The organism is Rhodospirillum sp. A1_3_36 (assembly GCF_047263945.1).
Lineage (GTDB): Bacteria > Pseudomonadota > Alphaproteobacteria > Rhodospirillales > Rhodospirillaceae > Rhodospirillum.
Genome location: NZ_JBLAVB010000005.1, coordinates 171,455 through 228,637, shown reverse-complemented (window position 1 = coordinate 228,637; position 57,183 = coordinate 171,455). Strand labels below are relative to the sequence as shown.

General features: G+C 61.0%; 49 protein-coding genes (2 of these 49 only partly in view). 27 read left to right on the top strand and 22 right to left on the bottom strand.

All coding sequences use genetic code 11. From position 1 onward, the window contains the following. The 6 genes from ACLIRY_RS13685 to ACLIRY_RS13660 form a co-directional block, all read left to right on the top strand. Positions 1-438, top strand: partial view of an ATP-binding protein gene (locus ACLIRY_RS13685; protein ID WP_413205959.1) — the end only. Its footprint begins 1,161 nt before the window's first position; only the last 438 of its 1,599 coding nucleotides appear in the window; its start codon lies off the left edge, out of view; the stop codon is at positions 436-438. A gap of 9 nt (positions 439-447) precedes the next feature. Then, the gene (locus ACLIRY_RS13680; protein ID WP_413205958.1) at positions 448-1,158 is read left to right on the top strand and encodes a response regulator transcription factor; all 711 of its coding nucleotides are present in this window, start codon (positions 448-450) and stop codon (positions 1,156-1,158) included. A gap of 160 nt (positions 1,159-1,318) precedes the next feature. After that, entirely contained in the window at positions 1,319-1,417 is a 99-nt protein-coding gene (gene pqqA / locus ACLIRY_RS13675; protein ID WP_413205957.1) for a pyrroloquinoline quinone precursor peptide PqqA, read from the top strand. Positions 1,418-1,517: 100 nt separating this feature from the next. Continuing rightward, positions 1,518-2,609: a pyrroloquinoline quinone biosynthesis protein PqqE gene (pqqE, locus tag ACLIRY_RS13670; protein WP_413205956.1), complete on the top strand. Its 1,092-nt coding sequence runs from the start codon at positions 1,518-1,520 to the stop codon at positions 2,607-2,609. Positions 2,610-2,626: 17 nt separating this feature from the next. After that, complete coding sequence (locus tag ACLIRY_RS13665; RefSeq protein WP_413205955.1) at positions 2,627-2,914, top strand: hypothetical protein; 288 nt, start codon at positions 2,627-2,629, stop codon at positions 2,912-2,914. Between the two features lie 54 nt (positions 2,915-2,968). Next, a complete protein-coding gene (locus ACLIRY_RS13660) occupies positions 2,969-5,035 on the top strand; it encodes an ABC transporter substrate-binding protein (RefSeq protein ID WP_413205954.1) in 2,067 nt (688 codons plus the stop codon). Positions 5,036-5,269: 234 nt separating this feature from the next. On the opposite strand, the gene ACLIRY_RS13655 is transcribed toward ACLIRY_RS13660, so the two are convergent. Beyond that, on the bottom strand, positions 5,270-6,259 hold the full coding sequence (locus ACLIRY_RS13655) for a LytTR family DNA-binding domain-containing protein (protein WP_413205953.1): 990 nt from the start codon (positions 6,257-6,259) through the stop codon (positions 5,270-5,272). 246 nt (positions 6,260-6,505) lie between these two features. Here ACLIRY_RS13655 and ACLIRY_RS13650 point away from each other — a divergent pair, with 246 nt between their 5' ends. From ACLIRY_RS13650 to ACLIRY_RS13640, 3 genes are all read left to right on the top strand, one after another. Further along, positions 6,506-7,915 (top strand): efflux RND transporter periplasmic adaptor subunit, encoded by a 1,410-nt coding sequence (locus ACLIRY_RS13650; RefSeq protein ID WP_413205952.1) that lies wholly within the window; start codon positions 6,506-6,508, stop codon positions 7,913-7,915. Continuing rightward, positions 7,912-11,103 (top strand): efflux RND transporter permease subunit, encoded by a 3,192-nt coding sequence (locus ACLIRY_RS13645; protein WP_413205951.1) that lies wholly within the window; start codon positions 7,912-7,914, stop codon positions 11,101-11,103. The genes ACLIRY_RS13650 and ACLIRY_RS13645 overlap by 4 nt, the downstream gene beginning before the upstream one ends. Before the next feature lie 298 nt (positions 11,104-11,401). Beyond that, positions 11,402-11,788, top strand: a complete 387-nt coding sequence (locus tag ACLIRY_RS13640; RefSeq protein WP_413205950.1) for a hypothetical protein — start codon at positions 11,402-11,404, stop codon at positions 11,786-11,788. A 1,046-nt stretch (positions 11,789-12,834) separates the two neighbouring features. Here the strand turns inward: ACLIRY_RS13640 and ACLIRY_RS13635 are convergent. Then, the gene (locus ACLIRY_RS13635; protein WP_413205949.1) at positions 12,835-13,530 is read right to left on the bottom strand and encodes a Crp/Fnr family transcriptional regulator; all 696 of its coding nucleotides are present in this window, start codon (positions 13,528-13,530) and stop codon (positions 12,835-12,837) included. A gap of 349 nt (positions 13,531-13,879) precedes the next feature. On the opposite strand from ACLIRY_RS13635, the gene ACLIRY_RS13630 reads away from it, so the two are divergent. The 4 genes from ACLIRY_RS13630 to ACLIRY_RS13615 all read left to right on the top strand — a co-directional run bounded on the left by ACLIRY_RS13630 (position 13,880) and on the right by ACLIRY_RS13615 (position 16,861). Beyond that, entirely contained in the window at positions 13,880-14,281 is a 402-nt protein-coding gene (locus tag ACLIRY_RS13630) for a cyclic nucleotide-binding domain-containing protein (protein ID WP_413205948.1), read from the top strand. Positions 14,282-14,431: 150 nt separating this feature from the next. Further along, positions 14,432-15,145, top strand: coding sequence for a hypothetical protein (locus ACLIRY_RS13625; protein WP_413205947.1), 714 nt, complete (start codon positions 14,432-14,434; stop codon positions 15,143-15,145). Positions 15,146-15,171: 26 nt separating this feature from the next. Next, positions 15,172-16,023 (top strand): sterol desaturase family protein, encoded by an 852-nt coding sequence (locus tag ACLIRY_RS13620; RefSeq protein WP_413205946.1) that lies wholly within the window; start codon positions 15,172-15,174, stop codon positions 16,021-16,023. Positions 16,024-16,141: 118 nt separating this feature from the next. Next, entirely contained in the window at positions 16,142-16,861 is a 720-nt protein-coding gene (locus ACLIRY_RS13615) for a hypothetical protein (protein WP_413205945.1), read from the top strand. A 149-nt stretch (positions 16,862-17,010) separates the two neighbouring features. Here the strand turns inward: ACLIRY_RS13615 and rpoH are convergent, their stop codons facing one another. Then, the gene (gene rpoH, locus ACLIRY_RS13610) at positions 17,011-17,931 is read right to left on the bottom strand and encodes an RNA polymerase sigma factor RpoH (protein ID WP_413205944.1); all 921 of its coding nucleotides are present in this window, start codon (positions 17,929-17,931) and stop codon (positions 17,011-17,013) included. A gap of 963 nt (positions 17,932-18,894) precedes the next feature. On the opposite strand from rpoH, the gene ACLIRY_RS13605 reads away from it, so the two are divergent. Together ACLIRY_RS13605 and ACLIRY_RS13600 are read left to right on the top strand one after the other, a co-directional pair. Then, on the top strand, positions 18,895-19,302 hold the full coding sequence (locus ACLIRY_RS13605) for a c-type cytochrome (RefSeq protein WP_413205943.1): 408 nt from the start codon (positions 18,895-18,897) through the stop codon (positions 19,300-19,302). A 136-nt stretch (positions 19,303-19,438) separates the two neighbouring features. After that, positions 19,439-19,855, top strand: coding sequence for a c-type cytochrome (locus ACLIRY_RS13600; protein WP_413205942.1), 417 nt, complete (start codon positions 19,439-19,441; stop codon positions 19,853-19,855). Positions 19,856-19,889: 34 nt separating this feature from the next. Here the strand turns inward: ACLIRY_RS13600 and ACLIRY_RS13595 are convergent, their stop codons facing one another. Next, positions 19,890-21,212 carry an NAD(P)/FAD-dependent oxidoreductase gene (locus ACLIRY_RS13595; protein WP_413205941.1) on the bottom strand — a complete coding sequence of 441 codons (1,323 nt, stop codon included), beginning with the start codon at positions 21,210-21,212 and terminating at the stop codon, positions 19,890-19,892. Positions 21,213-21,422: 210 nt separating this feature from the next. Here ACLIRY_RS13595 and ACLIRY_RS13590 point away from each other — a divergent pair, with 210 nt between their 5' ends. From ACLIRY_RS13590 to ACLIRY_RS13555, 8 genes are all read left to right on the top strand, one after another. Beyond that, positions 21,423-22,526 (top strand): polyamine ABC transporter substrate-binding protein, encoded by a 1,104-nt coding sequence (locus ACLIRY_RS13590; RefSeq protein ID WP_413205940.1) that lies wholly within the window; start codon positions 21,423-21,425, stop codon positions 22,524-22,526. A gap of 122 nt (positions 22,527-22,648) precedes the next feature. Next, positions 22,649-23,767: a polyamine ABC transporter substrate-binding protein gene (locus ACLIRY_RS13585; RefSeq protein WP_413205939.1), complete on the top strand. Its 1,119-nt coding sequence runs from the start codon at positions 22,649-22,651 to the stop codon at positions 23,765-23,767. 44 nt (positions 23,768-23,811) lie between these two features. Beyond that, positions 23,812-24,978, top strand: a complete 1,167-nt coding sequence (locus ACLIRY_RS13580) for an ABC transporter ATP-binding protein (RefSeq protein WP_413206098.1) — start codon at positions 23,812-23,814, stop codon at positions 24,976-24,978. After that, the gene (locus tag ACLIRY_RS13575) at positions 24,975-25,958 is read left to right on the top strand and encodes an ABC transporter permease subunit (protein ID WP_413205938.1); all 984 of its coding nucleotides are present in this window, start codon (positions 24,975-24,977) and stop codon (positions 25,956-25,958) included. Before ACLIRY_RS13580 ends, ACLIRY_RS13575 begins: the two co-directional genes overlap by 4 nt. Next, the gene (locus ACLIRY_RS13570; protein ID WP_413205937.1) at positions 25,955-26,806 is read left to right on the top strand and encodes an ABC transporter permease subunit; all 852 of its coding nucleotides are present in this window, start codon (positions 25,955-25,957) and stop codon (positions 26,804-26,806) included. Before ACLIRY_RS13575 ends, ACLIRY_RS13570 begins: the two co-directional genes overlap by 4 nt. Then, the gene (locus tag ACLIRY_RS13565) at positions 26,803-27,201 is read left to right on the top strand and encodes a DUF423 domain-containing protein (protein WP_413205936.1); all 399 of its coding nucleotides are present in this window, start codon (positions 26,803-26,805) and stop codon (positions 27,199-27,201) included. The genes ACLIRY_RS13570 and ACLIRY_RS13565 overlap by 4 nt, the downstream gene beginning before the upstream one ends. A gap of 121 nt (positions 27,202-27,322) precedes the next feature. Beyond that, positions 27,323-27,691, top strand: coding sequence for a response regulator (locus ACLIRY_RS13560; RefSeq protein ID WP_413205935.1), 369 nt, complete (start codon positions 27,323-27,325; stop codon positions 27,689-27,691). A gap of 443 nt (positions 27,692-28,134) precedes the next feature. Then, positions 28,135-30,045 (top strand): di-heme-cytochrome C peroxidase, encoded by a 1,911-nt coding sequence (locus tag ACLIRY_RS13555; RefSeq protein ID WP_413205934.1) that lies wholly within the window; start codon positions 28,135-28,137, stop codon positions 30,043-30,045. A 106-nt stretch (positions 30,046-30,151) separates the two neighbouring features. Here the strand turns inward: ACLIRY_RS13555 and rpmG are convergent, their stop codons facing one another. The 8 genes from rpmG to ACLIRY_RS13515 all read right to left on the bottom strand — a co-directional run bounded on the left by rpmG (position 30,152) and on the right by ACLIRY_RS13515 (position 41,718). Continuing rightward, positions 30,152-30,319, bottom strand: coding sequence for a 50S ribosomal protein L33 (gene rpmG, locus ACLIRY_RS13550; protein WP_413205933.1), 168 nt, complete (start codon positions 30,317-30,319; stop codon positions 30,152-30,154). Between the two features lie 131 nt (positions 30,320-30,450). Further along, positions 30,451-32,142 carry a S41 family peptidase gene (locus tag ACLIRY_RS13545; RefSeq protein ID WP_413205932.1) on the bottom strand — a complete coding sequence of 564 codons (1,692 nt, stop codon included), beginning with the start codon at positions 32,140-32,142 and terminating at the stop codon, positions 30,451-30,453. Between the two features lie 125 nt (positions 32,143-32,267). Beyond that, positions 32,268-34,595 (bottom strand): ribonuclease R, encoded by a 2,328-nt coding sequence (rnr, locus tag ACLIRY_RS13540; RefSeq protein WP_413205931.1) that lies wholly within the window; start codon positions 34,593-34,595, stop codon positions 32,268-32,270. Positions 34,596-34,697: 102 nt separating this feature from the next. Continuing rightward, the gene (locus tag ACLIRY_RS13535) at positions 34,698-35,807 is read right to left on the bottom strand and encodes an alcohol dehydrogenase family protein (RefSeq protein WP_413205930.1); all 1,110 of its coding nucleotides are present in this window, start codon (positions 35,805-35,807) and stop codon (positions 34,698-34,700) included. Positions 35,808-35,905: 98 nt separating this feature from the next. Then, positions 35,906-38,656: a type I DNA topoisomerase gene (topA, locus tag ACLIRY_RS13530; RefSeq protein WP_413205929.1), complete on the bottom strand. Its 2,751-nt coding sequence runs from the start codon at positions 38,654-38,656 to the stop codon at positions 35,906-35,908. Positions 38,657-38,708: 52 nt separating this feature from the next. Continuing rightward, a complete protein-coding gene (gene dprA / locus ACLIRY_RS13525) occupies positions 38,709-39,854 on the bottom strand; it encodes a DNA-processing protein DprA (RefSeq protein WP_413205928.1) in 1,146 nt (381 codons plus the stop codon). 3 nt (positions 39,855-39,857) lie between these two features. Continuing rightward, positions 39,858-40,529 carry a glutathione S-transferase family protein gene (locus ACLIRY_RS13520; RefSeq protein WP_413205927.1) on the bottom strand — a complete coding sequence of 224 codons (672 nt, stop codon included), beginning with the start codon at positions 40,527-40,529 and terminating at the stop codon, positions 39,858-39,860. Positions 40,530-40,632: 103 nt separating this feature from the next. Next, entirely contained in the window at positions 40,633-41,718 is a 1,086-nt protein-coding gene (locus ACLIRY_RS13515; RefSeq protein ID WP_413205926.1) for a depolymerase, read from the bottom strand. Positions 41,719-42,062: 344 nt separating this feature from the next. Between ACLIRY_RS13515 and ACLIRY_RS13510 the strand changes: the two genes are divergently transcribed. The 3 genes from ACLIRY_RS13510 to ACLIRY_RS13500 all read left to right on the top strand — a co-directional run bounded on the left by ACLIRY_RS13510 (position 42,063) and on the right by ACLIRY_RS13500 (position 45,146). After that, positions 42,063-43,073 carry a C4-dicarboxylate TRAP transporter substrate-binding protein gene (locus ACLIRY_RS13510; protein WP_413205925.1) on the top strand — a complete coding sequence of 337 codons (1,011 nt, stop codon included), beginning with the start codon at positions 42,063-42,065 and terminating at the stop codon, positions 43,071-43,073. Between the two features lie 106 nt (positions 43,074-43,179). Continuing rightward, complete coding sequence (locus ACLIRY_RS13505; RefSeq protein ID WP_413205924.1) at positions 43,180-43,821, top strand: TRAP transporter small permease subunit; 642 nt, start codon at positions 43,180-43,182, stop codon at positions 43,819-43,821. Next, a complete protein-coding gene (locus ACLIRY_RS13500; RefSeq protein WP_413205923.1) occupies positions 43,821-45,146 on the top strand; it encodes a TRAP transporter large permease in 1,326 nt (441 codons plus the stop codon). The genes ACLIRY_RS13505 and ACLIRY_RS13500 overlap by 1 nt, the downstream gene beginning before the upstream one ends. 552 nt (positions 45,147-45,698) lie before the next feature. On the opposite strand, the gene ACLIRY_RS13495 is transcribed toward ACLIRY_RS13500, so the two are convergent. The 3 genes from ACLIRY_RS13495 to ACLIRY_RS13485 form a co-directional block, all read right to left on the bottom strand. Then, on the bottom strand, positions 45,699-46,478 hold the full coding sequence (locus ACLIRY_RS13495) for a MetQ/NlpA family ABC transporter substrate-binding protein (RefSeq protein WP_413205922.1): 780 nt from the start codon (positions 46,476-46,478) through the stop codon (positions 45,699-45,701). Positions 46,479-46,546: 68 nt separating this feature from the next. Next, the gene (locus ACLIRY_RS13490; RefSeq protein ID WP_413205921.1) at positions 46,547-47,215 is read right to left on the bottom strand and encodes a methionine ABC transporter permease; all 669 of its coding nucleotides are present in this window, start codon (positions 47,213-47,215) and stop codon (positions 46,547-46,549) included. Beyond that, positions 47,205-48,245 (bottom strand): methionine ABC transporter ATP-binding protein, encoded by a 1,041-nt coding sequence (locus tag ACLIRY_RS13485; protein WP_413206097.1) that lies wholly within the window; start codon positions 48,243-48,245, stop codon positions 47,205-47,207. Before ACLIRY_RS13485 ends, ACLIRY_RS13490 begins: the two co-directional genes overlap by 11 nt. Positions 48,246-48,601: 356 nt before the next feature. Between ACLIRY_RS13485 and ACLIRY_RS13480 the strand changes: the two genes are divergently transcribed. Next, positions 48,602-49,621, top strand: coding sequence for an acyltransferase domain-containing protein (locus ACLIRY_RS13480; protein WP_413205920.1), 1,020 nt, complete (start codon positions 48,602-48,604; stop codon positions 49,619-49,621). A 177-nt stretch (positions 49,622-49,798) separates the two neighbouring features. Here ACLIRY_RS13480 and ACLIRY_RS13475 read toward each other — a convergent pair whose 3' ends face one another. The 7 genes in view from ACLIRY_RS13475 to ACLIRY_RS13445 are tightly spaced (at most 21 nt apart) and all read right to left on the bottom strand, a layout consistent with a single transcriptional unit that may run on beyond the window. Further along, entirely contained in the window at positions 49,799-51,013 is a 1,215-nt protein-coding gene (locus tag ACLIRY_RS13475; RefSeq protein WP_413205919.1) for a phosphopentomutase, read from the bottom strand. A 4-nt stretch (positions 51,014-51,017) separates the two neighbouring features. After that, positions 51,018-52,346 (bottom strand): thymidine phosphorylase, encoded by a 1,329-nt coding sequence (gene deoA / locus ACLIRY_RS13470; protein ID WP_413205918.1) that lies wholly within the window; start codon positions 52,344-52,346, stop codon positions 51,018-51,020. Beyond that, on the bottom strand, positions 52,343-52,777 hold the full coding sequence (gene cdd / locus ACLIRY_RS13465; protein WP_413205917.1) for a cytidine deaminase: 435 nt from the start codon (positions 52,775-52,777) through the stop codon (positions 52,343-52,345). Before cdd ends, deoA begins: the two co-directional genes overlap by 4 nt. 4 nt (positions 52,778-52,781) lie before the next feature. Continuing rightward, complete coding sequence (locus tag ACLIRY_RS13460) at positions 52,782-53,756, bottom strand: ABC transporter permease (RefSeq protein ID WP_413205916.1); 975 nt, start codon at positions 53,754-53,756, stop codon at positions 52,782-52,784. A gap of 5 nt (positions 53,757-53,761) precedes the next feature. Next, positions 53,762-54,886, bottom strand: a complete 1,125-nt coding sequence (locus ACLIRY_RS13455) for an ABC transporter permease (protein WP_413205915.1) — start codon at positions 54,884-54,886, stop codon at positions 53,762-53,764. After that, positions 54,883-56,505 (bottom strand): ABC transporter ATP-binding protein, encoded by a 1,623-nt coding sequence (locus ACLIRY_RS13450; RefSeq protein WP_413205914.1) that lies wholly within the window; start codon positions 56,503-56,505, stop codon positions 54,883-54,885. The genes ACLIRY_RS13455 and ACLIRY_RS13450 overlap by 4 nt, the downstream gene beginning before the upstream one ends. 21 nt (positions 56,506-56,526) lie before the next feature. After that, on the bottom strand, positions 56,527-57,183 hold the 3' portion of the coding sequence (locus tag ACLIRY_RS13445; protein WP_413205913.1) for a BMP family lipoprotein. The gene runs 366 nt beyond the window's last position; only the last 657 of its 1,023 coding nucleotides appear in the window; its start codon lies beyond the right edge, outside the window; it ends in the stop codon at positions 56,527-56,529.

The window sequence follows — 57,183 nt, the reverse complement described above, 5'->3', positions numbered from 1 at the left end:
GCCGAAGCCCGGCCCAGGGTGACCACGGCAGGGATGATATTGGAGATGGAGCCCGCACCGGAGATCCCGGTGGTCGGCGACATGAACTGGACCCGGCAAATTATCACCGACCTGATCGATAACGCCCTCCGCCATGCCCGCGAAGGAGGGGCCATCCGGGTGGACTTGCAGGCTGGAGCGGATCTGGGGCGCCTGCGGGTCATCGATAATGGCCCGGGAATCGCCCCCGCAGATCAGGAGCGGGTGTTTCAGCGCTTCTCCCAAGGGCAGGGCAAGGGGCGCTCCGAAGGCTATGGGATTGGCCTGTCCCTGGCCCAATGGGTCATCGAGGGGCAAGGGGGCGTTATCGACCTGGCAAGCCCCTCGCCCGAGGATGCCAGACTGGGATCTCAACCCGGGACCACGGTCATGCTGGGCCTGCCGATCGATCCCCTGTAAGCTGAGCCCATGACCAACGCGCCTGATACAGACCCCGAGCGGGCCACGATCCTTTTACTGGACGATGATCCGGAAATCACCTCGGCCCTGGCCCGGGGGCTGGCCCTTCATGGCTATGACACGATCGCCGTCAATCGGGTCGATCACGCCCTGGAGCGTCTGCGGACCGAGGACGTGGGCGCCGCCATCGTCGACACCATGCTGGGCGAAGAAAGCGGGATTACCTTTGTTCGCGCCGCCCGGGAGGAGGGGTACACCAGACCGCTCCTCATGCTCAGTGCGCTGTCGGAGGTTGAGGACAGGGCCCGGGGTTTGGAGGCCGGGGCCGATGATTACATCGTCAAACCCTTTTCCTTCGAGGAACTGGTGGCCCGTTTGCGGGTACAGGAACGACGGGCCCGGGGGAAGGGGCGGCCCAAGGTGAAGTTGGACAAGGCGACGCGGCGAATCCTCGCTGGCGCGCGCGAGGTAACCTTGACCGAGCGGGAATTCGCCCTGCTTGATGTGCTGATAGGACGCTCCGGTACGGTGCTCTCCCGGGGGGAGTTGTTCGATATGCTGTGGATGGGGGAGGGCGCTTCTGCCGAGAACGTGGTCGATGTCTACATGGGCTACCTGCGCCGCAAACTGGCGCCCATGGCCGATTTCGGATTCGAGATCCGCACGATCCGCAACCGGGGCTTCGTCCTGGCCTTCAGCCGGGAGAAGGATGTTTCCTGAAAAGGGGGATCTGCTGGTTGGGAGAGCCCTCTTAATTTTTCTTAGAACAACTCTTTTGACCTGAAGCTCCCATTACAGGACACTCTTAAAACCGTTCCTACCCTATATGCCGTTCCTGAAGTTAATCAACGTTACTGTGAAATAAAAAGGGAGAATTGCCATGAATTGGACCACACCCGTTATTGAGGAAGTCGCCTGCGGCATGGAAATCAACATGTACGCGGCCGATGGCGATGATGGAGATGGCTTCCCCTATTAAGGGGTGGCATGTTCCTTCGGGAGAAAAGCGCGTGGGGGGATTGGCGTCCTTCTGCGCGTTTTTCCGTTTGTAGCGACGTCAGTGAAGGGGTTTTTCCGTCATGCTCAGCCATTCCTCTGCTATCCGCCCTCCCATCGCCATGTTGGCGGAGCTGACCCACCGCTGTCCCCTATCCTGTCCCTATTGCTCAAACCCCTTGGAGCTGACTGCGCGGGAGGCGGAGTTGTCCGCCAGTGACTGGCGGGAGGTTTTCGCTCAAGCCGGGGCGCTTGGGGTTTTGCAGGTCCATCTGTCCGGCGGCGAACCCGCCGCCCGGCGGGACTTGGTGGAGCTGGTCGCCGCTGCGCGGGAGGCCAAGCTTTATACCAATCTGATTACATCGGGGGTCGGCCTGACGCGGGAGCGGCTGGGTAACCTGGAGGGGGCCGGTCTCGACCATGTCCAGTTGTCTCTTCAGGGCACGGATGAGGAGATGGCCGATCGGATCGGAGGTTATAAGGGAGGCTTTGGTCAGAAACTGCGCGTCGCCGGGTGGGTGGCGGAGATTGGTCTGCCGCTGACACTGAACGTGGTGGTTCATCGCCTGAACCTGCATCAGGTGCCCGATGCCATCGATATGGCCGTTTCCATGGGCGCCCGGCGGGTCGAGATCGCCATCGTCCAATTCCATGGCTGGGCTTTGCGCAACCGGGCGGCCCTGATGCCAACCCGGGAACAGGCCGCGCGGACTTGGGATATCGTGGAGGATGCGCGGGCTCGCCTCAAGGGTGTTCTGGTCATTGATCACGTGGCGGCCGATTACCACACGGAGCACCCCAAGCGGTGCATGGACGGTTGGGGGCGGACCGGGTTCACGGTGACTCCCGAAGGGCTGGTTCTGCCCTGCCATGCCGCCCAAACGATTCCGGGCATGGCTTTCGATTCTGTTCGAGACCGGCCCCTTGCGGAGATTTGGACCGAAGGCCATGCCTTCAATGCGTTCCGAGGCGACGATTGGATGCGGGAGCCCTGCCGAAGCTGCGAACGTAAGGGTAAGGACTTCGGCGGATGTCGATGTCAAGCCCTGGCGATGACCGGTGATGCCCGGAACGCCGATCCGGTTTGTGTGAAGTCCCCTTACCACGGCGTGATGCGGGATCAGGCGCTGGGGTTTTCCTCGTCGGAAGGGGTGGATTTTTTGCCGCGAGGTTAGAGTGAAACTGGATCAGCTTGGAACAAGCCGATTCCATTTCACTCCAGGGCGTCGGGAGAGATGTGGCCTCTTCTTCGCAGTTTCTCGATTCCAATGTTAATATTCTGGAGGCAGGAAAAAGAGAGGTTGTTATTTTCTATTCCGACATTGGTCTTAGTTTTCATGAAAAGAAGATGATTTTTTGTGCGTGCGCGAAAGAACTTTGCGTAACCAGCGCGGGTATTTGCACGAATTGGCATGATTTCATTGAACTTATTGAGGGCGGTGTGCTTTGCTTGAGTGGGCGCTTTTCCGTAATCCCCTAGGGCAACAAGGGGAAAGGGAAAGAAGGGGATCGCGATTGCAAAGTGGAGAACGACGTGACGTCTTTATTTTCGAGGGGACGCGCAACGTCCGGGCAGGACATCGAACCGGCCTCACGGCTGGAAAAAGAGAGCGGGCTCTCTGAACTGACGGCGGTCCTGCGTCGGGTGAATGATGGGGAATTGAATGCCGCCTTTCCGCCTGCTCCGGAAGGGACGGAGATGCGATCCCACTTGCTGGAGGTGGAGCGTCTGCGGGCGCGGGTGGTCGCCCTGACCACGCGTCTGGAAGCGTACACCTTGGAGGAAGGGACGACCGAGCGCCTGAGGCGGGAGGAAGCCCGAAAGTTGGCCGATTCCATCGAGGATGTGGTGTCCAAGGGAATCGCAGTCGTCGAAGACAATGTGGCCCGGGCGCTGGGAACCTCCGCCGAAGCCATGGGGCGGGTGGAGCAGGTGGCCGGTGCTGCGACCCAAAGCGCGAACGGCGTCGGGGAAATTGACCAGATGACCCGAAAGACGTCCGAGCTGTCCACGCGCATGGCGGATCAGGCAAGTCTGGCCCGGGAGATTACCACCGAATTGGGCTCCGCCGCAGAGGGGGTTCTCTCCGTCGCCCAGATCATTCAGAACATTGCGGGACAGACCAACTTGTTGGCGCTCAACGCCACCATTGAGGCGGCGCGTGCGGGTGAAGCCGGTCGTGGATTCACCGTGGTGGCCGGAGAGGTGAAGACCCTGGCCCATCAGACCGGCGACGCGACGGAAAAAGTCAAATCCTTGATCGCCGCCGTGCAATCCGCCGTGGGTCGGGTGGTGGAGGCGACGATTTCCATTGGAGACGCGGCCAGGGACCTCCAGGACAATGCCGGGGTGGTCGCAGGCGCGGTGGAGGAACAGAGTCACGCCAACCAGGATATCGCGGTCCATGCCGAGGATGTCGCCACCGACATGCGGGGTTTCTCCGAGAAGATGAATGAAATCCGCGAAGGGGTGCACGGTGTGGGGTTGGGGACGGGGGCGTTCCTTGCTTGTATTCGGGCTGAACCGGGGGTGACGGAGGAGGCCATCGTCTTTGGCCAGAGCGCCCCGCTAACCGGTCCCGCAGCGGCCCTGGGGACGGCGACCCGGGATGGCCTGATGTTGGCTTTTGCCGAGGTTAATGCCCAGGGCGGTGTCGGTGGTCGCACTCTGCGCCTGGAATGTATGGACGACGGATATGATCCCGAACGGACCTTGAGCAACGTAAGAACGATGGTCCGGGAGAAGACGGTTTTCGGCTTTGTCGGGACGGTCGGTACCCCCACCTCGAAACTGGCCGAGTTGGTGGCCCGGGGCGGCGGCATTCCCCTGGTGGGGCCGGTGACCGGTGCCGACTTCCTGCGGGATCCGACCCTGTGCCATGTGCTCAACATTCGGGCCTCCTATCGGCGGGAGGTGGAAGCCCTGGTCCACTGGATGGAGAGCGCGATCAAGGCGAAGCGGCCTGCCCTGATGTTCCAGGGAGATGCCTATGGTCAGACCGTGCGCAGGGCGTTGCTCGACGTGCTGGGGGAAAGAAAGGGGCCCTCTCTATCGGCCTCTGCGGCCTATGAACGGGCGACGGGTGACATCTCCCCGGCCTTCGAGGTCATCCGCGCCGCCGATCCAGACGTGATCTTTTTGGCGGGGACGGCCGGTCCCACAGCAGACTTCGCCAAGCGGGTTAGGGCCAATGGTATGACCATCCCCTTGGCGACCATTTCCTTTGTCGGTGCTAAGGGCTTTGCCAAGGCGGCAGGGGCAGCAGGGGCGGGAATGGTGATCAGTCAGGTGGTTCCCTCGCCAACGGAAACCAGCCTGCCCATCGTTCGCCGTTACCGGGAGGCTGCAGATCGCCACTCCCTGTGTCGTGAACCGGACTTTCAGTCCTTGGAGGGATATGTCGTGGGGCTGACCGTGGCCGCCCTGTTGGAGGGACAGGAGTCTCCCAGTCGGGACGGATTCGTCGAGGCGATGGCCCGCACGCGCCGAACCCTGGACTTCGGCGGGGTCTCCTTGAGCTTGGGGAGTGGAGGTAATCAGGCTTCAGAGGCCGTTTATTTGACCGAACTGGGGGCGGACGGCCGGTTCAGGGGGATTTGATCTGCTTTAGAGTATTCCGAGATTTATCAGAGCCAACCCAAAATTCATACCGTGACTTCAAAGGATTCCGTTATGCCCGTGAAAACGGGCATCCAGGGTTGATTTCGGTGCCGGTGCTTAAACGCACTGGCGTTGCGGGATTTGCTTCTGTTGCCTGCTCCCACCCTGGATTCCCGCGTGCGCGGGAATGACGACCAAGTGGTTGAAATAATGAGAGTCATTTCGGGTTGGACTCTAATCTTCGAGCCAACCCGCTTCGGTGATCATGGGTTGGTTGCCTCTGCTGACCGGAACCCGTTGACCATTCGTCAAGGTAAGCGTCAGATTGCGTCCCTCCCTAGTGGATCCGGTTATTGCGCTACGGGCCACCCACCAGGATCGGTGGACCTTCATCCCCGATTCTCCCAATTCCCGTTCCGCGTCGCGCAGACGTCCGAGTATCGTGCCTTGACCTCGGTTGGTGTGAATGCGCAGGTAATGGTCCTGCATCTCGATACAGAGAATCGTGCCCTCTAATCCCTCCGGCATGCGTGCCAGACGAAGCTCTGCAGAAGGCTTTGATGACGTGGTGGGGGGGGAATCATGTGCATCGAATGCCTCTTCTGGAGCGGCTCCGGTTCCGCTTTCAGTCGGGGGACTGGGCGGAGGCGACTTCTCTTGTATCGTGGGGGGGTGGAAGGGCAGGGCCGGTGCGGGGCTTTTCGCCCGTTTGCGGTTCAGGTGGTGTTTCAGCCGTTCCAAGGCCGCGTCCATGTCCAGATCGGCCCCCGGTCCCCCGGCCCCCATCATGGTCCAACTACAGGGGGGCGGGCTGAAAGGCCGTCGTTCGATGACCCCCCAGGCAATGGCACTGAAGACCAGGCAAACGGCTAAGCTCATGCCAAAGGTCTGCTCCAAGGGGTCGGTGAAGGGTGTGATCGGGTCAAGCAGGCCGATCAATATCCGGATTTCCAAGGTCAGGGGGAGGGATACGAGCAGAGCGCCTCCCAGCACGATGAACACTCCCGGCGGGCGTCTCCCTCCCACAAGCGCGGTCAAGCCCTGCAGGGAGATCAGGCACTGGATCCATCCCAGGGGCATCAGGACCAACCATAAGGTCCAGCCCAGGGACGGCGATCCGAGCAGATCAGCCATACCATGGGTTTCGATAAACGCCAGAGCGGCGCCCGCGCCTAAGGAGAGCGCCAAATGGATGAGAAAACGGCCTGCAGTAAGTGGCTGCATTGGAACATTCGGTAGTGGATCGGTTGAGTGCGGACCGGTATGGGGTGTGTTTTGAGGGGGAACTGTCTCTCATTGGGGCACAATTTTCCACTGTTTCCCGGGGAAACAATCTCTTCCAATATAGAAACCTAATTAGTTTGGTGGTTTTCCAATGAACTTGGGTGTGTTTTTCTGTACCGTGCTGGAAGATGAGACTCCTCTTTTTTTGTCTTTCAACTCTCAGATCGGTTTCCTGGAGACTCCTTGATGCGTGACGATCCGACTAAGGCCATGGAAACCGAGGGGACCGCGATGGCGAGGATGCCGTCGCAGTCCAAGGGGGAGATGACCACCGGCGGGCAGGGAGGGGACATATTGTCCGAGACCGCGCCGGGGCTTCTCCGCAGGCGGGGTGTCTGGATTGGCGGGGGGCTTCTTCTGGCCATTCTTGGGGGAAGCGCTGTCCTCTGGTCCGGAGGCGGGGCACCGCCTCCACCGACAAGCGTCTCGGGCTTGGCCCTTCCGTCCGGGGCGGAGGGATTGCCGGTCTCGGTTTTGCTGGTGGCCGACGATAGGGGCTACAAATCCGAACAGCGCCATGCGGGGCGTCTGGTGGCCCGGCGGGAAAGCGCGCTGGGTTTCGATCGGACCGGTCGGCTGGAGGCGGTGACCGCAGATATTGGTGATCCGGTGGCAGAGGGCGCCGTCGTTGCCCGGTTGGATACCCGCAGCCTGGATCAGCGGGAGGCGGAGCTGAGGGCGGGCAAGGCCGGTGCCCTGGCCAACCTGTCCGAACTGCAAGCACGTTTGGACCTCGCCCGGATTACAGCAGACCGCAAGGCGGCGCTGGTGGCCCGCAACACCGTCACTCGGCAGTCTTACGACGACGCCCGCCTGGAGGCAGAGGCCCTGGAGGCCAGTCTGCTGGGGGCTCGGGCAGAGGTGGACCGCTATGATGCCCAATTGCAGTCCGTCGCTGTGGATCGGGACCTGTCGGTCTTGACTGTGCCCTATGACGCCGTGGTGACCGCCCGCTACCTGGATGAGGGAGCCCCCATCCAGCCCGGTCAGGCAGTTCTTGATATCCGCGAGGCGGGCGCGCCGGAGGCCCGTGTCGGCTTGCCTCGAGAAGAGGCTTTGACCCTGTCCGAAGGCCAGGAGGTTACCCTTTTCCGTGGAACAACCCCCTTGAAGGCCACCGTGCGGCGGATCGTGGAAACGGTAAACATGGAAACCCGAACGGTGCCCATTATTCTGGATCTGGCGCCCGGCGAAATGGCCCTGCCGGGAGAGGTGGTCCAGATGGTGACGGACCGCTGGATCGATAAGCCGGGGATCTGGGTGCCCCTCGATGCTCTCAGCGAAAGCCGTCAAGGATTATGGGCGGTCTATACGGTCGTTCCAGAGGGGGGCGAAGGGACTCAGTCGAATGGGGGTGTTTTGGTCCGCAGGGAAGTGGATGTGCTCTATGTCAATGCTGACCGGGTCTATGTCCAGGGCGATTTGAAACCCGGCGAACAGGTCGTGGCCCAAGGCAGTCAGCGACTGGTGCCCGGCCAGCGGGTGCGTGTGGTCAAGACCATTGCCTTTGGTCCCGAAGGGCCCCCCGTGGGCGTTCAGAATGCTTCCACACCGAACTCCTTCCCAGAAGAGGATGGCGGGAGCGCTGTTCGATGAGCCGGTCCGCTGCGGGCCGATGGTCTACCCTGTTCTCCCGGAACCCCCGGTTGGTGGTTCTGGTCATCGGTCTGGTGATTGTGGCCGGTTTGAATGCCGTGACCGTTTTACCCCGGCAGGAGGATCCGATCCTCATTGGCCGTTACATGACTGTTAATCTCTATTATCCCGGTGCTTCGGCGGAGCGGGTCGAGGCCCTTGTCACCGAACAGGTGGAGAATGCCGTTCGGGATGTCTCCGAGATCAAGGACATTTGGTCCACCTCCCGGTCGGGATTCGCGGGGATCGCCATCGAACTTCAGGAAGATGTCCTGGATGTCGATCCCGTCTGGTCGCGGATCAGGGACGAGATCAATGATGCCCATGCCCTGATGCCCTCGGGGGTGACGGCTCCCGAATACGAAACCGTCCTGCCCGAAGCGGAGGCCATGATTGTCGGCATCACTTGGGAGGATCCAGATCGCCCGCCCTCCGACACGATGCTCTCGCGCCTTTCTCTGAACCTGAAGGATCAGTTGGAGCAGGTCCCCGGGACCAAGCAGGTGGACCTCTATGGTGAACCCGAAGAAGAGATCACCGTCACCTATGACCCGGAGGTGCTCTCTGCCCTGGGGCTGAGCCCCAAGGATGTGTCAACGGCGATCGCCGCCTCTGACGTGAAAAGCCCCTCCGGGTCTCTGCGGTCCAGCGAAACCAATTTATCCATCGAGGTGGAAGGCGCATTGACCGGCGTGGACCGAGTGCGGGGGATCACCCTGCGCCAATTGCCCGATGGTGGCACTCTTCGGGTCGGTGACCTGGCCCAAGTGACCAAGGGGGCCAAGTCTCCCCCCGCAGAGATCGGATTGGTGAAGGGCAAGAGGGGCGTCATGGTCGGCGCGCGCATGAAGAACGGTCGGCGGGTTGACCTTTGGGCCAAGGACGCTCTGGCCGTGATCAATGCGTTTATTGCCGAAGCCCCCCGCATGGTGAAGGTGGAGGTTCTGTTCGATCAGTCGATCTTTACCCAGGATCGACTGGAGTCTCTGGCCCTCAATCTGGCCTTGGGTGTGCTTTTGGTCATGGTGGTCCTGCTGGTCATGATGGGCTGGCGTTCGGCCCTGTTGGTGGGTTCCTCCCTGCCTCTGACGGTGTTGACCGTCCTTTTCATGTTCAATGTTCTGGACATGCCGCTGCACCAGATCTCGGTCACCGGTTTGATTATTGCCTTGGGGCTGTTGATCGATAACGCCATTGTCGCCATCGATGAATACGATCGCAACCGGGCGAAGGGGCATGGACCTCTGGAAGCTGTAGCCCTGCTGGTCCACCATCTGGCGGTCCCCCTGGGCGCCTCCACTGTCACCACCATTCTGACCTTCGCCCCCATGGTGATGATGCCCGGGGCGACGGGGGAGTTCGTCTGGACTCTGGGTGTGTCGGTGATGCTGGCTGTGCTGGCCAGTCTGTTCTTCGCTTTGACCGTCGTTCCGGCCCTGGCCTGTTTCATGGACAGTCGAAGCGCTGCGGCACCGGGAGGTGGGGCTATTGCCTTGCATCGATCTGGGCAGGGTTCTGGGTCCGGGTCCGGGCATCGGGCCGGTTTTTCCAACGAACGGCTGACGGCGGGATATCGGCGTTTTCTCGATTGGTGCCTGTTGCATCCCTGGAAGGCGGCATTGCTTTCGGCAACACCGGCCATTGCCGGGTTCATCCTCGCCCCCACCTTGGCTGGTCAGTTCTTTCCAGCCGTGGACCGGGCACAGTTCCAGGTGCAGTTGTCCATGCCGACCCAGTCTTCGCTGGAAAGCACGCGCCGGGCGGTGGATGTGGCGCGCGCCACACTGGCCACCTATCCGGAGGTGGTGGACAGCAATTGGGTGGTTGGCGGCAATCCGCCCAAGGTCTTCTACAACACGATCTTCAAGGGCGAGTCCAACCCGGCCTATGCGGCGGGGTTCGTCAATACGATCTCGGCAGAGGCGACCCGGGCGATCCTGCCCCGGTTGCAAAGGGATTTGATGGAGCGCCTGCCCGAGGCGCAAATCCTGTCCATTCCCTTCGAGCAGGGGCCCCCCTTCGACGCCCCCATAGAAGTGGAACTCTACGGCCCCGAGTTGGGGACTCTGATGGAACTGGGCGAGGAGATCCGGGTTATTCTGGCTGGAACGAAGGGCGTGACCTATACCCAGACCACCCTGCAGGGAGGGCGGCCCCAGCTCTCCGTGGTCCTGGACGAAGACGAAACCTTGGCTAGCGGGCGCAGCTTGGGGGATGTGGCCCAGGCCCTGAATATGCGACAGGACGGTGTGCTGGGGGGCTCGGTCCTGGAGGGGTTGGAGGACCTGCCCGTGCGCGTGCGTTCCGAGGACGGTGCCCGGGGCTCCCTTGAAGCCCTGCGCGAGGCGCCATTGCCCCGCCCTGGTCAGAACCAGCGGGAGGCGGCCGCCCAGGGGGGCTCTTCGGTGCCCCTCTCGGCCCTGGGGCGGGTGGAATTGGTTCCCGCCATCGCCTCCATTCCCCGCTACCAGGGCGAACGGCAGAACCGGGTCCAGGGGTTCCTGACGCCCTTCGCCTTACCCTCCCAATCGCTGGCCGATTTCCAGCAGCGGTTGGCGGCCTCGGGTGTGACCATGCCGGCGGGGTATCGTCTGTCCTTTGGCGGTGAGAGCAAGGAAAGCGCGGAGAGCCAGGGCAAACTGGCGGCCACGTTGGGACCCTTGCTGGTGGTGATGATGGGGGTGCTCGTGCTGGCTTTCGGCAGCTTCAGGCAGGCGGGTTTGATCGGTTTGATCGCCTTGCTGTCCATGGGTATGGCCTTGTTGTCGGTTTGGATCTTTGGCTTCCCCATGGGGTTCATGGTGATCGTCGGCGGTATGGGGCTCATCGGCATTTCCATTAACGACAGCATCGTGGTGCTTTCGGCCCTGCGCGCCGATCCGGACGCCATGCACGGGGACCGGACGGTGGCCCGGGAGATCGTGGTGGAAGGCTCTCGCCATGTGTTGTCCACGACCCTGACGACGATAGGAGGATTCATTCCGCTCCTGATTTCAGGCGGCAGCTTCTGGCGGCCCCTGGCTACGGCAATCACCGGCGGTATGGTTGGATCCACGGTACTGGCCTTGGTCTTTGTGCCGTCGGTTTTCCTGTTGATGGTCGGGCGGAAGAGGAAAGCAGAGACGGGCAGGGTACGGGTGCCAGGATGATGTGAAAAAAAACACCGGAAATCTGGTGACGATGGGTGGATTTATTGGCATGCCCCAGAATGGGGGCGTCACGGCACGAAGGCGTCTGCGTTTGTTTGTGTGACGATAAGGTTATTTACTTCGTCACAAGCCCGAGAGCACGGAAGATCAGGGCTGAAACGGTTTTCCTCGCCCTTAAACATGGGTTGGAATTTCCGGCCTGCGGCCTACGCCTTATATGAGGCATGGAGATTGATTAAAGGCGCTCTGGACAGGAAAGAGAACGGGAATCGTGATGGGTTGGAGAAAGACATTCGGGATGACCTTGGTATGTTCGGTTCTGACCGCTTCGGCGGGAGGGTCTGGTTGGGCTGCGGACATCAATTGGTCCGATCCAATCCAGGAATCGGCCGCTGCCATGCGGGTGGGGCTGTACCTGGGGGATCTGAGATTCTGCGCTTGGAGCCATCTGCCCGATTACAAGCTCTATGGTGCTTTATCCACCGAAGACCTGGGCGCGGGGCTGGCCCATCTGTTGCCCAAGGGACAGGTTGAGGATCCGGGAGTCGTTCGAACAGCACGCCAGGGTTTTATCCTGTCGACAAGGACCAAGCGTGTGTTGGACGAGAAAGCCTGTACGGCCTTATCGACCACTGTCAAAGAAGACCTGGGTGTGGATCCGCGAATGAAAGAGGGCGAGCCCTAAAAAAAAGGCGATGTCCGGAAAGGACATCGCCTGAAGTGCGCTCTTTGAGGGAAAGAGGATACCGATACCGTCGGTGCCCCCTCGAACCATCCGGCCCGATGGGGCCCCCTTGGCAAGGCAGACTATAGCCGGGCCCATAGTTGGCTTCCTGTGACGGCGATCACCTGAGAAAGAAAAGTTTTGGGTTGAATCTAAGCGCAGGTCAGGACAGTGCCTTATTTTTTGGGCGATTGCCCAAGCCCATTTGGGGGCCCATGCCCCCAAACCCCTTTTCTCTTTTATAAATAAGAGCTTGGGGTCTGGGGCCTTTCGGTCAGTGATAGCTTGGGGTCTGGGGCCTTTCGGCCCCAGGGGGGGGGTGCGCTGTGACGGACACGCATAAAAAGAAGGCGGTGTCTGGAAAGACACCGCCTGAAGTGCGCTCTTTAAGGGAAAGAGGATACCGATACCATCGGTCAATCTCCTCCGAACATTCGGTCCAGAAGAGACCCCCTTGATGTGGCCCAATCTAGGCTCCGAAGACGCGCATGCCTGTGATGGGCATCACCCCGCGATCAAGTTTTTTGAAAAATCTCAACAGGGCTGAAAAAAAAGGCGGTGTCCGGGTGGGACACCGCCTGAAGTGCGCTCTTTGAGGGAAAGAGGATACCGATACCAATGAGGCGAGACGGTTCAACTGATCCGTTGCTCCTCCGTGGTAGATCACATGTTAGCGGGACCTTTTCCTCCAGCCTGTGATGAACGTCACTTGGGTTGGTATTTTCCGTATTTTCACAAAATTTTATAAAAAAAAGGACCACGGCGAAGCGTGATCCCGAAAGGCTGTCTTGAGCTTGTAAGCAGATGAAAAAGGCTCCACGCGACGCAACGGGTTTGAGGAGTCTTTATGAGGTCATGATAGAGGGGGGGATCGACAAAGGCTGTGACAGAAGTCACTGCCTTTGCAGGAAGCAGAGCGCAAAAGAAGACACCAACAGATCGTTCCGAAGTATGTGGGGGCTGTGGGGGTGACACAGATCGGTCGTATGAAAGTGATCAAGGGGGGCTCAAGCACTCAGGTCTGCAACCATGACTTCCAATCGTCCGAGGTCGGTAACCACCAGGGCATCCCGTTCGCGTTTCACGATTCCCTTTCGGGCGAGGTCGTTCAGGACACGGGCCACTGTTTCCCGGGTCGTGCTGACCCGGCTTGCCACTTCTCCATGGACAGGAATTGGGCTGATGACGGGGTCGCCTTTCTCGTTTTCCTTGGCATCCAGAGCACGCCGAAGAATCTCGGCCTGCACCCGGTTATTGGCACCCAGGGTGGAGAGGTCAAGGATTCGGTCCGTTGCGGCCCGGACGATTGCGGTCAGGCGCCCCAGAACCAACATGGCAACGGAGGGATTTTCCCGGATCACCCGCAGGAATGCTTCGGGAGGAAGGGATGCAACCAAGCTTTCGGAAATGGACATGACACTGGCTGAGCGCGGCGCCCCGTCCAGCGCGGCAAGTTCGCCAAAAAAACCTCCCGATGGAACGTCGTCCAGCGTGACTTCCCGGCCCGACAAAGAATAGATCACCACCCGTGCCGATCCGGAGATCATGAAAAAGACGTCTCGGGTTTCGCTTTGCCTGTCAATGATTTGCTCATTGGCATTGTATCGCTTCCATCGACATTGTTTGGCGATTGCCTCGCGTCTCGCCGGATCGAGGTCCGCAAGCAAGGCTATGCCATCCAGGGTTTCCAATGTAGTGGACACGATCCTCAACCCTTTCTCTCGTGAAAGACCGCATGGCGCGGTCTTCGGCGGTTCGGTAACTCCCTGGCTCAGCATGGTCATGAGGCGGATCTTTCACCACTCATGGCCATTGGTTCTGAATTGGACAACTCATGCGCGCTTCAGCCGGGACTATCATACATTTCTTGGACCATTACCCGCAGTCGGACAAACGAAATTTTTACCTTGTCCCGTTAAAAGGCTTGAAATGAGGAGAAGCAAGGGCGCCGATCCCGAAGCTCCGCATGAATGTGGGGTCCCTCTTTCACCAAAGGGACGATACAGTGGGGGCTCCAACGTCACGGTGGGTTGAAAAAGGGCAGAGGGCGCCATGGTTGATGAAATCGAAAAAAGTGATGGGATGGAGCAGGAATGGCTGCTTCACCTGAAGCCGGGAGAGATGCTCTTCTCCGAAGGAGACGAGGGGGACTCCGCTTATTATATCCAGTCTGGAGCCATTGAGGTAACTCGCAAAATCGGCAGTGCCGAGGTGGTGATCACCTTGGAACAAGAGGGGGGGATCGTCGGGGAAATGGCGCTGATCGACAACCAACCCCGAAGCGCCACAGCCAGGGCCGTCGAAAATACCACCCTTGTCATTGTCCCCAAAAGGCAATTCGAGACCTATCTGGAAGGAACTGATCCGGTCATTCGGCGCCTTTTGGAGCGGTTTGTGACCATTATCAGGTCCATCACAGCGGAGAAGGTTCGCCTCATTCTGGGAATCCGGTGAGGCAGGCGTCAGAAAGGGAATGACGGATACGGTGTTCGCGTTTTTCCCAACGAACGGCTATCTTGCAGCTGTATCTTCTTCGTAGGCTTTTTCGACCCGCCGAGTCTTGTCTCGGAGCACCTGTTTTCAAATTCCTCGGGAGTCTTTCCCATGGCAGCTCGTTCGTTTTTCCTTCTCTTGGCCCTTGCTTTGTCCTTTTCCATGGCCGTGGATATGGTCCCGTCCGCTTTTGCTGCGGAGAGCGCCGGTGGGACCAAACCGACGGCCGCAGGCATGGTCGAAGAGACGCGGGTCGTGAACATCGTTGTGAACGCCATGCCCCTGGCTTCCTATGATGCGACTCGGTCGATTTCTCTGCGCGTGATGGATAATAGTCCTGCGAATGTCGCCATTCTGGACAGTCTGCGGGCGGCATTGGCCGCTCGTGGCGTTGTCTTCGCGACGGGTGAGGATGACACATCGGCCTTGCGTCTCGATTTGGATACCAGTGCCTCCAGCGCGGTGGTGCGTCCGGACCCCGATCAGAGCCCCCTGTCTGTGTCGGCCATTGCGGGAACCTCCAATGGGTCAGATGCCGTGGATGTGACGCTGCGCCTCTATTCCAATGTTCAAGGCAGTGTTTTGGGGGGAGATCGAGACGCGCCAAAACCCTCCCTTGGGGGGCCGGACCTGCGCTTGGATTTGGGGCTGACCGATCCCCAGACCGGTCGTCGCCTTTGGCAAGGGTGGGGAACGGTGTCGGCGCCAGACCTGGGGATCGAAGGTCAGGGGCTGCTGATCGTCTCCCCCCTGGCAGACGCCTTGGGCAAGTCGGTGATCAAGCAAGTTACAACGGTGGAACTGGATATGCCGCCGCGTCCCTGATCGGCAGGAAAAGGCAAGAATAGGTGATGGGGGAGCTTCAGGATCTTGACCCGACCTGGGCGGCAACCCTGCGATTGGGGATGTTTCTGGGGTTAATGGTCGTTTTCATGACAGGAGAAGCCCTTTGGCCTCGCCGTAGGCGAAGCTATGGGAGATGGTGGCGTTGGCCCTCGAACCTGGGACTGGTCATTCTTGATAGCCTTATCGTCCGTTTCGTGGTCGGTCTTCTGCCCTTTGTCTTGCCCGTCGTTCTGGCCCAATCGGTCGCAGACCGGGGCTGGGGGCTCTTAAACCAAGTGACTTTGCCAAACGGGGTGGAGCTTTTGGTGGGAGTCCTCGCTCAGGACTTCGTGATCTGGAGCCAACATGTCCTGTTTCATAAGGTTCCCTGGCTTTGGCGTATCCACCGGATGCATCACGCCGACATGGACTTTGACGTAACGACCGCTTTGCGTTTCCACCCCCTTGAGATCCTGCTCTCCCTTGGTATCAAGGGGATTGCTGTGGCTGTGATTGGTCCGTCACCCCTGGCTGTCCTGATTTTTGAAGTTCTGCTGAATGGTTCGGCCATGTTCAATCACGCCAATATGGAGCTGCCCTTGGGGGTGGACCGGAGGTTTCGTCTGTTTGTGGTCACTCCGGACATGCATCGCGTGCACCATTCCGTTCATCGGCAAGAGACAGACAGCAATTATGGCTTCTGTTTCCCCTGGTGGGACCGGTTGTTCGGAACCTACCGGAGACAACCTCGGGAAGGGCATCGGGACATGGCGATCGGTCTGGAGGTTCTGCGAGATCCGGCTGAATTGGGACTCTGGCGCCTTTTGACCCAACCCTTCCGAAAGGATCGGTTCACATCCTCCGGCGCATCTGATTGATTGGAATCCGTTCGGAGTCCATGAAAAGATAGAATCCTTCACGCTGCGAGGAAAAATGGGAGTTTTTATGCCAATCCGCCGATTTCGACCGTTTCCAGCCCCGTCCGCCATGGTGCTGATGACGGCCTTGATAGGGGGCCTGATGGGGGGCTGTACGGCCGCTCCGAAGGAAATCTTAGATACTACGTCATCGGACTCCTTCTTCGCTCATCCCCTGTCCCTGGGGGAAAGGGTGACCGGTCGGGTTTCTCTGGCTCCGGAGTCCTTGGGTTGGCCCAAAGGAAGCACCCGCATGGTGCTGCCCGCCGCCCGGGAAGGGGGCAATGGGCAGGTTGTCGGCCTGCTTGTTGTCGACGGCCAAATGGTGGGGTCCCAGACCCTTGCTCCCTATGATGGTGTCGTTCTGATCGATGAGAAGGGGCAAGTGCTGATCGACCATGTGAGCGCGGTGGAATGGGGAACGGATCTGTTCATTCTTCGGGGCAGTAAGCTGGATGTTCAGTCCCTGGAGGAGCGGGCAGGGGCTGAAGGTGCCTCCCTGTTCCAGGGCCCTTTGCTGTTGGACGGCGGGCGAAACCTGTCCGGTCCCGGTGTGGAGGTCGGTGCGGCGCGACGGTTGACACTGTATCGGGATGGGAGTGGGCATTTGGGCGTGCTCGATAGTGGCAGCCGTCGTCCGACCCTGCGTGAGCACCTGGATGAACTGGCCGCCTTGGATGCAACAGAGGCCGTTGCCCTGGACCCCTTTGGCATGTCCGGACTGATATGGGGAGCGGAGGGCGCTGGTCCCATTGGAGACAGGGCGGGAGGCTACCTCACCCTGGAGTGGGAGGAGTGAGGGCATAGGCCTTCGAGCCTGGTTTGTGAATCAGGCAAGCTGCTCCAAGATCTGTAGAATCAGAGTAAAACCGGGCCAGCTTGACTCAAGCTGATCCGGTTTTACTCTAAGGCTTTGTTTCTATCGCGAAAGAAGATTTGAGAAACCTGTTAGGCGGGGACAGCCTCCAGCGAGGTCATGCGCGGTTCCCGGTCATTGAGGGCTCGGGCGGCTTTCTTTACCGCAGTCTGTAACTTTTCGAAGGCCCGGTTCTCGATCTGTCGAACACGCTCCCGGCTGACGCCGTATTCGCCGCCCAATTCTTCCAGGGTTACCGGTTCGGAGGACAGGCGTCGGGCCATGATGATATGCCGCTCCCGCTCGCTCAGGGTCTCCAAGGCATCCTTGAGAAGCTGATTGCCCAGGTTGGTTTCCTCATTGGCGGCGTAGAGGTCTTCCTGATTGGATCCGTCGTCCACCAACAGGTCGACCCGGTCCATAGACTGGTCCTCGCCCACCGGTACGTTCAGCGACGCATCGGGGCCGGCAAGGCGGCGGTTCATCATGATCACATCGTTTTCCGAAACCTTGAGTTCGGTGGCGATCTTGGAGACGATTTCCGGGCTCAGGTCCCCTTCCTCGTAAACGCCCAGCTTGGCCTTCAGTCGACGCAAATTGAAGAACAATTTTTTCTGTGCGGCGACGGTGCCAACTTTCACCAGGGACCAGGAGTTCAGAATGTATTCGTTGATGCTGGCCTTGATCCACCACATCGCGTAAGTGGCCAAACGGAAGCCCCGTTCCGGTTCGAATTTCTTCACCGCTTTCATCAGGCCCAAGTTGCCTTCAGCCACCAGATCAGCGACGGGCAGGCCATAGTGGCGGTAGCCCATGGCGATCTTGGCGACAAGCCGAAGGTGGCTGGTGACCATCTTGTGTGCGGCCTCGCGGTCCCCTTCATCACGGAGGCGTGTTGCCAGGGAATACTCCTCCTCCACCGTCAACATGGGGAAGCGCTTGATTTCCGTGAGGTAACGGGAGAGCCCCCCCTCATCGGAAACAGCGGGCAAAGTAAAGGTTTTGGTCGTCATGACGGATGCCACTCCTTTCGCATTGGGCCATCCAGGGAACGTACAGCAAGCCCATGCCGTTCCCAGGGCAATTGCACCCACGGGTTCACTCTGTCTCGGAAAGGTGTCGAAAGTGCGACGCGTGTCATACACGCGGAGCGACCAAGTCCGGGGTGGATGAACGAAACCCCTTTGGTCACAAGTTTTCGCCGCAACTCTTCTTCCAATCCGGTGTCATCAATCCGGAACTCAGGCCGTCCGAACTGGGCCGTCCTGGATCCTTTCGCTTCGGCCCATTGGGCGAACCAAATGGGAAACAAAAGGACTTCACCGAATGCGGTCCCCTTCGAGAGAGGATAAGGTCCCCTGTTGGGAAGGATCCCTATTGGGCATCTTTGGGGAACCCCCACCCTGAAGCGAGTTGCTCTTTCAGTTCACCAAACCGTGGTCGAACCCGACGTCCAGTCCCGTACTTTCGGCTACTGGAATAGGGTGATCTTGCCAATTCGGACCATTTTCGTCAAGATTTTTTGGCGGTGCGGTGCGGTGGCTCGCGTGGATGTGAACGGAAGGGGGGACGTGTTTTGACGACCTTACTTTGACCATATTGTTGGTGCATAGATCCACTTAAAGGAGTGCGCGCGTCCTTAGTCCTTGCAGCGAGGAGCGTCTTAGGAGTCCTTAAGGCGAAGAGCTTAGGGGCTTTCGCGGGCGTGTCATCTCTTGTAAGGTCTGCTGCGCTTTTGGGGGACGGAAACTCCAGGGCCATGGAGTACACGGCTTGCCATGGCGGCATGCTATGTGATCTAGCCAAGGGAGTTCGGTTCGACGGGTGTGAGCTGGTCGGGTCGGGTCCCAAAAGGCTTTGAACCATGCGGGCTGCTTCCCCAGGGAAGTGTGTGGCGCTGGTCTGGTTTCGTCTCGTCGTCCGGGGGGACGGTCGTGACGTGTTCATTGACAAGGCGAATTGGAGAGGAACTCAAGATGAGAAATGGTTTTCTGGCTGCCGGCGTGATCGCCGCTGTTGCTGTCGCCAGCGGTTCGGCTTTTGCAGAAGGTGACGTCGCTGCCGGTGAGAAGGTCAGCAAGAAATGCGTCGCCTGTCACACCTTTGATGAAGGTGGAAAAAACAAGGTGGGGCCGAACCTGTTCGGTGTCTACGATGGGCCGGCTGCCCATAAGGACGACTATAAGTACTCCGAAAGCTATATCGAGATGAAGGATAAGGGTCTGACCTGGACCGCCGAAAATTTGGCCGGTTACCTGAAGGATCCGAAGGGTTTCCTGAAGGAGAAGTCTGGAGATCCGAAGGCCAAAACCAAGATGACCTTCAAGCTGACCAAAGACAAGGATATCGAGAACGTGATCGCTTACCTTGCGACCCTGAAGTAAGCTGGTTGCGACGCTCTGTCGCATGGGAAGCCGCCGTTCGGACAGCTCCGGGCGGCGGCTTTTGACTTGCGGCTTCCTGGGGTGAGGGCGCCGTGGTCTTGATGGTGATTTTGGGGACAGATTAAAGGGGATAGTCGTGTTTGGAAACGCTTGGGTCGCTGTCGTGTTTGCTGTCGCCTTTCTGGTTTCAGGTCTTGGCTCCGCCCAGGCCGAAGGAGACCCGGTGGCTGGGGAGAAGGTCAGCAAGAAGTGTATCGCCTGCCACAGCTTCGAAGCCGATGGGGTTGCCAAGCTGGGACCCCACCTGTTTGCGGTGATCGGTCGGCCGGTGGGTGGGCTGGACGGCTACGCCAATTACTCCGACAGCTATGTGGCCCTCGGCAAAGGGGGGCTGCTCTGGAGCGAGGAGACTCTCGTCGCCTACTTGAAAGATCCAAAGGCCGCTATTCGCGACTGGTCTGGCGACCCGAAAGCCAAGTCAAAGATGACCTTTAAGCTGCCCAGCGACGAGGATGTCGCGAACGTCATCGCCTATATGGCCACCTTGAAATAGCGGGTTACGCCAGGGTTCCGTAACGTCAGTCCCGTTACAGCAGGTCGCGCAAGCGGGCCCAGGTGGTCCCCAAGATCAACAGGGGTGTGCGCAGAACCGATCCGCCGGGGAAGGGCAGGTGGGGCAGGCGGGCGATGACATCGAAACGCTCCTCGGTTCCACCGATGACCTCTGCCATCAGACGTCCCGCCAGTCCGGTCACGGCGACCCCGTGGCCGGAATACCCGTGGGCGAACAGGATCTGCCGTCCCAGTCGGCCAAAATGGGGCATGCGGTTGATGGTGATGGCCACATTGCCTCCCCAGCCGTGGGTGACAGCCACATCAGAGAGCTGGGGGAAATACCGCAGCATGACCTTGCGCAGGGTGGCCTTGATGCTGAGGGGGTCAAGGCGTGAATAGCTGACGCCGCCCCCGAACAGCAGCCGGTGGTCGGCGGACCGACGGTAGTAGTTCAGCACGAAGGCGACGTCGGCGATGGCTTCGTTCCCCGGGATCAGGGCTTTGGCCCGGTCTTCGCCCAGGGGTTCTGTGGCAATCATATAGGTGCCCACCGGCATGATCGTGCTGCCCAATCCCCGAGCTTTGCCCCAAATATAAGCGTTGCCCGCCAGAATGAGCCATTTGGCACGGATGGTGCCCCGGTTGGTGACGACCGTCACGCCCTGGGCCGTTTCCGCATGGCTTTTGTAAGCTGTGTCCTCGTGAAGGATGGCTCCCGCCGCTTCAGCGGCCCTGGCCAGGCCAAGGGTGTAGTTGAGCGGGTGGAGATGGCCTGCTCGCCGGTCCCTCAACCCGCCGAGGTAGGCGTCGGACTGGACGACGGTTCGGATAGTCGGTCCATCGATCCAATCCAATGCATCGTGGCCGAAGGACATCCATTCGTCCTGCATGTGGCGCAAGCCGTCCATATGCCGGGGCTTGAAGCCCACATGGACATGCCCGGGGACGAAGTCACAGGCAATGGCATGGGTCTCGATCAGGGACCGGGTCAAATCCACCGCCTCCACGCCCAGATCCCAGAGGGCCTGTCTGTGGGCCGGGCCGATGCTCCTGCCCAGGGAGGAAATTTCCGCCCCGTAGCCCGCGATCAACTGACCGCCGCTCCGACCCGAGGCACCTTGACCGATGTGGTGGGAGTCGATCAGCCGGATCGCATAACCCCTTTCGGCCAAGTGCAAAGCGGCGGAACAGCCGGTCATGCCTCCGCCGACGATACAGACATCCGCGGTCATATCGCCGTCCAGGGGCGGGCGGGGTGGAGGGGGCAGGGCGGAGTCGCCGTACCAATTGCCGGGAAGGTGGATCATGGGCTCTCCATAGCATTCCGCAGCGCCGCCGTCACCCGTTCGCGACACATGGAGATCCATGGTCCGGCAGACAAAATATCTATTGCCAAAGAAGGGGGTTTGACCACACAAGCGTTTGACCCATCATGTTTCGTCCCCATGTGCACAGGGGGCCGGAAGGGCCGTTTTTTCGGTCACGTTCCAGCCGGGATACGGAAGGAGGCCAGGGGGTCGCCATTCCGACTATCACTTTCGATCCACTTCAAGGGAGAGGTCCCGATGCCGTCCACTTTCCTACGTGCCCTGACCGGTTTCGCCGTCGGTGCGCTGTTCGCCGGTCAGGCGTTGGCCGCCGAGGAAAAGGTCCTCAACGTCTACAATTGGTCGGACTATATCGCCGAGGATACCCTGGCGAAGTTCGAGGCCGAGACGGGGATCAAGGTCAATTATGACGTCTATGACAGCAACGAGTTGCTTGAGTCCAAGTTGTTGGCCGGCAGTTCCGGCTACGACATCGTCGTTCCCACGGACCACACCTTTTCCCGTTTGATTGCCGCAAAGATTCTTCAGAAGCTGGACAAGTCCAAGATCCCAAATTTGGTCAATCTTGATCCGACCCTGATGGCCCGCGCGGCCAATTATGATCCGGGCAATGAGCATGGTATCATTTATATGTGGGGCACCAACGGTCTGGGCATCAATGTGGACAAGGTGAAGGAAGTCCTGGGAGAGGATGCCCCCCTGGATAGCTACGCCCTGTTGTTCGATCCGAAATATGCCGACAAGTTGGCCTCTTGCGGTATTCACGTTCTGGACAGCGCTTCGGAAGTTTTCCCCGTTGCCCGGAACTACTTGGGCTTGGATCCGAATTCCCAAAGCAAGGAAGATCTGGAGAAGGCTACAGAGCTGTGGATGGGGGTGCGCACCGACATTCAGAAGTTCCATTCCTCTGAATTCATCAATGCCCTGGCCAATGGCGATATCTGCATGGCCTTCGGCTTTAGCGGCGATATTCTGCAGGCGCAATCCCGGGCAGAGGAAGCCGGTAATGGCGTTAATATCGAGTACATTATTCCTAAGGAAGGCAGCCTGGTGTGGTTCGACATGATGGGGATTCCTGCCGACGCGCCCCATCCGGAAAATGCCCTGGCCTTTATCAACTTCATCCTGGAGCCTCAGATCACGGCGGATATTTCCAATTATGTTTGGTATGCGAACGCGAACATCAAATCGACCCCTTTGGTGATCGAGGACGTGCGGAACAATCCCGGTGTTTATCCCAGCGCTGCTGTGATGGAGAAGCTGTTCATTCAGAAAACCGCTGGTCCGAAATACGAGCGCTTGCGGACCCGGGCCTGGAACAAAGTGAAAACCGGGGTCTAGGGCGGCCTTGTTATGAACGGGCGGGGCTCTGCCCCGCTCCCCCATTTCTTTTTAATTCATGGGATCAAAGGGTCTCAGACTCTTCCCAGGGGAGGAGAATGCTGAAGAAGGGAGAAGTCGCCATGCGAATGCGTCGTTTTGCTCTGGCTGCTGGTCTGGTGGCTGGGGTCCTGATCTCTGCCGGAGGGGGGGAGACTGGGGCGCAGGCCGCAGAGGACAGCGTCGTCAATGTGTTCAATTGGTCGGACTATATCGCCGATGATGTGATCGCCCGCTTTACCGAGGAAACGGGGATCAAGGTCCGCTACGACGTCTTCGATTCCAATGAGATGCTTGAGGGCAAATTGCTGGCGGGTCATTCGGGCTACGATCTGGTGGTCCCCTCGGACTATGCTCTTTCCAAGTTGCTGGAGGCAGGAGCGCTCCAGCCTCTGGACAAAGCCGCCCTTCCGAATCTCGCCAATCTGGATCCGGCGATGATGAAGCGGGCCGCGGTCCATGACCCCGGAAATGCCTACGGGGTGATTTATATGTGGGGCACCGCCGGGCTGGGCTTCAACCGCGAGATGGTGACCGCCGCCCTGGGCGCCGACGCGCCGGTGGACAGCTTCGCCCTGCTCTTCGACCCCCAGTATGCCTCCAAGCTGGAGAACTGTGGCATCACCATGCTCGACAGTGCTCCCTGGGTCCTGTCCGCAGCCCTGAATTACCTGGGCCTGGATCCGAATTCAGAAGATCCTTCGGATCTGGACCGGGCCAAAGCGCTTTTGATGGGCGTGCGTCCCTTTATCCGGCGCTTCGATTCCTCAGGCTATATCGAAGCCCTGGCCAATGGGGATATCTGCCTGGCCTATGGCTATTCCGGCGACATTTTTCAGGCCCAAGGCCGGGCGGAGGAGGCGGAAAACGGCGTTTCTGTGGACTACGTGATCCCCAAGGAAGGGACCCAGGTGGCCTTTGATTTGCTGGCCATTCCTGAGGACGCGCCCCATGTGGCGAATGCCCTGGCCTTCATCGACTTCCTGAGTCGGCCGGATATCGCAGCCATGAACACCAATTACGTTTGGTATGCCAATGCCAACACCAAGGCGACGCCTTTGGTCGATCCGGACATCCGCGACGATCCCGCGATCTATCCGACGCCGGAGGTGATGGCCCGCCTGTATACCCGCGCGCCTTTGACTGCCCAGGGCGAACGGACCTTGACGCGACTCTGGACCCGGATCAAATCTGGGTCCTGACCTGTCTTCCGTCTCCACCCCTTCAGGAAAGGGATCACATGTCCATGGACACCCAGGTGAAGGCGGTTGCCGACCGCCCCGTGAAGACTCCGCCGGAAATACCGGGATGTACCAAGAAGCTGGGCCCCCCGATCATCGAGATCGAGAAGGTGGTCAAACGCTTTGGTGATTTTGTGGCCGTCAATGGTGTGTCGCTGGATGTCTTTGAAGGCGAATTCCTTTGCCTTCTGGGGGGGTCGGGCTGCGGCAAGACCACTCTGCTGCGCATGATGGCCGGGTTCGAACAGCCGACCGAGGGGCGGGTGTTGATCGATGGCAAGGATATGACCAACGTCGCGCCCTACGATCGACCCGTGAACATGATGTTCCAGTCTTATGCCCTGTTTCCCCATATGAGCGTGGAGAGCAATATCGAGTTCGGCCTGAAGCAGGACGGCATGGCCAAGGCTGAACGGCAGGAGCGGGTGGCCGAGATGCTGGCCATGGTACAGTTGGAGCGCTTTGCCAAGCGCAAGCCCAATCAGCTGTCCGGCGGTCAACGCCAGCGGGTGGCGCTCGCCCGGGCATTGGCGAAGCACCCTCGGGTTTTGCTGCTCGACGAACCCCTGTCGGCGCTGGATAAGAAGCTGCGGGAGCGGACCCAGCTTGACCTTGTGAACATCCAGGAAAAGACAGGGATCACCTTCGTCGTCGTCACCCATGACCAGGAAGAGGCCATGACCATGGCTGACCGGGTGGCCATCATGGACGAAGGCTGGATCGAGCAGATCGATGCCCCCCAATCCATGTACGAATATCCCAATACCCGCTTTGTCGCCGAGTTCTTTGGCAGCGTGAACATGTTCGAGGGGATCCTGGTGGAGGATGAGCCCGACCATGTGGTCATCGAGGCGCCGGAGCTGGAAACTCCCATCTACGTCGGCCATGGCGTCAGCGGACGGGAGGGTGGAACGGTCTGGGCGGCCCTGCGACCAGAAAAGGTGACCCTGGTTACGGAAAAGCCCGACCGGGACAGTAACTGGTCCCCGGGTGTGGTGAAGGACATCGTCTACCTGGGCTCCACCAGCACCTATATCGTTGAGGTGGCTTCGGGGAAGCAGGTGCGGGCGACGCTCGCCAACCATGACCGTGACATGGAGGGGCGGGTGACCTGGGACGACAAGGTCTTTGTCACCTGGACGGACAATGCTCCCGTGGTGGTCAGCTCATGAGCGGGGCCGAAGTGGGAACCTCTGCGAGAGGAGAGAGTGTGGCTACGGCGCGTCACCGCTGGCGGACGCGTCTGTCCGTCTATTTGAACACCAATGGGCGGCGGTTGGTGCTGGGGGTACCCTACCTGTGGCTACTTCTGTTTTTCCTGCTTCCCTTCGCCATTGTCCTGAAGATCTCTTTCGCCGAATTCGCCGTCGGCGTTCCCCCCTATTCGGACCTGTTGGAGTTGACACAGGACGGATATTTTCGCCTGACTTTGGCCCTATCCAACTACGCCTATCTGTTCGATGACCCCCAATATGTCATCGCTTATACCAACTCCCTGCGGATCGCCGGGGTGTCCACCGTGTTTGCCCTTCTTGTGGGCTTTCCCATGGCCTATGGGATTTCCAAGGCCCCCAAAGGGCCCCGGACCATCCTGCTGTTCCTGGTGGTCCTGCCCTTCTGGACCTCCTTCCTGATCCGGGTCTATGCCTGGATTGGTATTCTCAAAAGCAATGGCCTACTGAATAACCTTCTGATTTCTTTGGGGGTTATTGACGATCCCCTGGTGATTCTGGGCAGTGACTGGGGCGTCTATATCGGCATCGTCTATTCCTACCTGCCCTTCATGGTCTTGCCGCTCTATGCCACATTGGAGAAACTCGACCCCAGTCTTCTGGAGGCTGCCCACGACCTGGGATGCCGTCCCTGGAAAGCCTTCCTGACCATCACCTTGCCCCTGGCTCTGCCGGGGATCGTGGCGGGATCCATGCTGGTCTTTATTCCTGCCGTGGGAGAGTTCGTCATTCCCGAACTGCTGGGAGGGGCCGATACCTTCATGATCGGTCGGGTCCTGTGGAATGAGTTCTTCCTGAATCGGGATTGGCCCGTGGCCTCGGCGGTGGCAATGGCCATGCTTGTCCTTCTTGTGGCGCCGATCATGATTTTTCAGCATATCCAGGCCAAACAGGCCGAAGGCGAAGGAGCGGGGCGATGAACTGGCGGCGTGACTGGTTTACCCTGAGTTGGATGGCCTTCGGCTTCGCCTTCCTCTATGTCCCCATCCTGCTGTTGATCATCTATTCCTTCAATGAAGGGCGTTTGGTGACCGTTTGGGCCGGGTGGTCGACCAAATGGTATGGCGAGTTGTTTCGGGATGACCAGATCATGGGGGCCGCCTGGATCTCGTTGCGGGTGGCGGTGATGAATGCCACCTTCGCCACGGCCCTGGGAACGTTGGCAGCATTGGCCATGGTGCGTTTCGGCCGGTTCAAGGGGCGGACCCTGTTTTCGGGCATGCTCTCGGCTCCCTTGGTCATGCCCGATGTGATCACGGGACTGTCGTCCCTGCTGCTCTTCGTCGCCATGGAGCAACTGATCGGTTGGCCCGAGGGGCGGGGGATCACCACCATCACCATCGCGCATGTGACCTTCTCAATGGCCTATGTTGCGGTCGTGATTCAATCCCGGCTGGCGGGCATGGACCGGTCCATTGAGGAAGCGGCCATGGATCTGGGCGCCCGCCCGGCCAAGGTCTTTCTGGTGATTACCATTCCGGTCATTGCGCCGGCCCTGGTGGCGGGCTGGTTGTTGTCCTTTACCTTATCCCTGGATGACCTGGTGATTGCGAGCTTCGTGTCCGGTCCCGCATCCTCGACTCTCCCCATGGTGGTCTTCTCCTCCGTGCGTTTGGGGGTCAGTCCGGAGATCAACGCACTTGCCACCATTCTCGTAGTCTTGGCCAGCGCTGCCATAGTAGGCGCAGGATGGGCCATGAACCGGCAGGAGCGCTTGACCAAGGCGCTGACGGAAAAACGCGAACTTGCGATGGAGGACGGGGCGTGAAGGGGATCCCCTGGGGGGTGTGGTTGGCGCTGGCCGGTGTGAACGGTTTCCTCTCAGTAGCGATGGGGGCCTTCGCGGCTCACGGGCTGGAAGCGATGGGAGACTCTCACGCCGTCATGCTGGTGGAGAAGGCCGCTCGCTATCAGATGTATGGTGTGCTCGGTCTCCTGATTTCGGCCTGGACGAAAGGACAGGGTATGTTTATCCTTTTGTCGGATGTGTTGGGATGCCTGAATATCATTGCTATCCTATTGTTCTGTGGGTCTTTGGTCTTGATCGCTCTCTTTGGGGCTCCGGTGGCTTTCCTCGCCCCCTTTGGGGGGACTGCGATGTTGGCGGGGTGGTTGGTTGTGGTCTGGATGGGAATTCGCGTTATTCGCAGGGGAGGCGTTTGACATAACCGCATACCTTGCCCATCATGGTGACGTATTTTTTACCCGTATGGCTTGGGTGTGCCTCGATCAGAATGGCGAGACACACCGTTCATAAGGGATTTATGGGGAGCAGGTGCCGAGCATGGCAAAGAAAATACTGATTGTCGAAGATAACGATTTGAATATGAAGTTGTTCCATGACCTGCTTCAAGCCAATGGCTATGACACGGTGCAAACCAAGGATGGACGGGAGGTATTGGAGTTGGCGCGGGCCAATAGTCCCGATTTGATTTTGATGGATATTCAGCTACCGGAGATTTCGGGGCTTGAGATCACCAAGATGCTTAAGGGTGATGATGAACTGAAGGCCATCCCCGTCATCGCTGTGACCGCCTTCGCCATGAAGGGGGACGAAGAAAAGATCCGAGAAGGGGGATGTGAGGGCTATATTGCCAAGCCGATCTCCGTCGTCAGTTTCCTTCAGACCGTTGCCAAGTTTCTGGAGAGGTGACCTTGAGGAGAAGGGGCTGGTCCAAAGCAAAAAAAGGCGGCGTCTCATGACGCCGCCTTTTTTCTATTGGGGAGAAGGAGCGGTGCTCCTTGATGAGGGCGAAGTTTTTCAGGTCGGGTCGGGCCGGATTGTACCGAGTTGCCTAGAGTGAAATGGGATCAGCTTTTTTGGGCGATAGCCCAAGCCCATTTGGGGGCCAATGCCCCCAAACCCCCATTTTTCTTTTACAAATAAACGTTTGGGGTCTGGGGCCTTTCGGCCGCAACTGCCTGGGATCTGGGGCCTTTCGGCCCCAGGGGGGGACGGGGCAAAGCCTCGTGATGACCTCGGATAGGGACTTGACTTTGTCGGCGTCGAACGTCGTGCAAATTTAAAACTAATGGTATTGCATTTAATTTAATACACCTAATAATGAATGCCGCTGTCGAACCAGGGAGGTTTTCATGAAACGAATTTTTGTAGTCGCCACCGCCAGTGTGGCTTTGGCGGCCTGTTCCGCGCTGAGTCCGCCGGACCTGCCCGCCAACCCGCCCTTTACCAAGGCTGTCTGGTTGTCCCAGAACTGGACTCCGGACGAGCGCTTTTGGTTCCACCATAGCTCGCAAGGAACCTCTACTTTCCCCTTGCCTTATAACTGGTTCGTGGCCCTGGAGCAGCCAGAAATCTCCCTGCTATCCACACCGAAACCCTTCATTGACCCTGACTACCTGGCCGGTTTTGGCTTTATTCCAAGCCCCAAGTCACCCGAAGGCGCAACCGCTTACGGATACACGGAGGAGGCCGGAACCCGCGTGCGCGGCGCCCCCGGGACCTATGATTTGGCCAGTTTCGGGGGCAACCCGGATGGCCTGCCCGTGGGTTTCGCCATCACCAAGGGCTATGTGGATCCGGAGACGGGAGAGACTATCCCCGATCAGGTCGGCCTAAGCTGCGCGGCCTGTCACACGGGGCATATGGTTTACAAGGGCACCTCCCTGCGGGTGGATGGCGCCCCGGCGATCACCAATTTGGATAAATTCAGCAAGGCCCTGGGTTTGGCCGTCGTCTTCACTGATTTGTTCCCGAGCCGATTTAACCGTTTCGCCAACAAGCTGCTGGGGCCCGATCACACATCGGAACAGAAGAAGGCGCTTAAAAAGCAGCTGGGCGAAGTGCTGAAAAATTTAGGGGATCAGGCGACCCTGTTCAATCAAACCGCCAAGGAGAATGTGGAGGAAGGCTTTGGACGGCTCGACGCCCTGAACCGTATCGGGAATCAGGTTTTTGTGCTCGACCTGAAAGGGGCCACCGATTTCGACTCCACCGTCAATTTAGCGGCTACCGACGCGCCGGTGAACTATCCGCAGACCTGGGACACGTCCTGGTTCCAATGGGTGCAGTACGACGGCTCGATCATGCAGCCGATGGTGCGCAATGCCGGAGAAGCCCTGGGCGTGACGGCCCGGGTGAACCTGTCCAACCCGGACCGGACCCTCTATGCATCCTCCGTCCCAGTGGACACAGTGTTTCATATGGAGGACCTGCTGGCCGGAAGTAATCCCCTGGACGCGCCGGTGGGCTTCAAGGGGTTGGAGAGCCCAAAATGGCCCGAAGAAATCTTGGGTGAGATCACAGGGGATATCGACCGGGGCAAGGCCCTTTATCAAGCACATTGCCAGTCCTGCCACTTACCGCCGGTCAATGATCCTGACCGCGGCTTATTCAAGCCTACCTATTGGACCAAGCCCAACGGAGTCGGCGAGAGCTATCTGAAGCTGCCCCTGGTGCCCATCGACGAGGTGGGGACTGATCCGGCTGAGGCCGCAGTGCTCGTCAACCGAACCGTTAAGGTGCCCGGCTGGTTGGGTGTCGATCCTAAGGCCCTGTGTGACGGTCCAGGTGGGGAGACTGTGACGGAGACGTCCTTTGCGGCTGCTTTGGGTTTTGTGGTCCAGGCAACGATAAATCGCTGGTATGACGATCACGGTGTTCCGACCGAAGAGAGGAACCGCATGAACGGGAACCGGCCCAACTGCCTCCAGGCCAAGATGATCTACAAAGCGCGCCCGTTGAATGGTATTTGGGCGACGGCCCCCTATCTGCACAACGGTTCTGTGCCCAATCTCTATTCGATGCTGCTTCCCCCTGCGGAGCGTCCCAAGACCTTCTGCCTGGGCAATCGGACCTTCGATCCGGATAAGGTGGGGTATGTGACGGATTGCGAAGCTGGGGCCACTGTGATCGATACCACCATAAAGGGCAATCTGAACATTGGTCATGCCTTCATGGAGGGCCCCTTGGGAGACGGGATCATCGGACCTCCGTTGACCGAGCCGGACCGGAAAGCGTTGGTAGCCTATCTGAAGACCTTGTGATCGCAGGGTGATCCCAGAAAGACGAAAAAGCCGCCCTGGAGACAGGGCGGCTTTTGCGTTGGTTAGGACCAGAGGGTTTCCTCTGGCAACCGATCACGCGATAATGCTACTTCAGCTTGGTTTCGCGGAAGACAACATGCTTGCGGACCCGCGGGTCGTACTTGCGGAACTCGAACTTGTTGGTGGTCTTCCGAGGGTTCTTCTTGACCACATAAAAGTAGCCTGTATCCGCGGTGCTTTCCAGCTTGACCAGAATAGTAGCAGGTTTGGCCATGGCCTGAACCCCGTTCGTTAGATAATGACAATTGGTTTGGAGCGGCGGAGAATACTCGTCCGTGCGGGGATGTCAAGGGACCTTGGGCGTCTTTTCGGTAATCTTCTCAAAGCGATGCAAATCCACCGCTTTTACCGCCCTGCAGCCGCCTGTGTCGGGGCTGTCATACGCAGCGCCCGTTCGTAAAGAGCATGATTATCAAGGATCTTCTCGGCCACGATCTCGTCGATCAGGGCATGGGGATGGTGCTCTGCCGGGCAGCCGCTGCGTAAGGCGTTGCGGCGGGCATCATTCCGGTGATCCGTGGCCCGCCAGAGGGCCAACTGGGCCGCCAGCTGTTGTTCTCCCCGGTTGAAGCGGTCCAGGACCCCATCGGCGGCGGCCATGGCCTCTCCGGCTCCGCTGGTGCAGGCTATGGGGCGGACGCCCAGCCCATGGAGGACGTAGCCGGAGGGACTGTGGAACCGGGACCAAGTCAGGGTCATTTCGCCACCATTGGGCATCTGCAGGACGGTCTGGACGGTTCCTTTCCCATAGGACGTGGTTCCGATGACCACGGCGCGTCCGCTGTCTTGCAGGGCCGCTGCGACGATCTCGGCTGCCGATGCGCTATCCCCATCCACCAGGACCACCATGGGCAGCCCCCGGGCCATGTCGCCTGCTGTGGCCGCGTAAAACTGGCGGGCGTCCGGGTGGCGGCCTCGGGTCGATACGATAGGTCCCCGTTCCATGAACAGGTCGCTCATGGTGACCGCTTGGTCGAGCAGCCCGCCAGGATTGCCACGCAGGTCAATGACAATCCCTTTGAGGTGATCCCCTTCCTCGCGTTCGGCATTGCTGACGGCCTCGGCCACGGCCGTTGTGGTGCTTTGGTTGAAGCTGGTGACAGTGATGAAGGCCACGTCGTTGTCTGTCTTCAACTCGACGGTGGGCATGACGATCAGGGCGCGGACCAACGTGACGTTTCTGCGGGCCAGGGTGTCCGCACCGGCCATGAGCAGGGTCACCGGGCTGTTGGTCGGGCCCCGCAGCCAGTCTCGCACCTGCTGGCTGGTAATGTTACTGGTGGTATGACCATCAATGGCGATGATCCGATCGCCTTTGCGCAGTCCCGCTGTGGATGCGGGGGTTCCCGGCATCACTCGGGTGATGACAACGGCGTCGCCGTCAATTTCATAAGTGATCCCAACGCCGCCAAAACCGTTGCGCGCCCCCCGATTGAGGCGAGCCTCCTCGCTATCTGCGTAATGGGAAAAGGGGTCGAGTTGCGACAGGGCGCTATCGAAGACCGCCGTATAGAGCTGTTCGGGATCGGTGTTCAGCAGGGTGGTGGAGGTATCGCGGACCAAACCGAAGACATTGGCGGTCAAGAGCCCCCAACCGGCAGAGTCCTCCGGGCCGGGAAGGGGGAAAAGGCCGATGACTTTATCGTTCCGGGAAACTTCCACTGAGGCGCCGACGCGGTCGATTTTGATCTCCGGATCCAGAGTCGACAGGCCCTGTAGTCCGGCGATACCCAGGTTGCGCAGGTCCACCTTGTCAATATATCGATCGGAAATGACCGCATAGCCGTGGGCGAAGAGGTTCTCCGCCTCCGACCGGGGGAAGGTCATGGTGGCGAGAACCTTGGCCCGGGTTTCATCGAGATGGGGCGCGCGGTCGGTGCCAGGGGCAGAAACCGCAAGGTCGGTCTTCGGCGGAGGAGCGTCGTAAGAGGATGTGAGGGAAGGGGAATCGGTGCAGGCGGACGCCATGGCGACGGTGGCCACCAAGCCGAGACGGAGGCCAACACGGACGACCGAGATCATGGTTTGGGCGAACATACTGTCCCAACTCTCCCTGGCGAGGATGGATTTCGAGCCCCCGAATACTCATCCCTCTCACATCATGGTTAAGAAATCCCGAATCGAAAGTCCATGGGAAAGTTTTCCGGGACTCGTTTGATTGCTTATGGTTTCGTTCGCGTCCGAGCCGCCTTACGACCTCGGACAGGACCTTTCGGGAGCGCGTTGCGTTTTTTGGAGGTTGTTCCAGGGACTTTGCCGGGGCCTTTTGCGGAGCGTCCCAAGGTCTTGCGTGGGCGCCCCCGACCGGGCTTGCCTTGGTTACCGCCTTGAAGCAACTCGAAAAGCAATCCGCCGGAAACGGGGTTGGCTTCGCGCAGCAGGACCTCCACGGGGCCACCCAGGCGGAACTCCCAACCGGTGGCCTGACCGCGCAGGCAATGGGCGCCCTCGTCATGAACATAAAAGTCGTTGGGCAGGGCGCTGATGGGGATCAGGCCGTCGGCGCCGCTTTGGTCCAGGGTGACGAACAGCCCGGCCCGGGTGACACCATTGATCCGTCCGGGGAAAACGGCTCCCACATGACTGGCCATATAGGAAACGGTGAAGCGGTTGACCGCATCCCGCTCGGCGGCGGCGGCGCGCCGTTCGGTGGCGGTGATGTGTTGACCGATCTCGTCGAACTCCTGGTCCGAGTCCGGCGGCAGGCCGTCCTTGCCCAGGTCCAGACCTCGTATGAGAGCCCGATGGACCAGAAGGTCCGCATAGCGCCGGATGGGGGAGGTGAAATGGGCGTACCGGCGCAGGGCGAGACCGAAGTGGCCGATGTTGTCCGGATTGTATTCGGCCTGGGCCTGGGATCGCAAAACAACCTCGTTCACCATATGCTCGCTGGCGGTGCCCCTGGCCTTTTCGAGGATGCCATTGAATTGGCCGGAGTGCTTGACCGATCCCTTGTGGAAGGGGATCGACAGGGTTTCCAGGAAGGTCGCCAGGGCCTCCAGCTTTTCGTGGGTGGGCTGGTCGTGGATGCGATACATGCAGGGTTGTTTCTTGTCCTCCAGGGTCTCGGCCGCAGCGACGTTGGCCGAGACCATGAACTCTTCGATCAGCCGGTGACTGTCCAGGCGGGTACGTTCCACGATGCCGTCCACCAAACCATTCTCATCGAGCGAGACCTTGCGTTCAGGCAGGTCCAGCTCCAGGGTGCCGCGCCTGTGGCGGGCGGCGAGAAGGCTTTTAAAGGCGCCATAGAGGGGGGCAATGACCGGCTCCACCAGCGGACCGGTCAGGTCGTCGGGATGGCCGTCTCGGGCGCTTTGCACCTGCTCGTAAGTTAAGCGCGCCGCCGAGCGCATGAGGCCCCGGACGAAGTGGTGGCGCAGCTTGTTGCCCTCGCTGTCGAAGGTCATCCAAACGGCCATGCAGCCGCGCTCCTCCTTCGGTCTGAGGGAGCACCAGCCATTGGACAGGGCTTCGGGCAGCATGGGAACGACCCGATCGGGGAAATAGACGGAGTTGCCGCGCTCCTTGGCGGCAACGTCCAGGGGAGAGCCGGGGCGCACGTAATGGGCCACGTCGGCGATGGCGACCAGCACCACCCAGCCCCCGGGATTGCTGGGATCATCGTCGGCCCGGGCGTAGACCGCGTCATCGAAATCCCGGGCGTCGGCACCATCGATGGTGATCAGCGGAATGTCCCGCAGATCCTCGCGGCCCTTGAGGTCAATGCCCTGGGCGGCCTCGGCCTGATCAATGGCCTCCTGCGGGAAGTCAACGGGGATGTCAAAGGTATGAATGGCCACCAGACTGATGGACCGGGGGCCGTCTTCCTCTCCCAGAATATCCACCACCTTGGCCCGGCGCAAACCCAGTTGGCGCCCGGGGAGCAATTCGGCCTCCACCAGATCGCCGGGATGGGCTTGGTTGGCATCCTTGAAGTCCACGAGATATTCGTCGCGGTCCTTGCGGTTGGTGGGCCGCAGACGCAAGGACCCCTGGGCTTCGGCGAGGATACCCAGGACCCGGGCGGGGGCGCTGGAGAGGCGACGGATACATTTAGCCTGGTATAGGGCTTCCCCCTGGCGGGCGAGGCGGGCGAGGATGCGGTCGCCGATGCCCACCTCCGGTCCGCCCTGGCCGCGGCTGTTGCGGCGGTCGGGAACGAAGAGGATGCGCGGGAGCGGTTCGTCCTCTGGCCAGTTTTCCGGGCGGCAGAACAGGTCTCCTTCGGCGTCGGAATGGCTGACGCGCAGCACGGTGACCTCGGGCAGTGACCCTTGCGGAGCGAACCTACGGCCCCGGCCTCTCTGGATGGATCCATCGTCCTCCAGCTGTTTTATCAGGGCGCGCAGTTCGGACCGTTGACCGCCATTGATGTTGAAGGCCCGGGCGATCTCCCGCTTTCCGACCTCCCCATTGTTGTCCTGGATGAATGTCAGGACCTGTTCCTTGGTGGGGAAGGGGACGTGCTTTGGGGTCTTGCCGGTCAATGGGGAGGCTTTCTATAGAAAAAGATGGGCGTAGTATGGACCTTTACGCTCGATCTTTAAAGGGAGGCTGGCTCCATAATCCCCTCGGTCCTGTTCGCTTGCCTATCCTTCGAGCTTTTCAGTTGGCGGGATCAGGACAATCTTTCCAATGTGCCGCTTCTTCAGAAAGTCGCGTTGGGCTGAGGCAATGTGATCCAAGGGGTAGGTTCTCTCCAGCAAGGGGCGGATCTCACCCCGTTCGATATAGGCGATCAGGTTTGGAAACACCGGCGCGTCCCAGGCCGTGCACCCCAAGAGGGTCAGGTCCTTCAAATAGAGGGTGCGCAGGTCCAGATCCACGAGGGGACCGGCGATGGCGCCGGAGGACACATAGGTTCCACCCCGCTTCAGGACGGTGAGCATGGCCCCAAAACCGAGACCCACCACGTTGTCGATAACCACGTTGACGGCCATGGCGCCCAACGACTCCACCGGATCGTCCTCTCGGCAGAGGACGCTGTCGGCGCCCAGGGAGAGGAGAGTGTTTCGCTTTGACGCGCTGGTTATGGCGATCACTTCGGCGCCTCGCCGTTTGGCGAGCTGCACGGCGGCGGACCCCACGCCGCCGGAAGCCCCGGTGATCAGGACCCGGGCGCCTGTCGAGATGCCTGCCCGGTGCACCATGTTTTCTGCGGTCCCATAGGCGCAGGGGATGGTGGCGAGCTCCGCGTCGCTCCAATCGCAGGAGAGAGAGAAGGCTTCGGACGCCGGAACCTTGACGTATTGCGCGAAGGCGCCGTCGAAGTCTGACCCCATCCAGATGCTATCGGGGGAGGCGAACCCCTGGGGTCTCATGCAAGCCCGGACGAGGACACGGGATCCAAGGGTGGTGGGGTCACCGTCCTCGGCAACGGCAACGATGCGACCGCAACAGTCCGTTCCCTGAATGAACGGAAAGGGCGTGGTGGCATTCCATCCCCCATCGTCCCGGGGTTCCATGGCCTCCTCGCTGGTCTCCGTTGTTCCTGTCGAAACGGACGCGGAATACCATCCGAGGCGGGTGTTGATTTCCGTATTGTTCACGCCTGCGGCCAGAACCCGCAAAAGAACCTCGCCCGGTTCCAGGCGAGGCAGGGGCACCTCGCGGACTTCCAACCGCTCATACCCGCCGGTTCCGGTTGTGACAACAGCCACCATCCGGTCCGGCAGGGGATCCTGGGGGTCTGTTTTCATGCCCATCTTTCCTGGTCCTCCTCGACAAAAAGAAGGGGGTTCGGGGCATCGCCCCGACTGGGCGCGGGCGAGAGCCCGCTCCGCCCGACGGGCGGACCCTACTCTTCAGGTGCGGCGGTCTTCTTGGCCGGAGCCTTCTTCGCCGGGGCTTTCTTGGCCGCAGTGGTGGTCTTTTTTGCGGTGGTGGCCTTCTTTGCAGGCGCTTTTTTGGCCGCAGGTTTCTTCACCTCGCCCTCTTCGCCTGAAGCGTCCGCTTTCTTTGCGGGCGTTTTCTTGGCTGAAGCCTTTTTCGCCGGAGCCTTCTTGGCGGGGGCGGGGCCCTTTGCGGCCTTGGCGACGATCAGCTCCAGGGCGCGGTCCAGGGTAATGCTCTCCGCATCCTCGGCCTTGGGGATGGTGGCGCGGATCTTCTCGTGCTGTACGTAGGGGCCGAAGCGCCCGTCGTGGATGGTGACGGGCTTGCCGTCTTCGGGGTGATCCCCCAGGCTCTTGGCCGGTTGGCGGGCGCGGCCGCCCTTACCCGCTTCGGCGAGCAGGCTGACGGCCCGGTTCAGGCCGATGCTCAGAACATCGTCGTCCTTGGGCAGGGACTTATAAATATCCCCATGCTTGATGTAGGGTCCGTAGCGGCCAATGCCTGCGGTGATCATCTCTTTGGTCTCCGGGTGCTCGCCGACGGGGCGGGGCAGGGCCAGGAGTTTCAGGGCGATGTCCAGGTCGACGGTCGTCGGGTCCATGTCCTTGGGAATGGAGACGCGGGGCGGCTTTTCGGCTTTCTTGCCCTTTTCGGCCTTCTCTGCCTCACCGAGCTGCACATACAGACCGTAGGGACCTTTGCGCATGGTCACGACCTTGCCGGTGTCCGGGTCCTCGCCCAGGCTCTTCATCCCGTCTTCGGCTATGGCCGTCGGGTCGTCACCGTCTCCGGCCTTGGCGACCAGGGGGCGGGTGAACTTGCAGTCCGGATAGTTGGAGCAGCCGACGAAGGCGCCGAACTTGCCGATGCGCAGACCCAGGCGGCCCTCCTTGCAGACCGGGCAGACGCGGGGGTCGTGGCCGTCCTCGGTCTTGGGGAACAGGTGTGGCCCCATGTCCTCGTCCAGCGCGTCGAGCACGTTGGAAACCCGCAGGTCGGCGGTGGCATCCACCGCAGCCTTGAAGTCCATCCAGAAATTCTGGAGCACCGTCTTCCAGCCCAGCTTGCCGTCGGAGATCTCGTCGAGCTGGTTTTCCAGGTTCGCGGTGAAGGAATACTCCACATAGCGGGCGAAGAAGTTCTCCAGGAAGGCGGTGACCAAGCGGCCCCGGTCTTCGGGGATGAAGCGTCGGGCGTCCAGGCGCACGTATTCCCGGTCTTGCAGCACGGTCAGGATCGAGGCGTAGGTCGACGGGCGACCGATCCCCAATTCTTCCATGCGCTTGACCAAGCTGGCTTCCGTGTAGCGTGGCGGCGGCTGGGTAAAGTGCTGGTCGGCCTTGACCTTGTCGCGTTTGATAGCCTCGCCTTCCTTCAAGGGTGGCAGCAGGCGGTTTTCGTCGTCGTCGTCGCCCGCGTCGTCCAGGCCTTCCCGATAAAGCTTGAGGAAGCCATCAAAACGGATCACCGAGCCATTGGCCCGCAACATGACTCCCTTGGAGGAATCGCCGATGTCCACGGCGACCTGATCGAGGATGGCGCTGGCCATCTGGCTGGCCACGGTGCGCTTCCAGATCAGGTCGTAGAGCTTGAACTGTTCGGCGTTCAGATAGGGGCGCATGCGCTCAGGCGTGCGGGTCACATCCGTGGGGCGGATGGCTTCGTGGGCTTCCTGTGCGTTCTTGGCCTTGGTTTTGTACATGCGTGGCGAGTCGGGGACGTAATCCTTGCCATAATCGGCGCCGATCATGTCGCGCGTGGCGAAAATGGCCTCCGGCGCCATGGAGACGCCGTCGGTTCGCATATAGGTGATCAGACCGACGGTCTCACCGCCCAGATCCACGCCTTCATACAGGCGCTGGGCCACGTTCATGGTTTGGCGGGCGGAGAAGTAAAGCTTCCGCGAGGCTTCCTGTTGCAGGGTGGAGGTCGTGAAGGGCGCGGCTGGATTGCGCCGGGCCTGCTTGCGTTCCACCTGGGCCACGGAAAGCGTGCTGGACTCCACCGCTGCGACCGCAGCCAGGGCGGCGGCTTCGTCAGGCAGGCCGAACTTGTCGAGCTTTTGGCCGTTCACATGGGTCAGGCGGCCCTTGAAAAACTGGCCTTCGGCGGTGCCAAGAATGGCATCCACGGACCAGTATTCCTGGGTGACGAACTTCTCGATCTCCTCCTCGCGCTCGCAGATCAGGCGGAGTGCGACGGATTGCACGCGACCGGCAGAACGGGACCCGGGCAGCTTGCGCCACAGCACCGGCGACAGGTTGAAGCCCACCAGATAGTCCAGGGCACGCCGGGCCAGGTAGGCCTCAACCAGCGGTGTATCCAGGTCCCGGGGGTTCCGCATGGCTTCGGTGACAGCGGTCTTGGTGATGGCGTTGAAGGTCACCCGCCGGACGGTTTTGCCAACCAGTGCCTTGCGGCTTTCCAGAACGTCCCGCACATGCCACGAAATGGCCTCTCCCTCGCGATCCGGGTCAGTGGCCAGGAGCAGGGTGTCGGCGCCCTTGAGCGCCTGGGTGATGTCCTTCACATGGCGTTCGGCCTTGGGGTCGACGGCCCAATCCATGGCGAAGCTTTCGTCGGGACGGACAGAGCCGTCCTTGGGCGGCAGATCCCGGATGTGACCGTAGGACGCCAGGACGGTGTAGTCCTTGCCCAGGTACTTGTTGATGGTCTTGGCTTTGGCCGGGGATTCGACGACGACGACATGCATGGGGTGGTTGAACCCTTGGGGCGAGGGCACCCCAAAAACAGGGATGCCTAATCTAGAAGGTGGCCAGAAGAGAAACCCGGTTGCCCGGATGGCGCGCAAGGCGTCCGGCCAATTCAAGTTCCAGCAGCACCATGGCCACCACGGAGGGTGACAATTGGCACCGTCGGATGAGTTCGTCAACAGGCAGCGGTGCCCCGTTTAATGCCCCAAGAACTTTCGGGCGGGCGGAATCGACGGCCGAATCACTGATATCCGACGCGGGAGACGCGGTGTAAGTCATTGATTTCGGCTCACTCATCGGGCGCGAGAGATGGGGTTCCAATACACGGAGAACGTCATCGACGCCTTCGACCAAAGCAGCGCCTTCTTTTATGAGTTGGTTCGGTCCCTGAGCCCGGGGGTCCATGGGAGAGCCGGGAACGGCCATGACTTCCCGTCCCTGTTCCCCGGCCAGCTTTCCCGTGATCATGGAACCCGAGCGGATGGCTCCCTCGACGACGACAACCCCCAGGGACAGGCCGGAAATGATGCGGTTGCGGCGGGGAAAATGGCGCCCCTTGGGTTGCTCGCCCGGCGGCATTTCGGAGACGACGGCCCCGCTTTGGACGAGGCGGTTATAGAGGTCTTCATTCTCTGGCGGGAAGATGACGTCGACGCCTCCGGCCAGAACGGCGACGGTTCCCGAGTCTACCGATCCCCAATGGGCGGCCGTATCCAGTCCGCGCGCCAGACCGGAGACAACGACCAGCCCGGCCTTGCCCAGATCGCTGGCCAGCCGTTCGGCAAAGCGCTGGCCGTTGATGGAACAATTCCGGGAGCCGACCAGGGCAACCATGGGGCGTTTAAACAGACCCGGGTGACCGAGCAGAGAAAAGAGCGGCGGGGAGTCCTCAAGCGCCGCCAGCGGGGCGGGATAGTCGTCCTCCCCCTCGCAGATCAGCAGGGCGCCCAGTTTGTCCAGGGCCTCGATCTCCCGCTTGGCCGCAGCGGCGGGGCAGACCTTGATGGGACGCTTGCGCCCGCCCCGTTTAGCCAGCTCTGGCAGGGCTTCGAGCGCCTTGGCGGCAGAGCCATATCGGGCCATGAGCTTGCGCCAGGTGACCGGCCCCACGTTTTCTGAACGCAGCAGACGCAGGCGCTCCAACTTTTCCTGTCTGGAGGGCGGACGGGGTCCCGTGGGGCGGTCGAAGAGGTCCATGGGTTACCCCTTGGCCGAACCGGCTTCATAGATATCGATCACCCAGGGTTCCTCCTGGGCCAGCTTGTCCCATTCGGCCATGGCGGGGGTGGCCAGGATGGCCTCCACATAGGCTTGAGAGGCGGGGGTCAAGGGGGTGGCATAGGTGCGGAAGCGGGTGACAACGGGAGCGAACATGGCATCCACCGCATTGGGACGGTCGCCAAACAGGAAGGGGCCGTTCTGGCCGCTGACAGCCTTGCATCCCGCCCAAAGGGCTTCGATCCGCGCCACATTTTCCATGACTTCCGGCGTTTGGCCATGGCCAGGGATTCGCTGGCGCAGGTTCATCTGAAGGGTGGCGCGCAAGGCCTGGAAGCCCGCATGCATTTCCGAGGCGGCTGCGCGGGCATGGGCGCGAATCTTGGGGTCTGCAGGCCAGAGGGCCGCTTCGGGGAAGGTCTCGGCCAAGTATTCCAGGATGGCCAGGGATTCCCAGACAACGACGTCCCCGTGGATCAGGCAGGGCACCCGGGCCGAAGGGCTATGGAGGGCGATTTCCTCTTTGTAGCCCTCCTCGAAGAGGGGGATCACCTTTTCCTCGAAGGTGATCCCGGCTGCTTTCAGGGCGAACCAGGGACGCATGGACCAGGACGAATAATTACGGTTGCCGATAACGAGGGTCAGGGAAGCCATCTGTGGGATTGTCCTTGGTCTGTGGGGCCCTGGTCACGAGGGGGCGCAGGGTAGGGGAGCCCTCCATTCTAAATTGCATCGTGGTAGAGGGCAAGTCTGGCGGTCAGTGGCCCTGTAACCGGTCCACCATGGCTTTGACTGCGGAGATCTGGTCACCGGCCTTATACAAATAGGCATCGTCGTTGGCATAGCCCCACCAGTTCCAACACCCTTCGGGGTTGATCTCTGTCACCAGGATATCGTCTGTCAAGCTGATGCTCCGGGCCTGGGGGTAAAGGATCACCAATTTGTTCGTGTCCGCCCAGCGGTTATACCCCGTCAGTTCAGTGAATTTTTCATTGGCGGGCAGGACCTGATCGGACTGTTTGCAGCCGTGAAAGGCCACATGAAGGCGGCATGCCGCGTCTGCCGCTTCACAGGACTTCGGGACATAAATGAACCCCTTATCCCAAAGGGACACCTCCATGGGGGACTTGCCGCCGGGAATGAAAGGCGCCTGGGGGAAGGACGAAAGGGTGCCGGTTGGTGTCTGGGCCGGTGGGGCCAGGTCTTCCCCCAGGACCGTGGAGAGGATGGCGCCCGCCTGATCGTAGTCGCAGTCATTGATATAGGGCATTTTCTCGGTGTTGCAGGGATTGCCCACATTCAGGGTTATGAAGGAATGGCCGGCCTTCATGGTCTTGTCTTGGGGGGAGGGGAGGGACGTCAGAAGGGTCGTCTTTGCCCCGAAGGCATCAAGCACCGCCGCTGCGGTTTCCACGGTTTTGGTGCCCACAATGTGGTCTTCTCTCCCCGAGAAGAGGTAGACCCGGTCACCCTTCAGGTTCACGGGGTCGTCAATGTCACCCTGGGTGGCCGCCTCCTTGATCAGGTCGATGAAGCGCTGGGGTTTCTCCAGAAGGTTGGTTTTACCCATGCACTGGTCCAGAGCACGGGAGGCCGTTGCCATGACACCGTGGCCCATTGGCTCGGAGACGGCGCAGCCGTAGAGCCCTCCGGCGACCAAACCCGCACCCTCGACCAGGGCCGAATGGGCAACCTCGAATTGGTTGGCCATGAAGGAACCGGAAGAGATACCCGAGACAGTGATCGGCCCCGCAGCGATGCCGGGATGGGGAAGGTCTTGGGCATGGGTGGTACAGGCCAATAAGCCCGTGAAGATAGGGATAGATAGGATGATTGCACGCATTGTGTGTCTCCATTTTTTCGCTAACGGAATAAGTGTTCTCTAAAGCATATGTCGTAGGAGAGGGTGCATTTCCAGGGGGGCTTGCCGATCTTTTCGCAAGCGCCCTGCGGATTTCCGCAGAGCGGAGGGGTATGTTCTGCGGAAATTTGCGCAATGCGGGCGAAGAAATTTTCCTCAGAATAGAATAATGGAATGAAATCAATTGCCTCCCACGAGGTTTGCGAAAGGCGTACCCCTGGCATGTTCCCTGCACTATGCCCACCTGTCAGGGGCTCCGGAGCGGAAGCGGTTGAACGCGTCGGGGAACCAAGCCGTCACAAAAATCACAGGGAGGAGAGGCAATAATGTCTCGCGCACTTTTGAAAACCACTGTCCTGGCCACCTTGGCCTTTTTCGTGGCCGGAGAGGCCATGGCCGTTGAATGGAACGTTTCCCTGTGGGGCAAACGGCGCGCCTTCACCGAGAACACGGAAAAGCTGGCCGAACTCGTCAAGGAAAAGACCAATGGGGAGTTCACCCTGAACATCTCCTACGGCGGCCTGTCCAAGAATAAGGAAAACCTGGACGGCATTTCCTTTGGTGCCTTCGAGATGGCCCAGTTCTGCGCCGGATATCACCCGGACAAAAACCCCACGCTGACCGTGTTGGAGCTGCCGTTCCTGGGGGTGGATAGCCTGCGCCAGGAAACGGACTTGTCCATGGCTGTCTACGCCCAGCCTGCGGTGATCAAGGACATGGACCGCTGGAACGCGGTGCTTTTGATGCCCTCGCCCATGCCCCAGTACAATCTGGCCGGCGTTGGCGAGGCGCCCACCAATCTGAAGGGATTGGACGGACTGCGCGTCCGCGCCGTTGGCGGTATCGGTGAGGCTTTGAAGGCCCTGGGCGCGGTCCCCACCTCCATGACCGCGACCGATGTTTATAATGCCATGGAATCCGGCGTCATCGATGCGGCCGCTTTTGCCCCCCATGCCCATGTGGCCTTCCGTGTCACCGACATCGCCGATTGGTGGACCACCAACCTGAACCCGGGGACCGTGAATTGTCCCGTGGTCGCGAACAAGGACGCGCTGAACGCGCTGTCTCCGGAGCACCGCGAGGCCCTGCTGTCTTCCATTCCCGAGGCGCTCGACTATTACATTGAGAACTATAACAACAAGGCCCAGGCGGCCATGGATGCGAAGATCGCCGAACGGGGCATCAAGAAAGTGACCTTCGATAAGGAGGCCATCGCCGAGGCCAAGACGAAGATCGCCGAACCGGCAGCCGAAGCCTGGATCAAGGAGATGGAGGCCAAGGGCATTCCCGGGCAGGAACTCTATGACTTCGTGAAAGCCAAGATCGACGGGAACTGATCCCTTCGATCCTGTTCCCCGCCCTGGTGTCTTTCTATGCCAGGGCGGGGGCAGGATTTCACTTTGAACCGCCGTCCCTTCTTTCCGTTTTCGTCGGAGATCCGCCGTGTCCGGAACGTCCCCGATTCTCGAGGACCGGTCGATGCTGAGTCGCCTTGACCGGGCCTTGTTCAAATTCGAAAGTTTTCTCGCCCTGGTGGGGGGATCGCTGATCCTCGCCCTGATGCTTCTGGCGGTCGCCCAGATCCTGGGGCGGAAAATCTTCAACATGCCCGTCCTTGGCTTCATCGATCTGGTGGAGCAAGCCATGGCGGTTTTCGCCTTCCTGGGCATCGCCTATTGCCAGCGCCTGGGGGGCCATATCCGCATGGATATCGTCGTGAGTGCGTTGAAGGGGCGGGCCCTTTGGCTGGTGGAGATCATTGCGGTGGTCTTCATGCTGCTGTTGACCATGGCGTTGACGCTGGGGTCCTGGCTCCACTTCAAGCGGGCCTTCGATAACGGCGACAGCTCCATGGACATTGGCATCCCCCTCTGGCCAGCCAAGTTGATGGTGCCACTGGCCCTGTCCATTTTGTTCTTACGCCTGCTGATGCAGTTGTGGGGCTATAGTCGCGCCTTCATGGAAAACGCCGAACGCCCTGTGGCCGTGCCCTTGGTCGAAAGTGCGGCGGAACAGGCGGCCCATGAAGCCGAAGCCCTCCTTGGTGAGGAAGAAGAAACCGCTTCGGTAGGGGGGAAAAACTGATGGAAGCGCTTGATCTTGGCCTCTGGCTTTCGGGCCTTCTCATCGTCCTGGTGATCCTGGGCGTGCGTGTGGCCTTCGCTGCGGCAGGCGTGGGCTTCCTGGGTCTCTTTCTGTTTTTCGCCCAAAAGGCGGGGTGGGAAAAGGGCCTGATGATCGCCATTCAGATGGCGGGCACCATTCCCCATTCCAAGGCGACCAGCTATTCCCTCTCCCTGATTCCGGTCTTCGTGTTGATCGGGTATCTGGCCTATTACGCCGGACTGACCCAGGCCATTTTCGAGGCGGCCAAGCGCTGGCTCGGCTGGTTGCCCGGTGGTTTGGGGGTCGCCACGGTTTTTGCTACGGCGGGGTTCGCGGCTGTGTCCGGAGCCTCGGTGGCAACTGCGGCGGTGTTCGCGCGGGTTGCCATCCCGGAAATGCTGCGTGAGGGCTACGACCGACGCTTTGCTGCGGGCGTGGTGGCTGCGGGTGGAACGCTCGCTTCTTTGATCCCCCCTTCGGCGATCCTGGTCATCTACGCCATCATCGTCGAACAATCCGTGGGCGCTTTGTTGCTGGCCGGGTTCATCCCTGGTGCGGTTTCCGCCGTGATCTATGCCGCCTTGGTCATTTTGATGGCCACCTTCCGCAAGGATCTGGGGCCGCCGATCAAGGGGTTCACCTGGAAGCAACGCTTTGAGTCCATTCCTGGGGCTTTCCCCATCCTGTTCGTGGTCTTCATCATCATCTTCTGCATCTATGGCGGTTGGGGGACCCCCACGGAGGCCGGAGCTTTGGGTGCCTTCGTGGTGCTCTTGATGGCATTGAAGCACGGCATGAAGTGGCACGACCTGAAGGGCGCTCTGCTGGAATCGGCAAAGTTGACGGTGATGATCTTCACCATCATTTGGGGGGTGCTGATCTACGTGCGCTTCCTGGGCTTCGCCGACCTGCCCGGTGTCTTTGCCGAGTTCATCGCCGGTATTGATCAACCGCGTATCGTGACTCTGCTGTTGATCCTGTGCGCCTATGCCGTTTTGGGCATGTTCATGGACGCCATTGGGATGCTGCTCCTGACCCTGCCCGTGGTTTATCCGGCGGTTATGGCCCTGGGCTACGATCCCATCTGGTTCGGCATCATCGTGGTGAAAATGGCCGAGCTTTGCCTGATCACCCCGCCCATTGGTCTGAACTGCTTCGTGGTGGCGGGCGTGCGATCGGATATGTCGGTGCAGGACGTGTTCCGGGGGGTCTCGCCCTTTTTCGGCGCCGAGGTCGTGACGATTGCCGTTTTGATCGCCTTTCCGGACCTCGTGCTTTGGCTGCCTAATCTGATCTTGGGCTGAGGCCACGAACTTTGGGGGGCCTCGTGTCCCCCAAAGTCCCACTCCCTGTCTGCCCAAGACAGGGGGCGCTCCGATCAGGGCGAACGGAATTGTGTCACAGGCCAAAGCGCCAAACTGGTGATCCTGAAGGATGTGAGCCATTTCGCGATGCTTCAGGATCCAGAAGGGTACACGGCGGCGATCCGGGACTTTCTGGACGCTCCCTGACCGCGTGCTCATTGTACAGAGCCACGGTAGAGGGCCAGGGGTGTTTTCCCGTCACGGGGCTTTGCCCCGTCCCCCACTGGGGCCGAAAGGCCCCAGACCCCGGGCAATCGCTGGCCGAAAGGCCCAGACCCCAAGCAGTCTTTTGTAAAAGAAAAAATGGGGGGTTGGGGGCATTTGTCCTCAAATGGGTTTGGGCAATCGCCCAAAAAAGACGAGATACTGTCATGTATCGCGCTTCGTGACCAAACTTGGCCTCGAAGATACTCAAGAGCGGAATGAGGAAAACTGTGTGCGGTTTTCCGTTTCATTCCGCTCTAACTATATGATTTCATCGTGATCTAGGGGTTACCACGTGGGGGTAATGGCGCCCTTGAATTGTTCGTTGATGAAGGCCGCGACTTCGGGGCTGTGGTAGCTCTCGATGAAGGTCTTCACCCAGGGAGCGTCCTTATCCTCGCTTCGGGTGGCGATGACGCCGACGAAGGGGGCTTTGGTCCCTTCGCGGAACAGGGAATCGCTCACTGGGTTGAGGCCCGCATCCAGGGCGTAGTTGGTGTTGATCAGAGCCACGTCCACGTCCTGCAACGAGCGGGGCAGCTGGGCGGCGTCCAACTCCACGAACTTCAGGTCCTTGGGATTGTCTTCCACATCGGCCACGGTGGCGCGCACGCCAACGCCTTTGGTCAGGGTAATGAGCCCCTGGTCTTCCAGCATCAACAATGCCCGGGCGCCGTTGGAGGGGTCATTGGGCAGGGAGATGGTGGCGCCATCGGGGATTTCTTCCAGGGATTTGACCTTGTCCGAATAGCCCGCCATGGGGAAGTTCACGGACTTGGCAACACTGACGATATCGAACCCGCGGTCGGCCACTTGGGCGTCCAGATAGGGCTGGTGCTGGAAGGAATTGATATCCAGGTCGCCATCGGCCAAAGCCTGATTGGGCATCACGTAGTCGGTGAACTCGACGATCTCCATATCCAGGCCCTTGGTGGCGGCGACTTCGGCGGCCTTTTCGACAATCTGGGCGTGGGGGCCAGCGGTGACGCCAATCTTCTTGGTCTCCGCCTGAGCAATGCCGGTGGTCAGAAGGGCGGCCAGGGATGCCGCGATGAAGACAGACTTCATGGAAAACTCCAATAGGCTGAGAGGAAATAGGAGAGGATGGCAGGTGAGGCGAGAAGGGGGGGGAAGCGTTAGCTGCGCCGGTTGCGTTTGTCGAAGCGGCGGGCCAGGGCGTCACCTGCGCTTTGCACGGCCTGGACCAGAAGGATCAACGCAACCACGACCGCCAGCATGACCTCGGGCATGAACCTTTGGTACCCGTAGCGGATTCCCAGATCCCCCAGGCCCCCCCCACCGACGGCGCCGACCATGGCCGAATAGCCGATCAGGCTGACTATGGTCAGTGTCAAACCCAAGGTGAGGGAAGGTCGTGATTCCGCCAGCAGAACCTTGCGGACGATTTGGAAGGGAGTCGCCCCCATGGCCCGGGCGGCTTCCACCAAACCCTGGTCCACTTCGCGGATGGCCCCTTCCACCAGACGGGCGAAGAAGGGCACGGTGGCCACCGTCAGGGGCACAATGGCCGCCGCCGTGCCGATGGACGTGCCCGCCACCAGCCGGGTGAAGGGGATGATGGCGACCACCAGGATGATGAAGGGGGTCGACCGGGTGGCGTTGACGACCAACCCCACGACCTTGTTCAGGGTCGGAGCCTCGAACAGCTCGCCCCTTCCACTGGTCGCCAGGAAAACGCCGATGGGCAGGCCGATGGCGGTGCCGATCACGCCGGAGGTCACCACCATGATCATGGTTTGCCAGAGGCCGTCACCCAAGAGAAAGAGAAGTTTTTCAAGGGCCATAGCCAAGGACCTCCGCATGCAAACCGGTTTCCCGGTAGAATTGACTGGCGCGCTCCACCACCGTTGGATCAGCGGAGTGGGACACGACAATGGTGCCGCAAGGCTCGCCCGCGATTTCGTCGATGGTACCGGCGATGATGTTCACATCGGCACCGATGGCTGGACCCAGGCGGGAGACCAGGGGTTGGTTGGAGGTGGCCCCGAAGAAAACCAATCGGGTGATCACCCGGTCCCCGGGCCGTGGGCTGTCCGCCATGGTCCGCTGGACCCAATTGGGCAGGGCGCTGCCGCTCAGGCCGGAGAGCATGGTCCGGGTGGTGGGATGGCTTGGGGCCATGAAGATGTCAAAGGTCCGTCCCGCCTCGACGATCCGACCACCGTCGATGACCGCGACCTGGGATGTCACCTCCTTGACCACTTCCATCTCGTGGGTGATGAGCAGGACCGTCAGGCCCAGGTCCCGGTTGATGGTCTTGAGCAGGTCAAGGATCTGGGCCGTGGTTTCCGGATCCAGGGCCGAGGTGGCCTCGTCCGACAGCAGCAGCTTGGGACGGGTCGCCAAAGCCCGGGCGATGCCCACCCGCTGCTTCTGACCGCCGGACAGTTCGGCAGGGTAGTTGCCCGCCTTGTCCCCCAGGCCCACCAGATCCATCAAGGGGCGGACCCGCTTGGCGATCTCGGTCCTGTGCATGCCGGTGATTTCCAGGGGCATGGCGATGTTGTCATAGACCGAGCGGGAGGACAGCAGGTTGAAATGTTGGAAGATCATGCCCACCGACCCGCGCAGGGCGCGGAGATCGCTGCCGCTCAGGCTGGCGACATCGGTGTCGTCGACCAGAACGCGGCCCGTGGTGGGGCGTTCCAGTCCATTGACCAGACGGATCAGGGTGGACTTCCCCGCGCCGGATCGACCGATAATACCGGTAATGGCTTTGCGGGGGACGGTGTAGTCGATGGCGTCCAGGGCCTTGAAGGCCGGTTTTCCGGGCGTGGGCGCGAATTCTTTGGTAACACCCTCGAAGACGACCATGGGGCCGTCGGTGCCCTCTGGGGCAGGCGGCGTGTTCGAATGGGGGGTCATACGAGACTTTTCTGTTTGTGGCGATTTGCCGGGTGGACCGCCAAACTTCCTGTGCGGGTGAAGAGAGGAGAGCCAAAACCAAACTCTCCCCGGCGCGGGGAAGTCAACATGCCTAGCATTATACCTGAAACCAGACCATGCCCAATTATGGGGCCTTGGAATGCAAAAAATGCATAGGGCGATCCTGAAGAATGCATTTCTCGGAGGAGGTATTTCTTGCAGAGTTCCTGATATGATTGTCTGGGTTGGTCATAGACAGTCACCAAACGGGGGAGATCATTAAGCCCAATCACGGAAAGCCCCGGATGGCTGGCCCCCCTCGGATCCTGTTCGTTTTTTCGGGCATGGGGCCGCAATGGCCTGGCATGGGGCGCGTTCTATGGGAGAGGGAGACGGTATTCCGCCAGACGCTGGAGGAGATCGACGGTAGGCTTCAGCTGTTGGCGGGTTTCTCCCTGATTGACGCGATGATGGGTCCGGCAAACGAGGACGATGCGGATAAAGGGGCTGAAGGTGGGGCTGCAGTGGCGGGGGCGGCTTGGGACTGTCGCGTGGCCCAACCGGCCCAGCTTGCCCTGCAGGTTGGCCTCGTTCGCCTGCTGGCCAGCCAGGGGGTGGAGCCCGATATCTGCCTGGGCCATTCTGCGGGAGAAATCGCTTCGGCCTATTGCTCCGGACATCTCAGCTTGGACGACGCCCTTGCCGTTTGCTGGGCCCGGTCGGACTTGCAGAGCGCGCGGGCGGGAAATGGCGGGCTGCTGGCTGTCATGATGGACGCCGCGGAGGCACGGGCCTTCTGCGACCGGTTTCCCAAGCTCGAAGTTGCGGCTTTCAACGCGCGGCGGGCGATCAGCTTGGCGGGGTTGACCAAGGACTTGGTCGAGGCAGAGCGGGAATTGCGGCGAACCGGCGTGAAAGTTCGGCGTCTGGAGGGGGATATCGGCTATCACAGCGTCGATATGGATCCCCTGCTGGAGCCCCTCCGCGCGCGGCTCGTCGGCTTGACGCCGCTTGTGCCCTCCGTTCCCTTGGTCTCCAGTGTCACGGCCCGGCAGATTACCGGACAGGATCCGGATGTGATGGACGGTCCCTATTGGCAGAAGAACGTCCGCCTGCCTGTGCATTTCGCCGATGCCCTGGATACGGCCTTGGCTCTGGGAGGGACCCATTTTCTCGAGATCGGTGCAAAACCCGTGTTGCAAGGGGCCATGCGGGATAAGGCCCGCGAGCGGAAGCGGGACATCCCGATCCTCCCCACTCTGGAGGGGGAGAAGGATGCGCAAAAGGCGATCGAAAGGGTGCTGAGCTGGATCCGGAGGGGATGATACCAAGGGGTGGAGAGTTTGACGCTCCACAGCTTGTCTTTTTTGGGCGATAGCCCAAGCCCATTTTTTTAGCCTGGGGTCTGGGGCCTTTCGGCCCCAGTCTCGCCAAAGAGGGGGGGGGACGTGACGGGAAAACATCCCCTGTCGTGTACCGTGTTGTCCGGTCCACGCGAAACTCTAAAGAAAGGCCGTGCCCTCATCCAGGGGTGTGATGCCCAAGTGCTGCGCCACCGTCTGCCCCAAATCTGCGAAGGTTGCGCGGATGCCGATGGCCTTGGGACCGGGAAGGGCGGGGCCAAAGGCCAGCATGGGGACATGCTCCCGGGTGTGGTCGCTGCCCTGCCAGCGCGGATCGCAGCCGTGGTCTGCGGTCAAAAAGACCAGATCACCGGGTTGGAGGAGGGCCTCCAGCTCGGGCAGGCGACGGTCGAAGGCTTCCAGGGCGCTTGCGTACCCCAAGGGGTCGCGCCGATGGCCATAGAGGCTGTCGAAATCCACGAAGTTGGCAAAGATCAAACCACCGTCCCGGGTCTCTCGGGTTGCCTGGAGCGTCAGGTCGAACAGGGCCATGTCCCCGGTTGCCTTGAGACAGCGGGTCAGACCCCGGTGGGCGAAGATATCGGCGATCTTGCCAATGGACACGACCTCCCGCCCCGCCGCTTTCAGGTGGTCAAGGAGAGTAGGAGCCGGGGGCGGAACCGCGTAATCCCGGCGGTTTCCGGTCCGCTGGAAGGCGCCGTCTTCTCCGAGAAAAGGCCGGGCGATAACCCTGCCGATGCCCAACGGGTCCACCAGACAGCGGGCGATGGCGCAAACCGCATAGAGGCGGTCCAGGCCGAAATGCTCTTCGTGGGCGGCAATCTGGAAGACGGAATCCGCAGAGGTATAGACGATGGGTTTTCCCGTGCGGATATGCTCCTCGCCCAGCTCCTCCAGGATGGTCGTGCCGGAAGCATGCTTATCCCCAAGGATACCGGGCAATCCGGCCTCGGCCACCAGGGCGGCGACCAGCTCCGGCGGGAAGCAGGGCTGACTGTCGGGAAAATATCCCCAATCGAAACGGACAGGCACCCCCGCCAACTCCCAATGGCCGCTGGGAGTGTCCTTGCCCTTGGAAACCTCTTGCGCCGCGCCGTACAGGCCCCGGGGGGGACCGTCCTGCTCCAGACCCGGCGGGGTCCGGCCGCTGATCAACTGCGCCGCCTCTCCCAGGCCCAAGGCCGTGAGGAAGGGCAAGCGGAGGGGGCCAGCCGGGCTTGCGGCGCGGACTTCGGCGATGCTCCCCAGGGTGTTGGCGCCCCGGTCGCCGAAGCGGTCAGCGTCCGGAGTGGCGCCAATGCCGAAACTGTCCATGACGAGGACGACGGCCCTCCCCTTGGTTTTCTTGGCCATGACCCTATTCTCCCAGGCGCTCGGCCACGGGCGGAGGGAGGGCGACGGGCGTCCCTGGGGGCGCCAGGGTGATGGCTTCGAGAATGCGGGCCTTGGTCATCTCGAACCCGGTCTCGTCCCGGGCATGGATCAGGCAGAGGGCATCCCCGGCTGCCACCTCCTGGCCCCGGGTGACCATGGCGGTCATGCCCACGGCATGGTCGATGGCCTGGGCGTGACCCTTGCGTCCCCCACCCATTTCGACCAGGGCCAATCCCACCGTTCGGGTGTCCATGGCGGAGACCACGCCCGCTGTGGGGGCGGGAAGGGGACGAACCAGAGGCGCCTTGGCCAGATGTCTGTCCGGATGCTCCAGCAGATCCGCAGGGCCCCCCAGGGCGGAGACCATACGGGCAAACCGCTCTGCGGCGCCGCCGCTCTCCAGTGCCACCTCCACCAGGGGGAGGGCGGCCTCCGGGGTCGGGGCGAGCCCGGCGAGCACCAGCATTTCCGCAGCCAGGGCCAGGGTGACAGCGTGCAGCCGGGGCTCACGGTGAATGCCGGTCAGGTAGTCAATGGCCTCGTGCATTTCCAGGGCATTGCCGACGCTGTCGCCAAGCACCTGATCCATATCTGTCAGCAGCACGGTGGTGGGAAGGCCTGCTCCCCGGGCCACGGTGGCGATGCTCTCGGCCAGGGCGCGGGCGTCCTCGGGGGCATTCATGAAGGCGCCACTACCGAATTTCACATCCATGGCCAGTCCCGAAAGCCCGGCGGCGAGTTTCTTGGACAGGATCGAGGCGGTGATCAGCGGCAGGCTTTCCACCGTGGCGGTGACGTCGCGGATGGCGTACAGGCGCCGGTCCGCCGGGGCCAAGTCTGCGGTTTGGCCGATGACGGCGCAGCCTGCGGCTTTCACCGTGGCGGCGAAGTCCTTCAATTCCGGAGCTGTGCGATAGCCGGGGATGCTGTCGAACTTGTCCAGCGTGCCGCCCGTATGGCCCAACCCCCGGCCAGAGATCATGGGGACGAAGGCGCCGCAGGCGGCCACCAGGGGCGCGAGCATCAAGCTGACCTTGTCGCCGACGCCTCCGGTGGAATGCTTATCGACGATAGGGGCTCTATCGAGGCCCAGGGAGGGCCAATGGAGCACGGTTCCGCTGTCTCGCATGGCCAGCGTCAGTGCCACCCGCTCGTCCAGGGTCATGCCCTGGAAAAACACGGCCATGGCAAAGGCTGCGGCTTGGCCGTCCCCCACGCTGCCATCCGTCAGGCCCCCGATGAAGGCGCCGATGTCTTCGGGGCTCAAGGCATGGCCGTCGCGTTTTCGGCGGATGATTTCTTGTGGGATCATGAGTGGGTGCCTTTTCGGGGCAGGTTGTCCGGGCCGAAGCTGTTGGGCAGCAACTCGTCCAGGGTCAGGGTCAGAAGGGCATGGCCTTCGCCGTCCACCATATGCACCGGGGTATCGGGAAGGGAGAACTCCCGCAGCTTCTGGCGGCATCCTCCGCAGGGGGCACAGGGAACGGTGCCATCTCCTCCGGCCACGACGACGTCCACCACCTGCCGCCCCCCGGCGGCGACCATGGCCGACAAGGCCCCCGCTTCGGCGCAGACCCCTTCGGGATAGGCCGCGTTTTCCACATTGCATCCGGCATGGATTCGGCCTTCGTCATCGCGGACCGCAGCACCCACCGTGAAGTGGGAATAGGGGGCATGGGCATGGCGTCGCGCCGCCAGGGCCGCCACCACCAAGTCATGGTCGGGGGAAAAGGAGTGACCCATTCTCTCATCGTTCCTTCACATAGGGGATGCCGTCGGCCTTGGGTGGTCTGGAGGCGCCGATAAACCCGGCCAGAAGAACCACCGTCAAGATATAGGGCAGGGCCTGGATGAACTGCACGGGAATCTCGCCGATACCGGGTAGGGGCACACCTTGCAGGCGGATGGACAGGGCATCGAGAACACCAAACAACAGGCAAGCCCCCAGGGTTGGCCAGGGGCGCCATTTGCCGAAGATCATGGCCGCCAGCGCGATATAGCCCTTGCCCGCCGTCATATCGCGCACGAAGCCCGCAGACTGGGCGGTGGACATATAGGCTCCGGCGATCCCGCAGAGCAGACCGGCGATGAGGACGCCGCGATAGCGGAGCCAGGCGACGGAAATCCCGGCAGCATCCACGGCGGCGGGATTCTCTCCCACGGCGCGCAGCCTGAGGCCGAACCGGGTGCGGTAGAGCAGCCACCAGGCCAGGGGAACGATGGCATAGGTCAGGTAGACCAGGATGCCATGGCCGCTGATCACATCCCGATAGAGGGGGCCGAGGAGGGGGATCCCCGCCAGGGTCTCGGCCCCGGGCAGGGTGAATTCCGTGAAGCGGGACTCCTTGGGCAGCAAGGGGGTTTGCCCCCCCAGGTGAAACCAGGCCATGCCCAGGGTTACGGTCAAGCCGGAGACCAGGATGTTGATGGCCATGCCCGAGACCACCTGATTGCCCCGGTGGGTGATACAGGCGAACCCGTGGAGCAGGGCGAACGCGAGCGAGGCCAGGATGGCAACGGCCAGTCCCGCCCAGGGGCTTCCGGTGACCGCTGCGGTCGCCGCAGCGGCGAAGGCTCCGGCCAGCATTTTGCCTTCCAGGCCGATGTCGATGATGCCGCCACGCTCGGAGAACAATCCGGCGAGCCCCGCTAGCACCAGGGGCACGGAGACCCGCAGGGTGGCGTCGAGCAAAAGGGACAGGAATTCGAGACTCTCGCCCATCGGCCCTATCCCCTTTCGCTGGCGGGAAGGGGCCGTTTGCCTCCTTCCAATCGGGCGGCCATCCGACCGAGGGCGGGGCGGAACATGTGCTCCAGTGCGCCGGTGAACAGGATCACCAAGCCCTGGATAACCACAACCACCTGGACCGAGATTTCGGGCATATCGAAGGCCAGTTCCGCTCCCCCCTGGTAGAGGGCACCGAACAGCAGCCCGGCCAGCAAGACGCCGATGGGGTGGTTCCGGCCCATCATGGCGACGGCGATGCCGGTGAAGCCATAACCGTTGGTGAAGCCCACCAACAGGCGATAGTGCACACCGCCGACCTCGTTCAGGGCGAGTCCGCCTGCCAGGGCGCCGGAGATGGCCATGGCCAGGATGATCTGGCGGCCCGGATTGATCCCGGCGTAAATTGCCGCCTGGGGGTTGGCGCCGACCACCCGCAGGGCATAGCCGAAGCGGGACTGCCAGAGGAACACCCAAACACCGAGCAAGCAAAACAAAGCCCAAAGGGCGGTCACGTTGAGGGGGGACTGGGCCAGCCCGGGGATCAGGTCATGGAGGGGGGGAAGTTGGGCGTTTTCGGCGAAGCGGCGGCTTTCCGGTGCCATCTGTCCCGGCTGGATCAGCACATTGACCAGCATGTAGGTCATCACCGAATAGCTGATGAAATTGAACATGATGGTGGTGATCACCACATGGCTTCCCCGCCGGGCTTGCAGCCACCCGGGAATGGCCGCCCAGCCCGCACCAAAGGCCATGGCGCCGATCAGCATCAAAGGGGCGAGGATCCAGAACGGCAGGACGTCCAGATAGAGGGCCACCAGGGAGACACCCAACCCGGCGATATAGGCCTGTCCCTCGCCGCCGATATTGAACAGGCCACAGTGGAAGGCCACGGCGACCGCTAACCCCGCGAAGACCATGTCGGTGGTGTAGTAGAGCGTGTAGCCAATGTTCTCCCCGCTGCCAAAGGCTCCTTGGATGAGCAGAATCAGGGCCTCCAGGGGATTCTGGCCGATGGCAGCGACCACGATCCCTGCCACGGCCAGGGCCAACAGCAGGTTGATCAGGGGCATCAGACCGTAATCGACCCAAGGGGGCAGGGGGCGACTGGGGGCAGTACCGCTCATGACTGGGCGTCCCTGGATCTGTCGGTTTCGGGGTCCGTCGGCTCGCAGCCTGCCATCATCATGCCCAGGCGGCGCTCGTCGGCATGGTCTGCGGCGATCTCGCCCATGATCCGGCCATCGAACATGACCAGGATCCGGTCGGCGAGACCGCGGATCTCCTCCAGCTCCACGGAGACGAGCAGGATGGCCTTGCCTGCCTCGCGCATGGCCAGCAGGCGGCGGTGAATGAACTCAATGGCGCCGATGTCCACGCCCCGGGTGGGTTGGCCGACCAGCAAGAGGTCCGGGTCCCGCTCCATCTCCCGGGCGAGGATCAGTTTTTGCTGGTTGCCGCCGGAGAAATTGGCGGCCTTGAGCAGGGGATCGGGGGGGCGCACATCGTACTGCTCCATCCTCTTCCGCGTGTCCTGGGTGATGGTGGGCCAATCCACGAGGCCCTTGCGGCGCCAGGCAGGATCATCCTGGTAGCCCAGCATCATGCTTTCCCGACAGGTGAAGGCGGTGACGAGCCCGGTGCGAATGCGATCCTCGGGCACATGGGCCACGCGGTGGGCGCGCAGGCTATCCGGTTGATAGGCGGTCTCGGGGAACAGGGGGACGCCATTGATGACGATCTGCCCGGCCTGGGGGCGGCGGATCCCTGCCAAGGCTTCGAGCAGCTCGCTTTGGCCGTTGCCGGAGACACCCGCCAGTCCGACGATTTCCCCATGGTGGACGGTCAGGTCCACGCCCTTGACCCGGGGTACGCTGTTCTCGTCCACCACTTCCAGGCCTGAGACCTCCAGGGCAGGCGGACCAAGGGGAACCGGCGCTTTGGCGAGGCGGGCGGGGACCTTGCGGCCGACCATCAGTTCACTCAAGGCTTCGGGTGTTGTGTCGCGGGTCTCCAGGGTGGTGACCATCTGGCCCTGGCGCATCACCGATACCCGGTCGGTGATGGCCATGATCTCGCGCAGCTTATGGGTGATCAGCAGGATGGTTTTGCCCTGGTCCCGCAGGGCGGTGAGAATGCGGAACAGGTGGTCGGCTTCCTGGGGGGTGAGCACGCCTGTGGGCTCGTCGAGAATCAGGATCTCGGCCCCGCGATGGAGCGCCTTGAGGATCTCCACCCGCTGGCGCAGGCCCACGGGCAGGTCCCCCACCAGGGCGTCGGGGTCGATCTCCAACCCGTGGTCGCGGGACAGGCGGGACAGCTCTGTCCGGGCCGTACGGGTGGCCTTGCGGGTCAGGGCCCCCCCTTCGGCGCCCAGCATGATGTTTTCCACCACGGAGAAGGTGTCCACGAGCATGAAATGCTGGTGAACCATGCCGATGCCCTGGGCGAGGGCGTTGGCGCTGTCCTTGATCTTGATCGCTCGGCCCTTGACAAGGATCTCGCCTGCGTCGGCCTGATAGAAGCCGTAGAGAATACTCATCAGGGTGGATTTGCCGGCGCCGTTCTCCCCCACGATCCCGTGGATGGATCCCGGAGCGACGGCCAGAGAGATGGCCCGGTTGGCATGAACGGCGCCAAACCGCTTGTCGATGCCCCGCAGTTCAATGGCAGGCGCGGACGCTCCGACCGGAGGCAGGGGGCCTCCGGTCGGAGAGGGGGTGGACGGGATCGGATGATCGGGCATGGGGACAGGGATCCCTATCGGTCACAGGGGACAGGTGTCGTCGCTCATGTAGTCGTGGACCGTCAGGGAGCCGTCAATGATGGCCGCCTTCAACGCGTCGAGTTTGGCGGTGATCTCCGGGGTGATCAGGGGGGCGTTGTTTTCGTCCATGGCGAGACCCACACCGTCCTCGGCCAGTCCCAGGACCTCCAGACCCGGCGTGAAGGTGCCGTCCTTGGCTTCGGTAAAGGCCACATCCGTGGCGACACCCACGCGTTTGACCATGGAGGTCAGCACATGGCCCGGAAGAATGTGGTTCTGGTTGCTGTCGACGCCGATGCCCAGCTTGCCCGCATCGGCGGCGGCCTGGAGCACACCCAGGCCCGTGGCACCTGCCGCGTGGAAGATCACATCCGCACCCCGATCGATCTGGGATTTGGCCAGTTCGCCCCCCTTCACCGGGTCGTTCCAGGCGGCGCCGGTGGTGCCGGTCATGTTCTCGATGACGGTGATATTCGGATTGATGGCCACCGCGCCCTGCTTGTAGCCACAGGCGAATTTGCGGATCAGCGGAATGTCCATGCCGCCGACGAAGCCGATGGTGCCGCTTTCGCTTTTCATGGCGGCGATGGCTCCGGCCAGATAGGACCCCTCGTGCTCCTTGAACAGCACGGATTTCACATTGGGCAGGTCAACGAC

What these genes read in the sequence shown, in the direction of transcription:
- ACLIRY_RS13680 (WP_413205958.1), top strand. Translation starts at nt 448, where the DNA reads ATGACCAACGCGCCTGATACAGACCCCGAGCGGGCCACGATCCTTTTA.
- pqqA (WP_413205957.1), top strand. Translation starts at nt 1,319, where the DNA reads ATGAATTGGACCACACCCGTTATTGAGGAAGTCGCCTGCGGCATGGAA.
- pqqE (WP_413205956.1), top strand. Translation starts at nt 1,518, where the DNA reads ATGCTCAGCCATTCCTCTGCTATCCGCCCTCCCATCGCCATGTTGGCG.
- ACLIRY_RS13655 (WP_413205953.1), bottom strand. Translation starts at nt 6,259, where the DNA reads ATGCAGCCACTTACTGCAGGCCGTTTTCTCATCCATTTGGCGCTCTCC.
- ACLIRY_RS13650 (WP_413205952.1), top strand. Translation starts at nt 6,506, where the DNA reads ATGCGTGACGATCCGACTAAGGCCATGGAAACCGAGGGGACCGCGATG.
- ACLIRY_RS13645 (WP_413205951.1), top strand. Translation starts at nt 7,912, where the DNA reads ATGAGCCGGTCCGCTGCGGGCCGATGGTCTACCCTGTTCTCCCGGAAC.
- ACLIRY_RS13640 (WP_413205950.1), top strand. Translation starts at nt 11,402, where the DNA reads ATGACCTTGGTATGTTCGGTTCTGACCGCTTCGGCGGGAGGGTCTGGT.
- ACLIRY_RS13630 (WP_413205948.1), top strand. Translation starts at nt 13,880, where the DNA reads ATGGTTGATGAAATCGAAAAAAGTGATGGGATGGAGCAGGAATGGCTG.
- ACLIRY_RS13625 (WP_413205947.1), top strand. Translation starts at nt 14,432, where the DNA reads ATGGCAGCTCGTTCGTTTTTCCTTCTCTTGGCCCTTGCTTTGTCCTTT.
- ACLIRY_RS13620 (WP_413205946.1), top strand. Translation starts at nt 15,172, where the DNA reads ATGGGGGAGCTTCAGGATCTTGACCCGACCTGGGCGGCAACCCTGCGA.
- ACLIRY_RS13615 (WP_413205945.1), top strand. Translation starts at nt 16,142, where the DNA reads ATGACGGCCTTGATAGGGGGCCTGATGGGGGGCTGTACGGCCGCTCCG.
- rpoH (WP_413205944.1), bottom strand. Translation starts at nt 17,931, where the DNA reads ATGACGACCAAAACCTTTACTTTGCCCGCTGTTTCCGATGAGGGGGGG.
- ACLIRY_RS13605 (WP_413205943.1), top strand. Translation starts at nt 18,895, where the DNA reads ATGAGAAATGGTTTTCTGGCTGCCGGCGTGATCGCCGCTGTTGCTGTC.
- ACLIRY_RS13590 (WP_413205940.1), top strand. Translation starts at nt 21,423, where the DNA reads ATGCCGTCCACTTTCCTACGTGCCCTGACCGGTTTCGCCGTCGGTGCG.
- ACLIRY_RS13585 (WP_413205939.1), top strand. Translation starts at nt 22,649, where the DNA reads ATGCGAATGCGTCGTTTTGCTCTGGCTGCTGGTCTGGTGGCTGGGGTC.
- ACLIRY_RS13580 (WP_413206098.1), top strand. Translation starts at nt 23,812, where the DNA reads ATGGACACCCAGGTGAAGGCGGTTGCCGACCGCCCCGTGAAGACTCCG.
- ACLIRY_RS13575 (WP_413205938.1), top strand. Translation starts at nt 24,975, where the DNA reads ATGAGCGGGGCCGAAGTGGGAACCTCTGCGAGAGGAGAGAGTGTGGCT.
- ACLIRY_RS13570 (WP_413205937.1), top strand. Translation starts at nt 25,955, where the DNA reads ATGAACTGGCGGCGTGACTGGTTTACCCTGAGTTGGATGGCCTTCGGC.
- ACLIRY_RS13560 (WP_413205935.1), top strand. Translation starts at nt 27,323, where the DNA reads ATGGCAAAGAAAATACTGATTGTCGAAGATAACGATTTGAATATGAAG.
- ACLIRY_RS13555 (WP_413205934.1), top strand. Translation starts at nt 28,135, where the DNA reads ATGAAACGAATTTTTGTAGTCGCCACCGCCAGTGTGGCTTTGGCGGCC.
- rpmG (WP_413205933.1), bottom strand. Translation starts at nt 30,319, where the DNA reads ATGGCCAAACCTGCTACTATTCTGGTCAAGCTGGAAAGCACCGCGGAT.
- ACLIRY_RS13545 (WP_413205932.1), bottom strand. Translation starts at nt 32,142, where the DNA reads ATGTTCGCCCAAACCATGATCTCGGTCGTCCGTGTTGGCCTCCGTCTC.
- ACLIRY_RS13535 (WP_413205930.1), bottom strand. Translation starts at nt 35,807, where the DNA reads ATGAAAACAGACCCCCAGGATCCCCTGCCGGACCGGATGGTGGCTGTT.
- topA (WP_413205929.1), bottom strand. Translation starts at nt 38,656, where the DNA reads ATGCATGTCGTCGTCGTCGAATCCCCGGCCAAAGCCAAGACCATCAAC.
- dprA (WP_413205928.1), bottom strand. Translation starts at nt 39,854, where the DNA reads ATGGACCTCTTCGACCGCCCCACGGGACCCCGTCCGCCCTCCAGACAG.
- ACLIRY_RS13520 (WP_413205927.1), bottom strand. Translation starts at nt 40,529, where the DNA reads ATGGCTTCCCTGACCCTCGTTATCGGCAACCGTAATTATTCGTCCTGG.
- ACLIRY_RS13515 (WP_413205926.1), bottom strand. Translation starts at nt 41,718, where the DNA reads ATGCGTGCAATCATCCTATCTATCCCTATCTTCACGGGCTTATTGGCC.
- ACLIRY_RS13510 (WP_413205925.1), top strand. Translation starts at nt 42,063, where the DNA reads ATGTCTCGCGCACTTTTGAAAACCACTGTCCTGGCCACCTTGGCCTTT.
- ACLIRY_RS13500 (WP_413205923.1), top strand. Translation starts at nt 43,821, where the DNA reads ATGGAAGCGCTTGATCTTGGCCTCTGGCTTTCGGGCCTTCTCATCGTC.
- ACLIRY_RS13495 (WP_413205922.1), bottom strand. Translation starts at nt 46,478, where the DNA reads ATGAAGTCTGTCTTCATCGCGGCATCCCTGGCCGCCCTTCTGACCACC.
- ACLIRY_RS13490 (WP_413205921.1), bottom strand. Translation starts at nt 47,215, where the DNA reads ATGGCCCTTGAAAAACTTCTCTTTCTCTTGGGTGACGGCCTCTGGCAA.
- ACLIRY_RS13485 (WP_413206097.1), bottom strand. Translation starts at nt 48,245, where the DNA reads ATGGTCGTCTTCGAGGGTGTTACCAAAGAATTCGCGCCCACGCCCGGA.
- ACLIRY_RS13480 (WP_413205920.1), top strand. Translation starts at nt 48,602, where the DNA reads ATGGCTGGCCCCCCTCGGATCCTGTTCGTTTTTTCGGGCATGGGGCCG.
- ACLIRY_RS13475 (WP_413205919.1), bottom strand. Translation starts at nt 51,013, where the DNA reads ATGGCCAAGAAAACCAAGGGGAGGGCCGTCGTCCTCGTCATGGACAGT.
- deoA (WP_413205918.1), bottom strand. Translation starts at nt 52,346, where the DNA reads ATGATCCCACAAGAAATCATCCGCCGAAAACGCGACGGCCATGCCTTG.
- cdd (WP_413205917.1), bottom strand. Translation starts at nt 52,777, where the DNA reads ATGGGTCACTCCTTTTCCCCCGACCATGACTTGGTGGTGGCGGCCCTG.
- ACLIRY_RS13460 (WP_413205916.1), bottom strand. Translation starts at nt 53,756, where the DNA reads ATGGGCGAGAGTCTCGAATTCCTGTCCCTTTTGCTCGACGCCACCCTG.
- ACLIRY_RS13455 (WP_413205915.1), bottom strand. Translation starts at nt 54,886, where the DNA reads ATGAGCGGTACTGCCCCCAGTCGCCCCCTGCCCCCTTGGGTCGATTAC.
- ACLIRY_RS13450 (WP_413205914.1), bottom strand. Translation starts at nt 56,505, where the DNA reads ATGCCCGATCATCCGATCCCGTCCACCCCCTCTCCGACCGGAGGCCCC.